We start from the raw sequence: 57,671 nt of genomic DNA on the forward strand, positions 1-57,671 counted from the left end.
CACGGTGACGGCTTCCTCGATGGCAGTCAGCGCATCCTCACGCCGCCCCAGCTCCCCCAACCGGATGGAGAGGTTGTTCAGACTGGCGGCGAGGTCAGGCAGGAAGACGTCGGGGCGTGCTGCGGCCAGCTTGCGGCGAACGCTGACGGCTTCCTCGATGGCAGTCAGCGCATCCTCACGCCGCCCCAACTCCCCCAGATGGACGGAGAGGTTGTTCAGGGTCGTGGCGAGGTTGGGCAGGAAGGCGTCGGGGCGTGCTGCGGCCAGCTTGCGGTAGACGGTGACGGCTTCCTCGACGGCAGTCAGCGCATCCTCACGCCGCCCCAACTCCCGTAGATCAACGGAGAGGTTGTTCAGGGCCGTGGCGAGGTTAGGCAGGAAGGCGTCGGGGCGTGCTGCGGCCAGCTTGCGGCGAACGGTGACGGCTTCCTCGATGGCAGTCAGCGCATCCTCACGCCGCCCCAGCTCCCCCAACCGGATGGAGAGGTTGTTCAGACTGGCGGCGAGGTCGGGCAGGAAGGCGTCGGGATCGGTAGCGGCCAGGGCGCGGTGGTGCTCTGCGAGTCGCTGGGCGAGATGGGCGGCTGTCTCGGCGAGGTTGTAGCTCGTGGCCGGGAGTCGGTTGGCGAGTTGGCGCAGGGTGTCGAGGGCTGTGTCAGGAGCATCGACAACCCGGGTCAGGGCGTGCAGGAGTGGTGTGGGGGCTTCGGTCTGGGTGGCAACTTCGATTGCTGCCGGCACTAGTGCGTCAGGGTGGCTAAGGCACAGCTCGGTAATCAGAGGAGCAAGTGAGCTGCACAGGGGTGGGTGGGTTGCGGCCCGCGTGGACACGGTCAGCAACTGTCGGACCTGGGCCTCGGTGGCATCGTGCAGTAGCCGTTCGGGCAGGCCAGGATGGGCCAGCAAGTGCCGGCCGGTAAAGCGTTCGGCGAGTCGATCCGGCCGGAGACTCTCCCACACGCCATCATCGGTCGGGGGATAAAGCTCGGTGATCCAGCGGTGCACGCTGTTGCGGCGGTCCTCGCTCTGGTCCGACAGTCCCGGGACCCTGGCGAGCAGTCTGTCGGCTTGTTGCCGGTCGGGCGCTCCGAGCAGGAATGCGGCGGCCAGGGCGTGAGTGAGGGTGTCCATGGTCAGCGCTGGATGAAGGTCGCGTGCGATGGCGGAGGTCTCCCAGTAGCGCCGTTCGTGGCGTAGCAGTCGGTCTTCCACCCCCGTAGCCGGTCTGGGTCTTGTTGCGGTATCGGGTGGTTGGGCGGCGTCGAGTAGGTCGGCCAGGGCGGTCATGTGCAGGGTCAGAGCCGTGCTCATGCCTTCCCTGTCAATCGCAGCTGCTGAGACGTTCCCGGCGAGCCGATGGGCCAATGCCGGCCAGTCGTGATGTTGCCAGCCTTGGACGAAGGGGAGTTGCCCAGCGAAGCTGTCGACCGCCTCCCGGTAGCCGTCCAGCCGGTTCCCAGACTCCGATTCCAGGACACCCAGATGCGTGACCGGTGTGTCGTCCAGCAGTTCCTCGGCTGCGGGTGTCTTGGCCTGCAAGGTCTGCCACCAGTCGCCCGCCGTGCGAGCGAGCAACAGTACTTTCACTGCGGTGCCAGTGCCCATGCCGATGCCATGCTGGGCCAGGGCCTGACAGAGGTCGGTGAGCTGGCTGGTGCGGGTCTCGGCGTAGTCCACAACGACTAGTGCAGGCGCCGTCGCCGAGGCCACCACCTCCAGGGAGTCGTCCGCAGCGTCGGCACGCAGCCACAGGACGGCCCACGGCTTCTGTCTGGCGAGCATGGTGGCGAAGTGGTGGGCGAGGCGAGTTTTGCCCTGCCCCCCGGGGCCGTGGATCAGCCACGCGCCGAAGCCCGGTAGGCCAGCCCACGTGTGCAGTTGCGTGAGCAGGTCCTCGCGTCCACGGAAGGGGACGACCGCCCGCCTCGCCCTCAGTAGTGTCGCGGGCGATGAAACCGTTGGGGAGCCGGTGGCGTTGAACGTGTCGGTGTGGTCCGCCAGCCCTTGCCACTCAACCGGCTCCATCCCAGTGCCTGCCTCCGGGGCATGCAGGGCAAGGGTGTCGCGAAAGGCCTGGTCGTGAAGCAGCACGTACAGAGGAACGGCGTGCAAGCCGGCGTGGGCCAGTCCTGCCAGGTCAGCAGCGATCACCCCGGTGAGCAGGTCCCCGCAGAAGACAGCCCCGCCGGACAGACCACCCCAGGGGCTCCCGTCCGTGGACTGGGGCGGGTGCTCACCCAGGGTTACGACGTGCTGGTTGCCGACACGGCCGCTGATGGGATTGATCGTGCCAGTGGCCTGCCACAACTCCACCGGCCTGCCGGACCGCTGGATCATGTTCGGCACCCCCACGGCCTGGCACATCGTTCCCGGCCGGCTGGTGACTAGCCGGCCCCAACGGGTCTCTGGACCAGTGGGCGGTTGCCAGGCCGGGTCGTCCACAACGAGCAAGGCTGCATCGTCCCGGCCGCCCGGAGTGCCCCGCCATACCACCTTCGCCGCGTACCGCACCGTCCGGCCCGGCTGGAAAAACTCTGCCGACTTACCCAAGGCAGGGACGACGTGAGCTGAAGTCAGCACCAAATGATCAGTGATCACATAGCCCGAACCCTGCCCGTCGGCACCGTCGACGGCCACCACACGTTCGCGATTCATCCCCGCCCCGATAAACCCCATGCCAAGGCCAAGCCCAGGATGAAGTCAGTCTTCGATCCTGTCCTCGACATTTCCCGGGCCCTGCTGCCGGTCCGGACTGCCATGAATGAGGAGATCCCCGCCCCCCGGCTTCTTCGGAGTCAAAACGATCTTCACCCGCTGCGTTCTGCCCCGCGCCACCCCAGCCTCCGCATCCGCGGACACCACCCAGGCCTTGAATCCGGCCTTCACCTTCGCATCAGCCCGCAACTCCACCGCGAACTCCAGCTCCACCGGCCCGACCTGGAAAGCCAGATCCGGTCCCGCACCCCGCGCCGCGGCCTCCAGCAGCTCATCTCGCAACACTGCCACCGCATCCGCCAGCTCAATCTCCATACGCCCGCGCCCTCCCCTCCAAGCGACCCGGCACCAACGGTCACACCGTCGCATCGCGCCCCGTACGGCATTGCACACGTAGAAGGACCACCATCCCACCGCAACAGTTCCATCCGTCACCCAAACGAAGTACAAGCGGCAACTGATGCCGCACAGACCGCACGCAACGCAAGAACGGGCTGCCCTTCATCGCTCTGGACGGGGTAGTGAGTCCCCAGACGTCCCCCAATGCGGCTAAGGGAGAGAAGAACGCCTGCTCAGATTGAGCGGGGCCAGCCCTCTGTACATCTGCCGGCTCCGCCTTCCCAGGTTCGAATGCTGGCGCCGCCGCGCGGGCCCTTTGTTATGCGGTCTCGCGATCGGCGCGTTGCCTCGCGCTGGGACGCCCAATCTCGAAGTGTGCGGACAGGACCACGGCTGGAGCCCAGCCGCGCTGGAGGGCACAACGAGGGCACAACAGCCTCGTACGGGTTCAACGGGAGCCAATGCCAGCAAACGTCATTTCCCCAGGTCAGCAACCTAGCTTGACAGTCGCCGCAGACCATGCCCGAAAGGGCGACACCCCCGCACAGGGTGTCGCCCTCTCTCGTGGGCCGGGGCCGCCGCCCATCGGTCTTGAGGGTCGGGGACAGGCGGCGGACCCGGGGTCCGGTGCTCGGGGTCAGCGGTGGTCGCTGCCCTGCGAGCTGGAGGCCGCCCGGCCCGCTTCGAGGCGGGCGACCGGGATGCGGAACGGGGAGCAGGAGACGTAGTCGAGTCCCACCTCGTGGAAGAAGTGGACCGACTCCGGGTCGCCGCCGTGCTCGCCGCAGACGCCGAGCTTCAGGTCGGGGCGCGTCGCGCGGCCGGCCTGCACCGCGGACTTCACCAGGGAGCCGACGCCGTCCTTGTCGATCGTCTCGAACGGGCTGACGCCGAAGATGCCCTTCTCCAGGTACGCCGTGAAGAAGGAGGCCTCCACGTCGTCGCGGCTGAAGCCCCACACCGTCTGGGTGAGGTCGTTCGTGCCGAAGGAGAAGAACTCCGCGGCCTCGGCGATCTGGCCGGCCGTCAGCGCGGCGCGCGGCAGCTCGATCATCGTGCCGATGGCGAGCTTGAGCTGTACGCCGGTGGCCGCCTCGACCTCCGCGATGACCTGGTCGGCCTCCTCGCGGACGATCTCCAGCTCCTGGACGGTGCCGACGAGCGGGATCATGATCTCCGCGCGCGGGTCGCCCTTGGCGTTCTTGCGCTCGGCGGCCGCCTCCGCGATGGCCCGTACCTGCATGGTGAACAGACCGGGGATGACGAGGCCGAGGCGCACACCGCGCAGGCCCAGCATCGGGTTCGCCTCGTGCAGGCGGTGCACCGCCTGGAGCAGGCGCAGGTCGTTCTCGTTGGCGTCCTTGCGGGACTCGGCGAGCGCGACACGCACCGACAGCTCGGTGATGTCGGGCAGGAACTCGTGCAGCGGCGGGTCCAGGAGACGGACCGTGACCGGGAGGCCGTCCATCGCCGAGAACAGCTCGACGAAGTCCTTCTTCTGGAGCGGCAGGAGCGCCTTCAGCGACTCCTCGCGCTCGGCGTCGGTGTCCGCCAGGATCAGCCGCTCGACCAGCTCGCGGCGGTCGCCGAGGAACATGTGCTCGGTGCGGCACAGGCCGATGCCCTGGGCGCCGAAGCGGCGGGCGCGCAGCGCGTCCTCGGCGTTGTCGGCGTTGGCGCGTACGCGCAGGCTGCGCTTGCGGTCGGCGAAGGCCATGATCCGGTGGACGGCCTCGACCAGCTCGTCGGCGTCGTCGGCGCCGGCGTGCATCCGGCCCTCGAAGTACTCGACGACCGGGGACGGCACGACGGGGACCTCACCGAGGTACACCTTGCCGCTGGAGCCGTCGATCGAGATGAGGTCGCCCTCCTCGACGACGTGCCCGCCGGGCACGGTCATCCGGCGGCGCTTGGTGTCGACCTCCAGCTCCTCGGCGCCGCAGACACAGGTCTTGCCCATGCCGCGGGCGACGACGGCCGCGTGGGAGGTCTTGCCGCCGCGCGAGGTGAGGATGCCCTCGGCCGCGATCATGCCGTCGAGGTCGTCGGGGTTGGTCTCGCGGCGAACGAGGATGACCTTCTCGCCGGAGCGCGACCACTTCACCGCGGTGTACGAGTCGAAGACCGCCTTGCCGACCGCGGCGCCCGGCGACGCGGCGATGCCCCGGCCGACCTGCTGGACCTTCGCGTCCTCGTCGAAGCGCGGGAACATGAGCTGGGCGAGCTGGGCGCCCGTCACCCGCTGGAGCGCCTCGGCCTCGTCGATCAGGCCCTGGTCCACGAGCTGCGTGGCGATGCGGAAGGCCGCGCCCGCCGTGCGCTTGCCGACCCGCGTCTGGAGCATCCAGAGCTGGCCGCGCTCGATGGTGAACTCGATGTCGCAGAGATCCTTGTAGTGGTTCTCCAGGGTCTCCATGATCTGCATGAGCTGGTCGTACGACTTCTTGTCGATCGACTCCAGCTCGGCGAGCGGGACCGTGTTGCGGATGCCCGCGACGACGTCCTCGCCCTGGGCGTTCTGGAGGTAGTCGCCGTAGACGCCCTGGTGGCCGGAGGCGGGGTCGCGGGTGAAGGCGACGCCGGTGCCGGAGTCGGGGCCGAGGTTGCCGAAGACCATCGAGCAGACGTTGACGGCGGTGCCGAGGTCGTGCGGGATGCGCTCCTGGCGGCGGTAGAGCTTGGCGCGCTCGGTGTTCCAGGAGTCGAAGACCGCGTGGATGGCGAGGTCCATCTGCTCGCGCGGGTCCTGCGGGAAGTCCCGGCCGGCCTCGGTCTTGACGATCTTCTTGAACTTGGTGACGAGCTTCTTGAGGTCCGCCGCCTCCAGGTCCGTGTCGACGGTGACCTGCTTGAGCTCCTTCGCCGCATCCAGCGCCTCTTCGAAGAGCTCGCCGTCGACGCCGAGGACCGTCTTGCCGAACATCTGGATCAGGCGGCGGTACGAGTCCCACGCGAAGCGGTCGTCGCCGGCCTGCTTGGCGAGGCCCTGCACGGACTTGTCGGAGAGCCCGATGTTCAGGACGGTGTCCATCATGCCGGGCATGGAGAACTTCGCACCGGAACGGACGGAGACGAGCAGCGGGTCGTCGGCCTGGCCGAGCTTCTTGCCCATCGTGGCTTCGAGGGCCTCGAGGTGCGCACTCACCTCGTCACGCAGTGCCGCCGGCTCGTCGCCACTGTCGAGGTACGTCTTGCACGCCTCGGTGGTGATCGTGAAGCCGGGCGGGACGGGGAGACCCAGGTTGGTCATTTCGGCGAGGTTGGCACCCTTGCCCCCGAGCAGGTCCTTGAGGTCCCTGTTGCCCTCGGTGAAGTCATAAACGAACTTCGCTCCGCCAACGCCGTTTCCGGTTACGTGGGGATCTTTGTTTTCCGACACGAGCCTGACTCCTCGACGTCGCGGTGGCTGCCCTGACGACGGGGAACATACCCAGATCGAAGGCGTCTGGGTACGTCCACTTGCGCGTCATGCGCCTGTAACCACTCGTCCGCCACCAGATCCAAAGTCAAGGGTTGGCAAGTCATCGGGCACCGATGTTTTCACTTCTTGAACGGATGAGGCCCCACAAGTGGCCTTTGGCGCTCACGTGAGCGTCGTTCAGCACGTCTGAGTTTAATCGATGAACGATCAGAGGGTGGCACTGAGTGCCACCCCTTAGGGAAGTGCAGCCGCCCAAGATCCGCTCATCTGAGCGTTGCCCCTATCAAGGGTGGCGAGAATCACGCCACCAGGAGGAGCCAGATTTCATCATGCGGACCACGATCCGGACACGACACACGGAGGCACCGGGAGATACGGACACGACACACGGATGGCTCACCCGGCCGCCCCACACGGATGGCTCACCCGGCCGCCCGGTCACACGCCGAGCGCCGCCAGCCGTTCCTCGGCCCGCTCCGGCGCGTACAGGTGCTCCACGACCAGCGCGCCCGCGCCCACGAGCCCGGCCCGCTCGCCGAGCCGCGAGGTCACCACGTCCAGATGAGCGGTGGAACGCGGCAGCGCCCGCTGGTACAGCAGCTCCCGGACGCCCGTGAGGAAGGGCGTGCCGGCCAGATCCCCGGCGATCATCAGCACGCCCGGGTTGAGCAGGGTCACCACGGTGGCCAGGACGTCCCCGACCTGCCGGCCCGCCTCCCGCGCGAGCGCCGTCGCCTCGGGGTGCCCGGCCGCCAGCAGCTCGCGCACGTCCGAGCCCGACGCGGCCGGGACCCCGGACTCCGCGAGCCGGCGCGCCACCGCGCCACCACTGGCCACGGCCGCCAGACAGCCGTACGAACCGCACCGGCACAGCGCGTCGGCGCCCACCCGGATGTGCCCGATGTCGCCGGCTCCGCCGTCGATGCCCCGGTAGACGGTGCCGCCGACGACCATGCCCGCGCCGATACCGGTGGAGACCTTGACCAGCGCGAACGCCGAGCAGTCCGGATAGCCGGTGCGCTGCTCCCCGTACGCCATGAGGTTGGCGTCGTTGTCGACGAGCACGGGGACCCGCGCGGCGCCGGTGCCCGCGTGCTCGGCGAAGGCGCGGCCCAGCCGTCCCCGTATGTCGTAGCCGTCCCAGCCGGGCATGATCGGCGGCTGGACGACGCGGCCGGTCTCGCTGTCGACGGGGCCCGGCACCGCGAGTCCGATGCCGCACACGGCGTCGGCGCTCCGGCCGGACTTCCCGACCAGCTCGGCGAGCCGGCGTCCGAGTTCGCCGAGCACCGCCTCGGGTCCGTCGTCGACGACCAGGGGGCCCGCGTGCTCGGCGAGGATCTCGCCCGTCAGGGTGAGGACGGCGGTCCGGCCGTGCCGGGTGTCCAGGTCGGCGGCGAGGACGACGGCGTGCTCGTCGTCGAACTCCAGGGTGATGGAGGGGCGTCCGCCCAGCGGCGAGTCGACGGGTCCGCCCGCGCCCTCACGGAGCCAGCCCGCGCGGAACAGCCGGTCCAGGCGCTGGCCGACCGTGGCCCGCGACAGACCGGTGGCCCGCTGGAGCGCCCCGCGCGTGGTGGCGCGGCCGCTGCGCACCAGTTCGAGAAGTTCTCCGGCGCTCGCCTGGTTCCCGGTCTTCACGGTCACTCCCCGCCTTTCCGTCATGCGCACCCTCTTGCGTTCCCCAACTCTGCATTACATATTGAGTTTTGCGTGTTAAATAGACGTAACCCTACGGCAGATACTGCCGAACCGGCCGGCCGGACGTCTTCGGGGAGACCTGAGTGGACAGCACGACCCAGCTCACCGCCCTGCACAGGGGACCCGTCACCCCCGTGCGTACCACGGGCACTCCGGCGCACGCCTCCGGCCCGCCCTCCCCGCCCCGCGCGGACGGCGTCGTCCGGAGCGGACCGCCCGTATACGATCCCGGCGGTCCGTCAGGATCGCTGCACCTCAAGGCGTCCCGGGTACTGGACGGCAACTGGACCGGAACGTCCACGGTGCCCTCGCGCGGCCTGTACCCGCACCAGTGGTCCTGGGACTCCGCGTTCATCGCGATCGGCCTGCGCCATCTGTCACCCCTGCGGGCGCAGACGGAGCTGGAGACGCTGCTCGGCGCGCAGTGGGCCGACGGGCGTGTGCCGCACATCGTGTTCAACCCCTCCGTCCCGCTCGACGCGTACTTCCCGAGCCCCGACTTCTGGCGCTCCTCCACCGCCGGGCGCGCCGCGGGCGCCCCGCGCACGGTACAGACGTCGGGCATCGTGCAGCCACCGGTGCACGCGCTGGCGGTGTGGCTGGTGCACCGGGCGGACCCGGGACTGTCCAGGGCCCGCTCGTTCCTCTCCCGGATGTATCCCCGCCTGGCGGCCTGGCACCGCTATCTCCTGCACCGCCGGGACCTGGGCGGCGGGGGCCTGGCCAGCGTGGTGCATCCCTGGGAGCAGGGGATGGACAACAGTCCCTGCTGGGACGCCCCGCTCAGCCGCGTCACCCCGGCGCCGGCCCGCTCCTTCCGGCGCGCCGACCTCGACCACGGGGCTCCCGAGGACCGGCCGACGGATCTCGACTACGGGCGGTACGTACGGCTGGCCGCGGACTACCGGGACCGTGGATACGCCGACGGCGGCGGCGAGTTCGCGGTCGAGGACCCGCTGTTCAACGCCCTGCTGATCGCGTCGGAGCACGCGCTGGCCGAGATCGCGCGGGAACTGGGCGCGACGGGGACGGCCCGGCACGCGCGCGCGGAACGGCTGACGGCGGCGCTGGTGGAGCGGCTGTGGGACCCGGCGGAGGGCATGTTCTTCTGCCGCGACGAGCGAAGCGGCGGCGGGCGCGGTGGTGCGCTGATCCCCGAGAGCAGTGTCTCCGGGCTGCTGCCGCTCATCCTGCCCGCGCTGCCGCGCGACATCGCCGCCACGCTCGTACGGACCGCGTACGGGCCGCGCTTCGGCCTCGGCGGGGCGGCGCGGCTCGTGCCGAGCTACGACCTGACCGGCGAGGCGTTCGACCCGCACCGCTACTGGCGGGGGCCCGCCTGGTTCAACACCAACTGGCTGCTGGAGCGGGGGCTGCGGCTGCACGGGGAGCACGGACGGGCGGACGCGCTGCGGGCCGCCCTGCTGGACACGGCCGGCGAGTCCGGGTTCGCGGAGTACGTGGACCCGTTCACCGGCGAGGCCTGCGGAGCACTCGGTTTCAGCTGGACGGCGGCGCTGACGCTCGATCTGCTGCACGAGCCCTCCGGGGCGGCACCGGTCGTGTCCCCGCAGGGGCGCGACGCGTTGACCGACACGGCACCGGACACCGGCGCCGGTGGCGCGGGACGACGCGCATTCGATTTCGAGGCGGACACCAAGGGAGGGGACCGGGGATGACGGACCGGCATCATCTGCTCGTGCACGGTGGGACGTTCGCCGCCGTGGGCGACGGCGGGGACATCAGCGGAGTGCGGGGCGGGAGTTCTCCGGACGGGCTGTTCGTACGGGACGCCCGGCATCTCAGCCGCTGGCAGCTCACGGTGGACGGCGCGGTGCCCGAGGCGCTCACGCCGGTCGCGGACGGCGACACGGCACGCTGTGTCCTGGTGCCGCGGGGCGGCCGCAACGAACCGCCCGCCTACACGCTCTTCCGTGAACAGGCCGTCGCCGAGGGCTCGTTCGTGGAGGCACTACGCGTCACCAGCAACCGTCCGACGGCCACGACGGTCCGGATCGCGGTCACCGCCGACGCCGACTTCACGGATCAGTTCGAACTGCGGTCCGACCACCGCACCTACGCCAAGACGGGCGTCGTACGCCAGCGGCAGGTCCTGGACGACGGGGTCGAGTTCAGCTACCGGCGCGGGGAGTGGAGGTCCCGTACGACGGTCACCTCCGAGCCCGCTCCGGACGGCGTGGAGGAGACGGGCACGGGCGCGCGGCGGCTCGTCTGGACGCTCGACCTCGAACCGCACGGTTCGGCGGAGCTGGCGCTGCGCGTCGCGGCGCGTCCGCACGGCGCCGCGCACGAGCCGCGTGTCCCCGCCTCGCCCGCCGCGGCGGGCGAGCGGCTCCTGGCCCTGGAGGGCGAGTTCGCGCAGGGGGTGCCGTTCCCGACCGGCTGGCCGGAGCTGGCCGCGGCCTGTGCGCGCGGCCTGTCGGACCTGGCCGTCCTCCAGGTGCCGGCGACGGGCCCGGACGGCGAGGAGCTGCGGGTGCCCGCGGCCGGGGTGCCCTGGTTCCTGACCCTGCTGGGCCGCGACGCCCTGCTCACCTCGCTCTTCGCGCTGCCCTACCGGCCGCAGCTCGCCGCCGCCACGCTGCCCGCGCTGGCCGCGACCCAGGCGGTCGAGGTGGGGGCGGGCGCGGTCGCCCAGCCCGGCAAGATCGTGCACGAGGTGCGGCACGGCGAGCTGGCGCACTTCGGGCAGGTGCCGTACGGGCGTTACTACGGCTCGGTGGACGCGACGCCGCTGTTCCTGGTCCTGCTCGGCGCCTACACCGAGCAGACCGGTGACCCGACCCTGGCCAGGCGTCTTGAGCCCAACGCCCGTGCGGCGATCGGCTGGATGCTGGACCACGGCGGGCTGACCTCGCGCGGCTATCTCGTCTACCGCGCGGACGGCGGCGGTCTCGCGAACCAGAACTGGAAGGACTCCCCCGGCGCCATCTGTTCGGCCGACGGCAGCCGCCCCAGCGGGCCGGTGATGGCGGCGGGCGCGCAGGGATACGCGTACGACGCGCTGCGCCGCACCGCCCAACTGGCCCGCACGGTCTGGGACGACGAGGTCTACGCGGCGCTGCTGGAACAGGCCGCCGCCGATCTGCGCGACCGTTTCCAGCGGGACTTCTGGATGAGCGAACACGCCTTCCCCGCCCTGGCGCTGGACGGCGACGGCCGGCACGTCGACGCGCTCGCCTCGGACGCCGGGCATCTGCTGTGGTCCGGTCTGCTGGACAAGGAGTACGGCGAACTGGTCGGCCGGCGGCTCCTGGAACCGGACTTCTTCTCCGGCTGGGGTGTGCGCACGCTCGCGGCGGGCCAGCCCGCGTACCACCCGCTGTCGTACCACCGCGGTTCCGTCTGGCCGCACGACAACGCCCTGATCACCCTGGGGCTGGCGCGGTACGGACTGCACGACGAGGCCCGGACGGTGGCGCACGGGCTCGTGGACGCGGCCACCGCCGCGGGACACCGTCTGCCGGAGGTCATCGCGGGCTACGGCCGTGACACCCACGCCCAGCCGGTGCCCTACCCGCACGCCTGCGTACGGGAGTCGCGTTCGGCGGCGGCGCCGCTGGCCCTGCTCGCGGCGGTGGGCGGGGCGTAGGACCACACGGGGAACCGGGCGGCGCGGGGGCGGCGTCCGGGTGCCGTCCGGTGTGCGCGCGGGCGGCGCGCGCACCGGACGGCCGGTGGATCAGCCGCCGGAGGTGTCCAGTTCGGCGTCCTCGGAGATGCCCGCGCAGTCGTAGGGGTCCTTCAGCCAGCCGTCCGGCAGGACGACCCGGTTGTTGCCGGAGGTGCGGCCGCGCGGTCCGTCGGCGCCCGCCGGCCACGGCTGGTCCTGGTCCAGCTCGGCCAGCCCGTCGGAGAGTTCGGCGAGCGAGGAGGTGATCGCGAGACGCTTGCGCATCTCCGAGCCGACCGAGAAGCCCTTGAGGTACCAGGCGACGTGCTTGCGGAAGTCGATGACACCGCGCGCCTCGTCGCCGATCCACTCGCCGAGGAGCGTGGCGTGGCGGACCATGACGGCCGCGACCTCGCGGAGCGTCGGCCGCGCGTAGGCGTCGGGGCGGCCCTCGAAGGCGGCCACCAGGTCGCCGAACAGCCAGGGCCGGCCGAGGCAGCCGCGCCCGACGACGACGCCGTCGCAGCCGGTCTCGCGCACCATCCGCAGCGCGTCGTCCGCCGACCAGATGTCGCCGTTGCCGAGGACGGGGATCTCCGGCACGTGCTCCTTCAGCCGGGCGATCGCGTCCCAGTCGGCGGTGCCGCCGTAGTGCTGGGCGGCGGTGCGGCCGTGCAGCGCGATGGCCGTCACGCCCTCCTCGACCGCGATCCGGCCCGCGTCCAGGAAGGTGATGTGGTCGTCGTCGATGCCCTTGCGCATCTTCATGGTGACGGGCAGGTCCCCGGCGCCGCTGACGGCCTCACGCAGGATCGCGCGCAGCAGGTTGCGCTTGTACGGGAGGGCGGAGCCGCCGCCCTTGCGGGTGACCTTGGGGACCGGGCAGCCGAAGTTGAGGTCGATGTGGTCGGCGAGGTCCTCTTCCGCGATCATGCGGACGGCCTTGCCGACGGTGGCCGGGTCGACACCGTAGAGCTGGATCGAGCGCGGCGTCTCGGTCGCGTCGAAGTGGATGAGCTGCATGGTCTTCTCGTTGCGCTCGACCAGCGCCCGCGTGGTGATCATCTCGCTGACGAACAGTCCCTTGCCGCCGCTGAACTCGCGGCACAGCGTGCGGAACGGCGCGTTCGTGATCCCGGCCATGGGGGCCAGGACGACCGGCGGCCGCGCCGTGTGCGGGCCGATCGAGAGCGAGGTGTTCAGCGTGGGGTCCACCGTGGACGTGGGCGTGGGCATTCCCCCATTGTGGCGTACCGGGCCGGGTGCTCGCGCGGAAGATCATGTAGTGGTCATTAGTTAGACACACTATCGACAACGCCGTACGCTGAGCACATGCCTGAGCTCAGCCACCGCCGCCGGATGCTGGTGCTCGCGATCTGCTGCATGAGTCTGCTGATCGTGAGCCTCGACGTCACGATCCTGAACGTCGCGCTGCCCTCGATGCAGCAGGAGCTGCACGCGAGCGTCGCGGGGATGCAGTGGACCATCGACGCGTACACCCTGGTGCTGGCCTCGCTGCTGATGCTCGCGGGCTCCACCGCCGACCGCATCGGCCGGCGCAAGGTGTTCATGACGGGCCTGGTCCTGTTCACCATCGGCTCGGTGCTGTGCTCCCTCGCCCCGAACCTCGACACCCTCATCGTCTTCCGGATGGTCCAGGCCGTCGGCGGCTCGATGCTGAACCCGGTGGCGATGTCGATCATCACCAACACCTTCACGGACCCCCGTGAGCGGGCCCGCGCGATCGGCGTCTGGGGGGCCGTGGTCGGTATCTCCATGGCCGCGGGACCGCTGGTGGGCGGACTGCTCGTCGACACCGTGGGCTGGCGGTCCATCTTCTGGATCAACCTTCCCGTCGGCCTCGCCGCGCTCCTGCTGACGCTGCGCTTCGTGCCCGAGTCCCGCGCCCCGAAGGCCCGCCGTCCGGACCCGGTCGGCCAGCTCCTCGTCATCGCGCTGCTCGGCTCCCTGACGTACGCGATCATCGAGGCGCCCACCTCGGGAATCGTCCACACCCTGTCCTTCGGCGTGATCGCCCTCGCCGCGCTGCTCGGCCTCCTGTGGTACGAGCCGCGGCGCGACGAACCCCTCATCGACCTGCGCTTCTTCCGCTCGGTGCCGTTCAGCGGGGCCACCCTCATCGCGGTGAGCGCGTTCGCCGCCCTCAGCGGCTTCCTGTTCCTGTCGACGCTGTACCTGCAGAACGTGCGCGGTCTGAACGCCCTGCACGCGGGCCTGTGGATGCTGCCGATGGCGTTCCTGTGCTTCGTCTGCGCTCCCGTGTCGGGGCGCCTGGTCGGCAACCGGGGTCCCCGGCCGTCCCTGCTGATCGCCGGGGTCGCGATGACCGTGAGCGGTGTGCTGTTCGCGGCGTTCGAGGCGGAGACGTCGAACCTCACGCTCGTGATCGGTTACGTCTTCTTCGGCATCGGCTTCGGCTTCGTGAACGCGCCCATCACCAACACCGCCGTGTCCGGCATGCCGCGCTCGCAGGCGGGGGTCGCCGCCGCCGTCGCCTCGACCAGCCGGCAGATCGGCGGCACCCTCGGGGTCGCCGTCATCGGCGCCGCCCTCGCCTCCGGCATCCAGGCCTCCGCCTACCGGGAGAGCTTCGCCGCGGCCTCGCTCCCCGGCTGGTGGATCATCACCGGCTGCGGTGTCGCCGTCCTCGTCCTCGGCTGGCTCAGCAGCGGCCGCCGGGCCCGCGCGTCGGCCGAGCGCACCGCGCGTCTGCTGGAGTCCCCGGAGATCCGGGAGGCGGCGGGCGTACGGAAGCAGGACGCGTCCGCGGCCTGAGGGGAGGAACGGCTCGGGCCGGGCGGAAGCCGACCCCGGCAGAGTCGGCCCCGGTGGAAGCCGGTCTAGGGCCCCGTCAGGCAGCTCCCGCCGTCTCGTCGTGGGCCCAGGCTCCTTCCTGGTCGTGGGCGCCGGTGGGGGTGTCCGCCTCGGCCTCCAGGGCGATCGCGTGCAGCTTCTCCAGGCGTTCGCGGCTCTCCTCGTCCCGGGGCGGGTACGTCACCATGCGGGCGCCCAGGTCGGGGGCGAGCCACAGGTCCGTGTGATCGACGGTGACCAGGCCGACGTACGGGTTGAGGAACTTCTTCGTCTTGCCGCGCGTGACGGCCACCTCGTACCGGTCCCAGTTCTCGCGGAACTCGGCCGACTCCGCCCGCAGCCGCTTCAGCAGGGTCTTCCAGGCCGGCTCCCCCAGGTGCCCGGCCATCGACGCGCGCAGCTTCGCGGCCATCAGCCGCGTGGTCTCGTCGAGGAGGACGATCGACGAGCGCCACTCCGCGTTGGTGTAGGCGAGCAGGACGCAGTTGCGGTCGGCGGGCGGGACCGTGCCGAGGTCGCGCATCATCAGCCGGGCGTACGTGCGGTTGTACGCCAGGATGTCGTACCGGCTGTTCTGGATGCAGGCCGGTACGGGCTCCAGCGTCTTCAGGATCTGCCGCAGCGCCGGGGTGATCACCGGGCACTGCGCGGCGGGCGTCGGGTCGACCGCTCCGGCGAGCTGGAAGAGGTGGGCCCGCTCGCCGGCGTCCAGCAGCAGGGTGCGGGCCAGCGCGTCGAGGACCTGTTCGGAGACCTGGATGTCGCGTCCCTGCTCGATCCACGTGTACCAGGTGACCCCGACCGCGGAGAGCTGGGCGACCTCCTCGCGGCGCAGGCCCGGCGTGCGCCGCCGACGGCCGCGGGGGAGCTGGACCTGCTCGGGGGTGATGCGTTCGCGGCGGCTGCGCAGGAAGGTGGCCAGTTCGTGGCGCCGGATCTCACCGGCGCGGGACCCGGCCCCTTCCGGGCCGGGCGCACCCGGTCGCGGCGGGGCCTGGACGGGGGGCGTCTCCCGGGTCATCGTCGTCATGCCTCCAGCCTGCCGCTCTGCCCAGCCTGTTGCCAGGTAGTGCTTGTACCAGGATAAGGAGACTCTGGTACCCGTCTGAGGACAGGAGAAGTCTGGAGGGCGTGACCGAAACCGGAACTCTCACGACCACCGTCCGCGCCCCCGCCGCGCCACCCGCCCTCGGCGGCCTCGGACTCTTCACGGTGCTGCTCGGCGCGGCACTGCCCCTGATCGACTTCTTCATCGTCAACGTGGCCCTTCCGACCATCGGGCAGGACCTGCACGCGAGCGAGGCGATCCTCGAACTCGTCGTCGCCGGCTACGGGGTCGCGTACGCCGTCCTGCTCGTCCTCGGTGGTCGCCTCGGCGACCTGTTCGGGCGCCGCCGGCTCTTCCTCGGCGGCATGGCGGCCTTCGGCCTGACCTCGCTCGCCTGCGGGCTCGCACCCACCGCGTGGACCCTGGTGGCGGCGCGGGTCGCCCAGGGCGCGGCCTCCGCGGCGATGCTGCCGCAGGTCCTCGCCACCATCCAGTCGGCGACCTCCGGGCCCCGCCGCGCCAAGGCGATGGGTCTGTACGGCGCCACGGCCGGGCTGTCCATGGTCGCCGGGCAGATCCTCGGCGGACTGCTGGTCGCGGCCGACATCGCGGGCACCGGCTGGCGCTCGGTGTTCCTCGTGAACGTGCCCGTCGTCGTGCTCGGTCTCGTCCTGGCCCGCCGTGCCGTCCCCGAGACCCGCTCGCAGCGCCCGGAGCCGATCGACGCCCCCGGCACGGTCCTGCTGGCGGTCGCGCTGCTGGCGCTGCTCGCGCCGCTCACCGAGGGCCGGGCCGCGGGCTGGCCGCTGTGGACCTGGGTGTCCCTGGCCCTGTTCCCGCCGGCCGTCGCCGCCTTCTACCTCGTCGAACGCCGCGCGGACCGGCAGGGCCGGACCCCTCTGGTGCCGCCGAGCCTGTTCGAGCTGACCTCGCTGCGCCGGGGCCTGATCATGATCGTGCCGTTCTCCATCGGCTTCAGCGGGTTCATGTTCGTGATCGCGGTGGCGTTGCAGCGGGGCGAGGGGCTCGGTCCGGTCCCGGCGGGGCTGGCCCTCGCGCCCATGGCGGTCGTCTTCTTCGTCACCTCGCTGTGCGGGCCCCGGCTGATCGCCCGCTTCGGGACGCGGGTCGTGACCGCGGGCGGGGTGATCCAGGCGGTGGGCCTGGGGCTCATCACGCTGGCCGCCTGGCGCTCGTGGCCGGACCTCGGGGTGGTGGAACTGCTACCCGGAGCGGCCGTCGCCGGAGCCGGCCAGGCGCTCCAGCTCCCCGTCCTGATCCGGATCATCCTCTCCGAGGTGCCGCCCGAGCGGGCCGGCGTGGGCAGTGGCGTGATGGCCACCACCCAGCAGGCGGCACTCGCCGTCGGGGTGGCCACCCTCGGCACGCTGTTCCTGTCCCTGGTCCCGTCCCACGGCATGCGGGACGCGCTGGTGACGACCCTCCTGGCCCAGTTGGCGGGCGTGGCCCTGACCACGGCCCTGAGCCTGCGGCTGCCCCGCCGGATCAACTGAGGCGGCGGGCCGGGGCCTTCGCCCCCACGCGCCGACGGACCGGCCGTACCCGCCGGGGCACCGGTACCCGACCCCGTACCGGTGCCCGGCCCCGCCGCCGCGGGGGACTCCCACCCGGCCCCCGGCCCAGCCCCCGGGGCCCTTCGCCCGGCCACCGGCATATGCACTGGCCATGAGGGTGCCGGCTTCCCCTCAGGGGCTGTTGACACCAGTGGTGCGTCATGTCGTACTGAGTCGCACCGAAGTCGAACGGAGCGTGCCCGGCGATGGCCGGTGGTCTCCGTCCGGCCTACCCGCGATCCACGATCCACGATCCGAGGAGACTCCGTGGCCGAGATCAAGATGCGCGCGCCGGACGGGAGAAAGACCCGGGACGACAGCACATCCGGACACTGAGCTATCCCACGCCCGCCGACGTCACCCGCACCGCCGAGGCACTGACCGCCCAGCATCCCGGCCTGTGCCGGCTGAGCACCATCGGCCACTCCCGGCACGGACTCCCGCTGCGGATGCTGAGCGTCGGAAACGGGCCACGGCACGCCCTCGTGGTCGCGGGCGCACACCCCAACGAGTACGTCGGCGGGGGCACCCTCCTGGCGCTGGCCCACCGGGCACTGGGCGGCGAACGGCCGGGCACCGTGTGGCACTTGGTGCTGTGCCTCGACCCGGACGGAGCACGCCTCAACGAAGGCGGGCACCGGGCCGACACCCTGTTCGGCCACTACCGGTCCTTCTTCCGCCCGACGGCCGACGAACAGCCCGAGTGGGCCCCCGCGCTGCCCCGCCCGCGGTTCCTGCCGGAGAGCCGCGCCCTGCTCGACGTCATCCGCAGACTGCGGCCCTACATCCAGATCTCCCTGCACAGCACGGACATCGGCGGCACCTTCGCCCAGCTCACCCGGGACGTCCCGGGTCTCGACCGGACCCTCGCCACGTCCGCGGAACGGCTCGGCATCCCCGTCGAGAGGGCCCCGCTGGACGCCCTGCACTGGCCCACGAGCGCGCCCGGCGTCTTCGTCCTGCCGCCGCCCGGAGCGCCCGAACGCCCCACAGCCTTCCCGGAGAACGCCCACCGCTCCACCTGGCTCGCCCCGCACGCCCACGGCGGTGTCACCGCGGTCCTGGAGGTACCGGTCTGGGCCGCCGCCGGTTTCGCCGACCTCGCGCCCCATCCCGCCCCGGAACAACGGCTGCGGCACTGGGCGGACCGGCTGCGGGACTACGCCCACACCGTCCGCGGCCACTACGAACGGGCCCGCCCCCATCTCCCGGCCCCCGGCCCCGGTCCGGCCTTCAGCATGCGCCGGGCCGTGGCCGAAACGCTGCGCGTGTGCGGCCCGTTGGCCGACAGCTGGGACCCCGCGCACCCGTCGTTCACCCCGCTCCCCGGCCTCACCCGGGCCCGCACGGCCAGCATCGAGGGCTTCGCCCGGCGAACCCCGCTCCGGGCCGCCGCCATGCTGCTGCGCCTCCTCGAGGAGTACGCGCCCGCGCCGGGGACCGCGGCCCAACGCACCGAGCTGGAAGCCCTCGTGGCGCGCTGGTGCGCCGCCTACTCGGCGAGCTTCACGGCGACGTGGGTTCCGGTGGACCGGCAGATAGAACACCAGGTCAACGTCACCACGGCCGCCGTCGAGGCCGCCGAGGGGCACCTCGCCGCCTCGTGACCGCGGGCACGACCGCCCCCGGCCCCACCGAAGTCACCGCCGAAGAACCCCCGTTGATCTTCACCATGCTGCACACTCCTTGCTGCGCAGACGAAGCGGGAGAACCAGGAGGTGTCATGCTTCAGATCAACACGAGCAAAGTGAGCCGCTGGGACCAGCACGGCCGCGAGCACACCGTCCACGTGCAACGGGCGGGCGTCCAGCGCACCATCCGGTGCGAGACGTGCGGATGGCGCAAAAACACCCAGTTCCTCCCCTGGCTGAAGGCCGAGGAACACCTGGCCGAGGAGCACCAGGCGACGGTCGACCCGAAAGAGGCCTGAACCGCGGTATCGGGAGCGACCCTTCGGCCACTTTGGTCCAGACCTATTGACGAAAGGTCTGGACCGCGCGACTGTCATGCCTACGACACCTCACCGCACCCCCACCGGGAGGCCTCGCATGATGCGCCGGAGACTGCGTCTGCTCGTCGTGGCACTGGCCGCGGCCGCTCTCGTCCCACTGTCCGGCGCGGGTGCCCCCGGCGCCTTCGCCGCGGACACCTGCGCCGTGAAGTCCCGTCCCGCCGGAAAGGTCCTCCAGGGGTACTGGGAGAACTGGGACGGCGCGGCCAACGGCGTGCACCCGCCCTTCGGGTGGACGCCGATCACCGACTCCCGTATCGCCGCGCACGGCTACAACGTGATCGACGCGGCGTTCCCCGTCATCCGCTCGGACGGCACCGCGCTGTGGGAGGACGGCATGGACACGGGCGTGAAGGTCGCCACGCCCGCCGAGATGTGCGCGGCCAAGGCGTCGGGGCAGACGATCCTGCTGTCCATCGGCGGGGCGGCCGCCGGCATCGACCTGAGCTCGGCCGCGGTCGCCGACCGTTTCGTCGCGACGATCGTGCCCATCCTGCGGAAGTACAACTTCGACGGCATCGACATCGACATCGAGACCGGGCTCGTCGGCAGCGGCAGCATCGGTCAACTCTCCGCGTCACAGGCCAACCTGATCCGGATCATCGACGGGGTGCTGTCCCGGATGCCGTCGAACTTCGGGCTGACGATGGCTCCGGAGACCGCCTACGTCACCGGCGGCAGCATCACGTACGGCTCGATCTGGGGCGCGTACCTGCCCATCGTGAAGAAGTACGCGGACAACGGGCGTCTGTGGTGGCTGAACATGCAGTACTACAACGGCAGCATGTACGGCTGCTCCGGTGACTCCTACTCCGCGGGGACCGTCCAGGGCTTCACCGCCCAGACGGACTGCCTCGACAAGGGGCTCGTGGTGCAGGGGACCACCATCAGGGTTCCCTACGACAAGCAGGTCCCCGGGCTGCCGGCCCAGTCAGGCGCGGGCGGCGGCTACATGGCGCCGAGCCTCGTCTCCCAGGCCTGGCGCCACTACGGCACCTCCCTCAAGGGCCTGATGACGTGGTCGGTCAACTGGGACGGCTCGAAGAACTGGACCTTCGGCGACAATGTGAAGGCGCTCCAGGGCCGCTGAGGACGCCGGGGCGAAGGACGGCCGCCCCGGTCAGAGAACGCCCGGACACCCCATGGTCCGGGACACCGCGAAGCCCCCGCCTCCCTGCCGGGAAACGGGGGCTTCGCGCACGGCGTGCGGTGCCTGGATCAGCAGCCGACGAGACGCGCGGCCAGGTAGCCCTCGATCTGGTCGAGCGAGACACGCTCCTGCTTCATCGAGTCGCGCTCGCGCACCGTGACGGCGTTGTCGTCGAGGGTGTCGAAGTCGACGGTGACGCAGAACGGCGTGCCGATCTCGTCCTGACGGCGGTAGCGGCGGCCGATGGCGCCGGCGTCGTCGAACTCGATGTTCCAGTGCTGGCGCAGCGCCGCGGCGAGACCCTTGGCCTTCGGGGACAGGTCCGCGTTGCGGGACAGCGGCAGGACCGCGGCCTTCACCGGGGCGAGGCGGTGGTCGAGACGCAGCACCGTGCGCTTCTCCATCTTGCCCTTGGCGTTCGGGGCCTCGTCCTCGACGTAGGCGTCGAGCAGGAAGGCGAGCATGGCGCGGCCGACACCGGCGGCGGGCTCGATGACGTAGGGGGTCCAGCGCTCCTGGGCCTCCTGGTCGTAGTACGCGAGGTCCTGGCCGGAGGCCTTGGAGTGCGCGCCGAGGTCGTAGTCGGTGCGGTTCGCGACGCCCTCCAGCTCACCCCACTCGTTGCCGCCGAACTGGAAGCGGTACTCGATGTCGGCGGTGCGCTTGGAGTAGTGGGAGAGCTTCTCCTTCGGGTGCTCGTACCACCGCATGTTCTCCTCGCGCAGGCCGAGACCGGTGTACCAGTTCCAGCGCTGCTCCATCCAGTACTCCTGCCACTGCTCGTCCTCGCCCGGCTTGACGAAGAACTCCATCTCCATCTGCTCGAACTCGCGCGTGCGGAAGATGAAGTTGCCGGGCGTGATCTCGTTGCGGAAGGACTTGCCCATCTGGGCGATACCGAACGGCGGCTTCTTGCGCGAGGCGGTCTGCACGCTGGCGAAGTTGGTGAAGATGCCCTGGGCGGTCTCGGGGCGCAGGTAGGCGACGGAGCCGCTGTCCTGGGTCGGGCCGAGGTGGGTGGAGAGCAGGCCCGAGAACTGCTTGGGCTCGGTGAAGGTGCCCTTGTTTCCGCAGTTGGGGCAGTTGAGGTCGGCGAGGCCGTTCTCCGGGAGGCGGCCGTGCTTGGCCTCGTAGTGCTCCTCCAGGTGGTCGGCGCGGAACCGCTTGTGGCACGAGGTGCACTCGGTCAGCGGGTCCGTGAAGGTGGCGACGTGACCGGAGGCGACCCACACCTCGGGGGCCAGGATCACGGACGAGTCGAGACCGACCACGTCCTCGCGCGACGTGACCATGTAGCGCCACCACTGGCGCTTCAGGTTCTCCTTGAGTTCGACGCCGAGCGGGCCGTAGTCCCAAGCGGCACGCTGTCCGCCGTAGATCTCACTACAGGGGAAAACGAAGCCACGGCGCTTGCTCAGGCTGACGATTGAATCGATCTTGTCGGCGGCCACGGTGCTCTCTTCATTACGAACGGACGGCAGCGAATGCTTCAGGTTACCGGCGTCGCCCACCCCCGCATCAAATCGGTTCCCGCGGTAGGCCGCTTCCTGCCGGTTGGATCCAGTTGATACCCGTTGCCGGAGCCCGCGCCGGCCCTGTCACGAGGGCTTGTTGACAATCGTTTCCAGATTTGTTGAAAATGACTGTCATGAACGTACGACGACGCCTCATATCGGGGTCCGCCGCCGTGGCGGCCACCGCCCTCGGCCTCGGCACCCTCTCGGCCTGCTCGGGTTCCGCGGCGGCCGACGCCCGGAACGACGGCCGACTCGACGTGGTCGCGTCGTTCTACCCGCTCCAGTACCTCGCCGAGGAGATCGGCGGCTCGCACGTGAGCGTCACGAACCTGACCCGGCCCGGCCAGGAACCGCACGACCTGGAGATCAGCGCCCGCGAGACCGCGCGGCTCCAGGAGGCCGACGCGGTGTTCTACCTCAAGAACCTCCAGCCGGCCGTCGACGACGCGGTCGCCCAGTCCGGCGTGAGGATCAAGGTCGACGCGGCCGCGCTGACCACGCTGGAGAAGCACGGCAACGAGGTCGGCGGGCACGCCGCCGCGCACGACCACAGCGAGGGCGAGGACTCCGGAGCCGCCGACCCGCACGTCTGGCTCGACCCCGTGCGCTTCGGCCAGGTGGCCGAGGGCGTGTCGGCCGCGCTGAAGAAGGCCGACCCGAAGCACGCCGCGGACTACGACAAGAACATGGCCGCGCTGCGGAAGAAGTTCACCGCGCTGGACGAGGACTTCCGCGACGGACTCGCGAACACGAGGACCAAGACCTTCATCACCACCCACGCCGCGTTCGGCTACCTCGCCGAGCGCTACGGGCTCACCGAGGAGGCCGTCAACGGCCTCGACCCCGAATCGGAGCCCAGCGCGAACCGGGTGAAGGCCCTGGAGAACCTGGCGAAGGCCGACGGCGTCACGACGGTGTTCTACGAGACGCTCGTCAGCGACCGGACCGCCGGCACGATCGCCCGGGACGTGGGGCTGCGGACGGACGTCCTCGACCCCCTCGAAGGCATCACCGACAAGTCCAAGGGCAGCGACTACATGCAGGTCATGAGGTCGAACCTGAAGGCCCTCCAGACGGCTCTGGGAACGAAGTGATCACTGTGGAGGACGCCGTGAACGAGTCCGTCGTATCCCTGCGCGGTGTCCGGGCGGAGCTGGGTTCGCGCCCGGTCCTGCGCGGCATGGACCTGACCGTGCGCCGCGGAGAGGTCGTCGCGCTGCTCGGCGCGAACGGCTCCGGCAAGTCGACCGCCGTGCGCAGCGTCATCGGCCAGGTCGCCGTCAGCGCCGGTGAGATCGAGATCTTCGGCGTTCCGCGCCGCCGCTTCCGCGACTGGCACCGGGTGGGCTACGTCCCGCAGCGGACCACGGCCGCGGGCGGCGTGCCGGCGACGGTCACCGAGATCGTCGTCTCGGGCCGGCTTTCGCGCGCCCGCCTCGGCATCCTGCGCAAGGCCGACCACGCGGCCGTACGACGGGCCCTGGAGCTCGTCGGGATGGCCGACCGCGCCAAGGACTCCGTGAACGCCCTGTCGGGCGGACAGCACCAGCGGGTCCTCATCGCCCGCGCGCTGGCCTCCGAACCCGAACTGCTGATCATGGACGAGCCGATGGCGGGCGTGGACCTCGCCAGCCAGGAGGTGCTGGCCGCCACCCTGCGCGACCAGGTCGCCCAGGGCACGTCCGTGCTGCTCGTCCTGCACGAGCTGGGCCCGCTGGAGCCGCTGATCGACCGCGCGGTCGTGCTGCGGGACGGCTGCGTCCTGCACGACGGCCCGCCGCCGAGAGCGGTCGGCCAGCACGCCCTGCCCGGCCACGACCACGTACACCCGCACGCGGCCCACGACGCCGAACCCCTCCGGACGGGACTGCTCAGCTGATGGACATCCTCGACTACGCCTTCATGCAGCGGGCGCTGCTCGCCGCCGTCCTGGTGGGCGTCATCGCGCCCGCCGTCGGCATCTACCTCGTCCAGCGCCGTCAGGCCCTGATGGGCGACGGCATCGGCCATGTGGCGATGACGGGCGTCGGCCTCGGCTTCCTGCTCAACACGTCACCGGTGTGGATGGCGACGGCCGTGTCCGTGCTGGGCGCCGTGCTCATGGAGCTGATCCGCTGGTACGGAAAGACGCGCGGGGACATCGCGCTGGCCATGCTCTTCTACGGGGGCATGGCGGGCGGCGTGATGTTCACCAGCCTCGCGGGCGGCTCGACCGCCAACCTGACCTCGTACCTCTTCGGCTCGCTGTCGACGGTGAGCGCCTCCGACGTGACGGCGATCTTCCTGCTGGCCGCCTTCGTCCTGGTGGTCACGCTCGGGCTGCGCCGGCAGTTGTTCGCGGTCAGCCAGGACGAGGAGTTCGCGCGGGTGACCGGTCTGCCGGTGCGGGCCCTGAACCTGCTGACGGCCGTCACGGCGGCGGTCACGGTGACCGTCGCGATGCGCGTGGTCGGCCTGCTGCTGGTGAGCGCGCTGATGGTGGTGCCGGTCGCGGCGGCCCAGCAGCTCACCCGCAGCTTCGCGGCGACCTTCGCCGTCGCCGTGGCGATCGGGGTGAGCGTGACGATCGGCGGCACGGTGACGTCGTTCTACCAGGACGTGCCGCCCGGCTCGACCATCGTGCTGCTGACCATCGGCGCGTTCATCGCGCTGACGGCGCTGGCGTCACCGCTGGCGCGGCGCCGGGCCCGGGCCGCGGCCGCGGCGCAGGCCGCCGGGGATCCCGCGGAGTGCGCGATTCCGGCCACCCGCGGACCGGAGAGCGCCGTCGGCGTCTGACCGGGCCCTGCCCGGGCTGGCACAATGGCCGGGCAAGCGCAGACCGCGAGGAGGCAACGGTGACAACCGCTGGATCGCCCGTCCGGGGCCGCTCCACCCGGCAGCGTGCCGCCGTGGCGGCGGCACTCGACGAGGTGACCGAGTTCCGCAGCGCGCAGGAGCTCCACGACATGCTCAAGCACAAGGGCGACTCGGTCGGGCTCACCACCGTCTACCGCACGCTCCAGTCCCTCGCCGACGCCGGCGAGGTCGACGTGCTGCGCACCTCGGAGGGCGAGTCCGTCTACCGGCGCTGCTCCACCGGCGAGCACCACCACCACCTCGTCTGCCGCGTCTGCGGCAAGGCCGTGGAGGTGGAGGGCCCCGCAGTGGAGAAGTGGGCGGAGGCCATCGCCGCGGAGCACGGCTACGTGAACGTGGCGCACACCGTGGAGATCTTCGGTACGTGCGCGGAGTGCGCGTCGGCGAACACCTGAGCCCCTCGCGGGGCGCGGGGGCTCAGGCCCGGGTCAGGTGACGGTCGAGGACCGCTCGCAGCCGGTCCACGTCCCCGGGGGCGCGCACGGCCCGCTTGGGCAGCACGGTGAAGCAGCTCGCGTTCTTGTCGGGGCTCATCATGAGGAAGACGTCCGCCGTCTCCCGGTAGCGGGGCTGCGCGACCCAGTTGAGGTCCGTGGTGGCGTTGTCCGTGGCGACCGTCACCCCGGTGTCCGTGACGGTCACGCGGAAGGTGCCCTGGCGCTGGGCGAGGCGCTGGAACTGGCGGGCCATGAGCCGGGGCATGAAGGCGACCAGAACCGCGCAGAGCAGCAGCCAGATCAGCGCGAAGTCCGGCGCTTCCCCGCTGATCAGCGTGGCCACGATCCCCATGACGGCGAAGAAGCCCACGAGAGCGAACATCCCGCGCTGGATCCGGGCCGACCTGGCGACCTTGGCGCGTGCCCGCAGCGCCGACCTGAAGTCCGCGACGACCGGTGTGTACTCCAGCTCGACGACGTCCGCCCCGGCGCCCTGCGGCCGCTCCGGCGACTCCTGCTGCCGCGCGGCGCCCTGATCCTCGACCACGGCCCCTCCCCAGTTCGGTGGTGATGAGCCGTGATCGTAACGCCGGATCCGAACGCGCCCGCGGGCGGCGGGTGTCAGGACCCGTCGCCCCGCATGGCCTGCTCCATCGCGAGCAGTTGCTCGTTCGGGACGGCGCCGCCGAAGCGGCGGTCGCGCTGGGCGTACTCGACGCAGGCCCGCCACAGGTCACGCCGGTCGAAGTCGGGCCACAGCACGTCCTGGAAGACCATCTCGGCGTAGGCGCTCTGCCACAGCAGGTAGTTGGAGGTGCGCTGCTCACCGCTCGGGCGCAGGAACAGGTCCACGTCCGGCATGTCCGGGTAGTACATGTACTTCTGGAGGGTCTTCTCGGTGACCTTGGACGGGTCGAGGCGGCCGGCCTTCACGTCCTCGGCCAGCGCCTGCGCCGCGTCGGCGATCTCGGCGCGACCGCCGTAGTTCATGCAGAAGTACAGCGTGAGCGCGTCGTTGTCCTTGGTCTGCTCCTGGGCGATCTGGAGCTCCTTGGCGACGGACTTCCACAGCTTGGGCATCCGGCCCACCCAGCGCACCCGGATGCCGAGGCCGTCGAGGGTGTCGCGGGTCTTGCGGATGAAGTCGCGGTTGAAGTTCATCAGGAAGCGCACCTCGTCGGGCGAGCGCTTCCAGTTCTCCGTGGAGAAGGCGTAGAGGGAGATGCTGCCGACGCCGACCTCGACCGCGCCCTGGAGGACGTCGAGGACGCGCTCGGCTCCGACCTTGTGCCCCTCGGTGCGCGGCAGCCCGCGCTCCTTGGCCCAGCGGCCGTTCCCGTCCATGACGATCGCCACGTGGTTCGGGACGAGCTCCCCGGGGAGTTTGGGCGCGCGGGCACCGGAGGGGTGCGGTTCCGGTGCCTTGTACTCGCGGCGCCGACCGCCCAGGATCCCGCGTACGACCATGTGCTTCTCGTCTCCCTCTTGCTCGCGTGCGCAGGGCGCCCGTCTCGTTGTGCGTGTTGTTCTCTGCCGCGCTCGCGCGCCTCCGCCGCCCCGGAACCCCCCGGGCGCGGCGCCTACTTCTCCACGTACCGCAAGGAACGCAGTCCGCGCTCCAGATGCCAGTGCAGATAGGCCGACACCAGCCCGCTGCCCTCCCGGACGTGCCGCGGCTCGCACGCGTCCGCGGTCGCCCAGTCTCCCGTGAGCAGAGCGCCGAGGAGTTCGAGGGCCTGAGGCGAGGGTACGACGCTGCCGGGCACCCGGCAGTCGACGCAGACGGTTCCTCCCGCCGCGACCGAGAAGAACCGGTTCGGTCCCGGCATGCCGCATTTGGCACAGTCGCTGAAGCTGGGCGCGTAGCCGTTGACCGCGAGGGAGCGCAGCAGGAAGGCGTCGAGGACGAGGTGCGGTTCGTGCTCGCCCCGGGCGAGGGTGCGGAGCCCGCCGACGAGCAGCAGATACTGCTGCACCGCGGGCTCGCCCTCGTGGTCGGTGAACCGCTCGGCGGTCTCCAGCATCGCGGTGCCCGCGGTGTAGCGCGGGTAGTCGGTGACGATCCCGCCACCGTACGGAGCGATCGTCTCGCTCTGGGTGCACAGGGGCAGCCCGCGGCCGATCAGTTCACTGCCCCGGGCGAAGAACTGCACGTCCACGTGGGAGAAGGGTTCGAGGCGCGCCCCGAACTTCGACTTGGTCCGCCGGACACCGCGCGCCACCGCGCGTACCCGGCCGTGACCGCGCGTGAGCAGCGTGATGATCCGGTCCGCCTCACCCAGCTTCTGGGTGCGCAGCACGATGCCGTCGTCGCGGAACAGACTCATGCGGCCCATTCTCGCCTACGGCACGCGCCACCCGGCCCGGTCGGACCGCATTGTTCCTGGGACCCTCGTCACGGCACCTCGCCGCGGCTGCGGGCGTTGGCGTACGCGGTCGCCGCGCTGATCCGTTCCGTCGGGGTCGCCTGCCGGACGGCCTCCGGCCTGCAGTCCCACTCCCTGCCGCCGCCGAGCGGTCTGAGCTGTACGTACGGCCCCTCGTGCCCCATGACCACGCCGAACCTGCCCGTGCGGGTGTCGACGGCGCAGGAGCCGGTCGGGGGCGGCGCCGCCTTCATCGCAGGGCCGCCGCGAGCCGTGTCGCCGTCCGTAAGTGCTGCACAGTCTCCTCCGCCTCTTCGACGCGGTGCGCCGAGTCCCGCCGCCCCGTCGGCCGGCGTGTGTACGTGGGTCTGTCCGTGCGTGCTTCCGTGCTTGCGTCCGTGCTGTCGTCCGTGCGTAGGCGCTCGTGCTCATGCCGTTCAGAACAGGAACGACGCAGGGACGACACAGGTTTCACGCAAGTGGAAGTGGAAGCTCGGGTTTTCGTCTCCGGTGGCCGTCCGGCGGGTCCGAACGGACACCGCGCGACCGCTGACCGGCGGGTCGCCGTCCCGCGTGCGGACGGCGCCGAACTCCCGCCGCCGGACGCCTCGTTCGACTCCGTCGCCCGCCCCAGGTGCCCGCGCCGCTCACGAGGACGGCGTCTTCGCGGAGGCCGCGCGTATCAGTTCCGCGCGCCGAAGCGGCGTACGTACGCGCGCTGCCACGGCGTCTCCACCGCGTGCCGGTCGTAGTGCCGGCGTACGTACGCCACCGCTTCCCGGGGCGGTACGCCGTCGAGGACGGCCAGGCATGCCAGGGCCGTGCCGGTGCGGCCCCGGCCGCCGAAGCAGGCGATCTCGACGCGCTCGCCGGCCGCCCGCCGCCAGGCCTCCGTGAGCACCGCGCGGGCCTCCGCCCGGTCGGCGGGCAGCCGGAAGTCGGGCCAGCGCAGCCAGTGGGCCTCCCAGGGGACCGGGGGCGGCGGTCCGCCGAGCAGGTACACGGCGTACGCCGGCACGGGACCGCCGTCGTCAGGAAGCGGCCGGCGCAGCCCCCGGCCCCGGATCAGCCGGCCGGAGGGCAGGGACAGCACCCCCGCGCCTTCCGGGTCCCAGAGGCCACCGTCGGCTGGGGAGCCCGGCGAGGAGTCGGGGTCGATGTCGGCCATGGGTGCAGCGTAGGACGCGCCGGGGGCGGAGAACCGAGGCGGGTGGCCCGGGAGCAGGAGGTCCGGGAGCAGCGGGCACGCGCGCAGGAAGGCCGGGAGGCGGGTTCGTTTCAGCTCACGCCGCGGGAGCCCTGGGCGGCGCGGGCCTCGATGCCGCGGAAGTGGTCGGCCATCGCGCGCTGGGCGCCCTCGACGTCCCGTACCCGCAGGGCGGTGAGGATGTCGCGGTGGCGGCGGGCCGTGACCTCCGGGGTGATGTCGTCGGCCCAGCCGCGCACGACGGCGACCCGCCGGAAGACGGTCCAGAACGCGCCGAGCAACTGGGGGACGAGCGGGTTGCCGAGCGATGCGTACAGCAACTCGTGGAACCGGCTGTCGAGTTCGGGGAAGGAGCGGCCGTCGTCCCCCGCCGTCTCCATCTCGGCGACGACGGCTTCGAGCCGGTCCAGCTCCTCCTCGGTCAGCACCTGGGCCACCCGGCTTATCAGCCCCTCCTCCAGCACTTCACGGACCTGGAGGATCTCGGCCAGCGCCGCGGTCGGATCGTCCGGACGGGCGAGCGTGCGGAAGGTCAGTCCGTCGACGAACGGCGTCATGGACGCCTCACCCACATAGGTGCCGTAGCCGTGCCGGATCTCGACTATGTCGAGCGCCTGAAGGGCCTTGAGCGCCTCGCGGACCGAGTTGCGGCTCACGCCGAGATCGTTCATCAGCTCGGTCTCGGTGGGCAGCGGCGCACCGGCCGGAAGCCCCTGGTCGAGGATCAGTTGCATGACCTCGCGCTGGATCTGGCTGCTCACCCGGCGCTCGGGCCTGCGCCGGTTCCCGGTCTCCTCAGGCATGCGCCGCATCGTACGCTCGCTGGACATCGGACGTCCCACCTCCGGGCTGATTAAACGCCAAGTTCGGCCAACTGCCCCTGTTTCATACCGCCATTGGTCGCACCTGTGGAAGATACGCCATTCGTGTGCGGCCCCTTGACCCCCTCCGCGCCCCCTCCTATGGTCGCGCTGCCCCCCATGACGTAGGACGTCGTATCTCCTGCGTCCCGGGCCGGCGAACCGACCGCTCCACCGCCTCACCGGACCGCTCAACTGGACCACTCCTTGCTGGAGGAACCGTGCGCGACGTGAACCCCACTCCGGCGCCGCACCGCCGGTCGTTCCTGAAGTACACCGGGGCCCTGGGCGCGGCCGCCGCCCTCTCCTCGACGCTCGGCGCCTGCTCCTCCGGGCCCGAGTCGACGAACGACACCGGCGGTTCGGGCAGCGGACAGAACGCCACGCTGACGGCCGTGATCGGCTACGGGAACGACGGAAGCTGGGACCCGACACAGACCGCGTCCGCCTTCTGCATGGCCGCCAACAACCATGTCTACGAAGGCCTGCTCGACACCGACCCGATCTCCCGCGAGCCCTACGCCGCGCTCGCCACCCAGGTGCCCGCCGACCTCACCGGCACCTCCTGGAAGTTCACGCTGCGCGCCGGTGCCACGTTCCACGACGGGAAGCCGGTGACCGCCGACGACGTGGTCTTCGTGTTCGACCGGATCCTCGACCCGAAGACCCAGACCCTCGCCAAGGGCTTCTTCGCGAGCTGGCTGAAGGAGGTCCGCAAGATCGACGCGCAGAACGTCGAGCTGGTCCTCAAGTTCCCCTTCCCCGAAGGGATCTCCCGGCTCACCCTGGCTAAGATCATGCCCAAGCACGTCTTCTCCCGGCCGGGCGCCTGGGACGACGCGATCAAGGGCAAGGCGGTCGGTTCGGGCCCCTACCGGCAGACCGCGCACCACCCGAAGTCCAACACGACGTTCGAGGCGTTCGCCGCCTACAACGGACCGCGCAGGGCCGCCTTCAAGAAGATGAACTGGCTGACCATAGTGGACGCCGCGCCCCGCGTCGCGAAGATCTCCGGGGCGAGCGCCGGGGCCCAGATCGCCGACAACATCCCGTACGCCAACATCGCGCAGCTCCGCAAGGGCGGCATGACCGTCCAGGGCGGCGCCGGCATGAACAACCTGTTCCTGATGTTCAACACCCGGCACAAGCCGTTCGACGACGTCCGCGTCCGTCAGGCCCTGCACTACGCCATCGACACCGACAAGATGGTCGAGGTCGCGCTCAAGGGGCACGGGAAGCCGTCGAGTTCCTTCCTCAACGAGGCCAACCCCTCCTACCGGCCCGCGAAGACCGTCTACTCGTACGACCCGGAGAAGGCGAAGAAGCTCCTGAAGGAGGCCGGGGTCAAGGGGCTGAAGATCGAGATCCTGTCGGTGAACGTGAGCTGGATCGTCGACTGCCTGCCGACCGTCAAGGCGTCCTGGGACGCGATCGGCGTGGAGACGACGCTGTCCCCGCAGGAGACCACGGCCGTGTTCACCAAGATGGACCAGAAGCAGGACTACCAGGTCGTCGCGGCCGCCTCGAACCCCAACCAGTTCGGCCTCGACGCCGACCTGATCATGCACTACAACTACGGCCCCCAGAACCTCTGGATGGGCTACGCCCGCTGGGCCGGCGACCCCGTCGCGAAGCAGCTCTTCAAGGACATGGACCGGGCGACCCAGGAACCGGACGCCGACAAGAAGAGGACGATGATCCAGGACTACATCGACGTCGTCGCCGAACAGGCCGTGCTCTACCCGGTCGTGCACAACGAGCTGATGACGGCGTGGAATCCGCGCCGGCTCGCGGGGATAAGGCCCCAGCCCTATCCGGGCATCAACCTGCTGCAAGCCAAGTGGGTCTAGGCGACAGGGGAGTCCGTACGTGGTCGCCATCGTCAGGATCCTGCTGCGCCGCGTCGCGCTGCTCGTGCCGCTGATGCTCGGGATCGTCCTGTTCGTGTTCCTGGTGATGCGGTTCTCGGACGTCGATCCGGCGTCCGCGTTCTTCCAGGGCGCCAATCCGACCCCGCAGCAACTGCACGACTTCAGAGAGCGGAACGGGCTGCTCGATCCGCTGCCCGTGCGCTACTTCCACTTCGTGGGAGACCTGCTGCACGGAGACATGGGCACCAGCGCCCTGACCAGGGCACCGGTCGTCGAACAGGTCACCACCGCGCTGCCGCTCACCCTCCAGCTCACCTTCCTGGGGCTCGGCATCGCGGTGGTGCTGGCGCTGCTCGGCGGCGTCACGGCCGCGATCCACCGGGACCGGCTGCCCGACCAGATCATCCGGGTGGTGTCCCTGACCGGGGTCGCCGCACCGGGCTTCTGGCTGGCCCTGCTGATGATCCAGTACCTCGCCGTCGACCAGGGCTGGTTCCCGACCGGCGGCTACATCAACCCGGCCGACTCGCTGACCGGCTGGCTGAAGACCATGGCGCTCCCGGCGCTCGCGCTCTCCCTGCCGGTCGCGGCCCAGCTCACCCGGATCGTCCGGACGTCCGTGGTCGAGGAGCTCGACAAGGACTACGTGCGCACCGCGATCGGCAGCGGGCTGCCGCCCCGGGTGGTCGTCGGCCGCAACGTCCTGCGCAACGCCCTGATGAACCCGCTCACCGTGCTGGGGCTGCGGGTCGGCTATCTGCTGGGCGGGGCGGTCGTCATCGAGACGATCTTCTCGCTGCCCGGCATGGGCAAGCTGATGATCGACGCCGTGCAGAACGGCGACCCGGCCGTCGTGCAGGGCGTCGTCCTGACCACCGCGTTCGGCTTCGTGATCGTGAACCTCGTCATCGACATCCTGTATCTGCTGGTCAACCCACGACTGAGGGAGGCGACCCGGTGATCACGCGGAAGGAACTCGCGGGGGCCCTCGCCCGGCCCGGCGTCCGGCTGCGCGGCTGGCGCAGACTGCCGCCGCTGTCGAGGATCGCGGTCTGCTTCCTGGCCGTGGTCCTCCTGGTGGCGGTGTTCGCCCCGCTGCTCGCCCCGCACGACCCGCTCGACCAGCAGCCGCAGACGGACGGCACCGGCCATCCGTCGGCGGACCACTGGATGGGGCAGGACAGCCTCGGCCGGGACATTCTCAGCCGGCTGATGTACGGGGCCCGCTGGTCCCTGGCCATCGGCCTCGGCGCCACCGCGCTCGCCCTGGTCGTGGGCGCGCTGCTCGGCGCGCTCGCCGCGACCTCGCGCAAGGCGGTCGACGAGACGCTGATGCGCTGCCTGGACGTGGTCATGGCGTTCCCCGGCATCGCGCTCGCCGCCGTGCTCGTCGCCGTCTTCGGCGGCGGCATCACCGTGCTGATCTGCGCGATCGCGTTCCTGTTCACCCCGCCCGTGGCCCGGGTCGTCCGGGCGAACGTGCTCGACCAGTACGGCGAGGACTACGTCACCGCCGAGCAGGTGATCGGCGCCCGCACCCCGCACATCGTGCTCCGGCACGTGGCCGTCAACTGCGCCGCCCCGGTCCTGGTGTTCTGCACCGTGCAGGTCGCCGAGGCGATCGTGTTCGAGGCCTCGCTGTCCTTCATCGGCGCGGGCGTGCGGCCCCCGGACCCGTCCTGGGGCAGTGTCATCGCCGACGGCAAGAACATGGTGCTGACCGGCGGCTGGTGGGCCACCGTCTTCCCCGGCATGCTGATGCTGGTCACCGTGCTGTCGCTGAACATCCTCTCCGAGGGCGTCTCCGACGCGTGGGCCGCGCCGGCCGCCCGCGAGGTGTCGGTACCGCCCGCCGAGGACCGGCTGGAGGCCCCGGAGCCGGGCAGCGGCACGGTCGTCGAACTGCCCGGTCTGGCGCGGGCCGCGGCCCGGCTGCGCGCGCGGGCCCGGCCGCCCGTCACGGACGGGCAGCCCGTTCTCGCCGTCGAACGGCTGGCCATCGGCTTCGACGACCGGCACGGCGGTGTGGACATCGTGGACGGCATCAGCTTCGAGGTCCACCCCGGTGAAGTCCTGGGCCTGGTGGGCGAGTCGGGCTGCGGGAAGTCGCTCACGGCCCTGACCGTGATGGGCCTGGAGCCCAAGGGCGCCCGGGTGCGCGGCCAGGTGCGGTTCCGGCAGCGGCAGTTGGTCGGCGAGCCGATGCGGGTACGGCGCCGGCTGCTGGGCCACGAGATGGCGATGGTCTACCAGGACGCGCTGTCGTCCCTGAACCCGGCGATGACGATCAGGGCGCAGCTCAAGCAGGTGATACGGCGGGGTGGCAGGCGCACGGCGGCCGAACTCCTCGCCCTGGTCGGTCTCGACCCCGAGCGGACCCTGCGCAGCTACCCCCACGAACTCTCCGGGGGTCAGCGCCAGCGGGTGCTGATCGCGATGGCGCTGTCCCGTGAACCCGCGCTGATCGTCGCGGACGAGCCGACGACGGCCCTGGACGTGACCGTGCAGGCGCAGGTCATGGAGCTGCTGCTGCGGCTGCGGGCGGAACTGGACTTCGCCCTGGTCCTCGTCTCGCACGACCTGGCGCTGATCTCGGCGGTCACCGACCGGGTGGTCGTGATGTACGGCGGCCAGATCGTCGAGACCGGGGTGACGGCGGACCTGGTGGAGTCCCCCGCCCACCACTACACGCGGGGGCTGCTGGGCAGTGTCCTGTCCCTGGAGTCGGCGGCCGAGCGCATGACGCAGATCAGGGGGGTCGTCCCCTCCCCCGCCGACTTCCCGGCCGGCTGCCGGTTCGCCGACCGGTGCCCGATGGCCGACGAGGTGTGCCGGGCGACGGCGCCGGACCTCCTCGGCACGCCCACGCACACGGCGGCCTGCCACCACCCGGCCGTCGACCTGGTGACGACGGAGAACGAGGCCGTGACATGAGTTCATCCCCGGTGGACCCGCTCGTCCGGCTCACCGACACGCATGTCGTCCACAAGGCGCGCAGCGGCGGTGTGTTCACCCGCGACCGGGTGTACGCGCTGACGGGCGCCGATCTGACCGTCGCGCCCGGCGAGACGATCGGCGTCGTCGGCGAGTCGGGCTGCGGCAAGTCGACGCTCGCGAAGGTGCTGGTGGGGGTGCAGCGGCCGACGTCCGGGACGGTGACGTTCGGCGGCCGTGACCTGTGGTCCCTGAAGCCGGACGAGCGGCGCACGGCCGTCGGGGCCGGCACGGGCATGATCTTCCAGGACCCGTCGACGGCGCTGAACCGGCGGCTGCCCGTGCGCCGGATCCTGCGCGACCCGCTGGACGTGCACCGGCGCGGCAGGGCGGCCGATCGGGACGCGCGGGTGCGGGAGCTGATGTCCCTGGTCGGCCTGCCCCGGGCGCTCGCGGACGCGCTGCCGGGCCAGCTCTCGGGCGGCCAGCGCCAGCGGGTGGCGATCGCCCGCGCCCTGGCCCTGGACCCCGGTCTGGTGGTGGCCGACGAGCCGACGAGCGCGCTGGACGTGTCGGTGCGCGCGCAGATCCTCAATCTCCTGCTGGACCTGAAGGAACGCCTCGGTCTGGCGCTGGTGTTCGTGTCCCACGACATCCAGACGGTGCGCCGGATGAGCGACCGGGTGATCACGATGTACCTCGGCCGGATCGTCGAGGAGTCCCCGGCGGGCGAGGTCACCGACGGCTCCCGTCACCCGTACACCCGGGCGCTGTTCTCGGCGACCCCGGGCCTGCTGGAACCCATCGAGCCGATCCCGCTGACCGGACCCGTCCCCTCGGCGACGCGCCCGCCGAGCGGCTGCCCCTTCCGCACCCGCTGCTGGAAGGCGGACACGGAATGCGCGACCCGGATGCCGGACTTCACGGCCGCGTCGGCACCCGGCCACCGCTTCCGGTGCCACCATCCTGTGGAGGAGGGCCGGTCGACGCGCACCCTCGTCGCGCAGGCCGAGTCCGCCGCCCTGGCCGACGTTCCGTTCCAGCAGCACATCCGGGAGCCTTCATGACCTTCCCCGCCCCGCTGACCGGTGTCGTACCGCCCGTCTGCACGCCCCTGACACCGGACCGCGAGGTGGACGTCCCGTCGCTCACCCGGCTGATCGACCACCTCGTGAACGCCGGGGTGCACGGCCTGTTCGTCCTCGGCTCGACGTCCGAGGTCGCCTATCTGACGGACGCGCAGCGCGCACGGGTGGTGGAGACGACGGTGGCGCACGTCGCCGGTCAGCTCCCCGTCCTGGCCGGCGCCATCGACATGACGACGCCCCGCGTCCTGGACCACGCGCGCGCCGCCCGTGCCGCGGGCGCGGACGCGATCGTCGTCACGGCCCCCTTCTACACCCGCACCCATCCCGCGGAGATCGCCCGGCACTTCCGTGTCGTCGCCGCCCGCGCCTCGCTCCCCCTGTTCGCGTACGACCTGCCCGCCTCCGTCCACACCAAGCTGAGCCCCGAACTGGTCCTCGAACTCGCCGCCGACGGCGTCCTGGCGGGCCTGAAGGACTCCAGCGGCGACCTCGGCGCCTTCCGCACGGTCGTCACCGGCGCCCGCAGCCGCCCCGGCGCCGGCGGCTTCACCGCGCTCACCGGCTCCGAGGTGGTCGTCGACTCGGCGCTGGCCCTCGGCGCGGACGGCGTGGTCCCCGGTCTGGCCAACGTGGACCCGGTGGGCTACGTACGGCTGTACGAGCTGTGCGCGGCGGGCGACTGGCAGCGGGCGCGGGCGGAGCAGGAACGGCTCTGCGAGCTGTTCGGGCTGGTGGACGTCGGCGACCCGGCCCGGATGGGCGGCAGTTCCTCGGCGCTCGGCGCCTTCAAGGCCGCGCTGTCCCTGCGGGGCGTCATCGACTGCGCCGCGACAGCGGAACCCCAGGTGCCGCTGTCTCCGGGCGAGGTCGAACGCGTGGGGAAGTACCTGGCTTCGGCGGGACTGCTCTGAGCCGGAGCCCGTCCTTACCCGAGCAGCCCGCTCAGCGGCAGCCGCCGGAACTCGATGGTCTCGTACGGTCCCGCGTCGCCGGTCTCGTAGAGGATGCCGACCCGGGAGTGGCCGAGCTGGACGAGGTCCGAGTAGGCGGCCCGCCGCATGGACAGCGTGACCGCCTTGTCGAAGTCCGCGCCGGCGGTCGTGCTGCGCCAGACGGCCATGGAACTGCGGACCGTGGGGACGGAGGGGCCCGAGAAGAGGAGCGGGGCGAAACGGCCGGTGAGCTGGAGGACGCTGCCCTGGACGACAGGCACGTCGTTCAGGTCGGGCTGGACGGCGAAGGGGCGGTCCAGGGTCTCGGCGCCGTCGCTGGAGTAGGAGTCGAGGCGGTTGCCGGTGCTCGTGCCGTTCTGGTCGCGCGAGGTGAAGTAGAGCCTGCCGTCGGGCAGTTCGGCCACCGAGCTCTCGTTGGCGTTGTCGATGCCGTCGTACGAGTCGTCGACGAAGCCCAGCCGCCAGGTGCGCCCGCCGTCGTCGCTGTAGAGCGCGTGCGCCCCGTAGTACCTGGCCTCCTGGCCGGTGTCCGTGGACCCGGCGGGCGGGGCGGCGGAATGGTTGGCGGGCACGACCAGGCGTCCCGCGTGCGGTCCGTGGCGCAGTGCGATCGCGTGGCCGGGCCCGGTGGCGTACCAGCGCCAGCCCGGCAGCTTCGTCTGGTCCGTGATGTCCCGCGGGGCGGTGAAGTGCCGCCCGTCGTCACGGCTCGTCTGGACGAAGACGCGCCGGCTCTGCTGCGCCGTGACCTCGCCGCGCATGATCTGCGCCTCGGTCACCGCACCGCTGTTGTACGAGGTGAGCAGGACGATCCGGCCGGTCCTGGGGTCCACCACCGGCGCCGGGTTGCCGCGGGTGTCGCCGTTCCCGGAGGCGACGACCCGCATCGGGCTCCAGGTGCAGCCGCCGTCGAAGGAGCGCCTGAGGACGACGTCGATGTTGCCGGTGTCGCCCGCGCCGCTGTGCCGCCCCTCGGCGAAGGCGAGCAGGGTGCCGGCTCTGGTCGTGACGGTGGCCGGGATGCGGTAGGTGTCGTAGCCGTCCTGGCCCGCGGTGTACGGGACGGAGGAGGCGCAGTCCCCGGCTCCACGGGGCGCGGCCGAGGCGGGGTGGCCGGTGGCGGCGAGGGCGGTGAGGAGTCCGGCGGTGGCGGCGAACGCGACCATGCGGCTCATGCTGGTCATGACACTCCCTGGACTACGTCGACTGCATCGGGCATGGAACGACGTGGGACGTGGGATGTCCCGGTGAACCTAATGTGCCCAGGGGGCCTCGGCAATACCCGTGCTTTCAGGGCATGCTGATGGGACATCAGTTCGCTCCGGCCGGGCTTTCGGCTGCCGCGGGGCCGGGCGGTCCGGGCTTTCGGCCGTCTCCCGGGTCGGCGCGAGGCGGGCTTTCGGCCGCCTTCGGGGCAGGCGCGAGGCGGGCCCTCCACCGCTGCTTTCGGGCGCCGCCGGGTCAGGCGCGGCCCATGTCTCCGGGGGTCACCAGGCCCGACTCGTACGCCACGATGACGAGCTGGGTCCGGTCGCGGGCGCCCAGCTTGCCCATGATGCGGCTGACGTGGGTCTTCGCGGTGAGCGGGCTGAGCCCCAACGCCGCCGCGATCTCGGTGTTGTTGAGGCCGCGTGCGACGAGGGTGAGCACCTCGCGCTCGCGATCGGAGAGCCCTTCGGGGCCGCCCGCCGCGAGCGCCGGGACGGAGGGGGCGCGCAGGAAGCGGGCGACCAGGCGGGCGGTGGGACCCGGCGAGAGCAGCGCGTCCCCGGCGGCCACGGTGCGGATCGCGTCGAGGAGGTCGGCGGGCCGGGTGTCCTTCACCAGGAAGCCGGAGGCGCCCGCGCGCAGCGCCTCCACGATGTGCTCGTCGGTGTCGTACGTGGTGAGCACGAGCACCCTGACCCCGGCGAGGTCCTCGTCGGCCGCGATGAGCCGGGTGGCCTCGATGCCGTCCAGGTCGGGCATGCGGATGTCCATCACGACCAGGTCGGCGCGCGCGGCGCGGGCCAGCTCGACGGCCTCCCGGCCGGTGGCCGCCTGCCCGACGACCTCCATGTCCCGGGCCGACTCGACGAGCATGGCGAAGGCGGCCCGTACGAGATTCTGGTCGTCGGCGAGGACCACACGGATGGTCATCGGATTCCGCCTTCGCCCGGCTCGGCCGCGTGCCCGGGACCGGCCCCGGACGCGTGACGGTCGTCCCGTACGGCCCGTGCGCCACGTACGGACGAAGGCTCCGGTCCCCGGTCGGGCACCGCTCGACGTCCGGGGTCGGGTCGCTGGTCCGGGACCGCCGGACGGCCGGGGACGGAATCGGGTCGCCGGCCGGGCACCGCTCGACCGTCGAGGTCGGGTCGCTGGTCCGGCACCGCCGGGCGGCCGAGGTCGGGTCGTTGGTCCGATACCGCCGGGCGGCCGGAATCGGGTTGCTGGTCCGGTACCGCCGGGCGCAGGGGCAGGACGGCCAGTACCGCGAATCCGCCCTCCTGTCGTGTCCCGGTCTCCACGGTGCCGCCCACGCTGCGGGCCCGCTCCCGCATCCCCACCAGACCGAAGCCGGGCGGACCGCCCGCGTCCCCGATGCCGTCGTCGGTGACCCGCACGCGCAGCGCCCAGCCGTCCGTGTCCAGCTCCACGCGGACGCTCGCCTCCGGGCCCGCGTGCCGTACCGCGTTGGTGAGGGCCTCCTGGACGATGCGATAGGCGGCGGCGCCGACGGCGGTGGGAACGCCCTCGGCCCCCACCACGGACGACGCCTCCACCCGTGTGCCCGCCGAACGGGCCGCCGCCACCAGATCGGGCACGGCGTCGAGGCCGGGCAGCGGGCCCCGGCCGTCGCCGCCGCCGTGCTCGGTGTCGCGCAGCACCTCCAGCGTGCTCCGCAGTTCGCCGCGCGCGGTCCGGCAGGTCTCGGAGATGTCGTCCAGGGCCTTGGCGACGGCCGTACGGTCCAGACGGTCGGGGTCGGCGGCCAGGACGTGCGCGGCGACGGAGGTCTGCACGCCGATCAGGGTGATGCTGTGGGCGAGCAGGTCGTGCAGGTCCCGGGCGATGCGCAGCCGTTCCTCGGCGACCCGTCGGCGGGCCTCCTCCTCGCGGGTGCGCTCGGCGCGCTCCGCGCGTTCGACGACCGAGGCGAAGTACTGCCCGTGCACCCGGACGTACACGCCGAGCACGATGAACGCGACGATCCAGCCGGTGATGCGCAGCGCCTGGGTGCCCTCGGCGGCACCCTGCCCGAACTTGACCGTGAGCATGATGCCGATGACCCCGCTGCCGACGACCAGGGAGCGCAGCGGGCTCCCGGTGACGGCGACGGTGAACAGCGCGGTCATCGAGACGAGCAGCGGCGCGCTGTGGTCGAAGTCGAGTGCGTGGTACGGGGCCACGCAGGCGACGAGCCCGAGGAACGCGGCGAGCGGGGCACGCCGCCGGAAGACCATCGGGAGGTGGGCGGCGACCAGCAGGCTCCAGCCGAGCGCGTCCGGCCGCCGGCCGTCCGCGTGCAGGAGGAGCGCCACGGTGACGTCGAGGAGCAGCAGCGCGCCCGCGAGCAGCGCGTCCTGGCGCACGACCCGCGCCGGGTCGGTGGCGCTCGGGTGTCCGAAGCCGGTGAGGTGCAGCATGCCTTTGACGTCCACCGCTTCATCTTCCGTGAGGGGGCGCCCCCGCGGGAGGCGGGGGCGCCCGTTGTCCGTCGTCCGGAGGGTGCGGGTCAGCCGACGGGGACGGGGTCCTGTCGTCCGGCCTTCTCGGGGTCGGGCTCGCGGGAGAGGGCGCCCGGCCACCACACCTTGCGTCCCAGGGCCACGCTCGCGCTGGTGACCAGGTACGTGCGGACGAGGAAGGTGTCGAGCAGCACCCCGACGGAGATGACGAAGCCGAGCTCGACGAGCTGGAGGAGCCCCATGTTCGTGAGCACCGCGAAGGTGGCCGCGAGGACGAGGCCGGCCGAGGCGATCACGCCCCCCGTGGTGCGCAGCGCGGTGAGCGCGGCGGCCGCCGGTTCGGCGCCGGAGAGGGACTCCTCCCGCATGCGGTGCATGAGGAAGATGCCGTAGTCGACGCCGAGGGCGACCAGGAACACGAAGGACAGCAGGCCGAGGCCGGGATCGGTGCCCTCGAACCCGAACAGCGGGCCGAAGACGAGGCCGCCGATGCCGAGGGCCGCGCCCCACACCGCGATGACGGCGGCGACGAGCAGCAGCGGCGCGACGAGGGAGCGCAGCAGCAGGATCAGGATCAGCAGCACCGAGACGAGCACGATCGGGACGACGACGAGCCGGTCGCGGGCGTTCGTGTCCTGGAGGTCGAGCTGCTGGGCGCTCGGGCCGCCGACGTACGATCCGCCGAGGTCGGCCCGCAGGGCCTTGATGGTGGCGGTCTCGGCCGCCGACTGCGGGGCGCCGCGGGCGATGACGGAGATCTCGGTCCAGCCTCCGCCGCTGCGTCCGCGTTCGGCGCTCGCGACGCCGCTGTGCCCGCGTGCGGCGGACAGCGTGGCGTCCGCTCGTCCGGTGGGGGTGATCACGGTGATCGGCTGGGTGCCCCGCCCGGGGTAGGCGCGGGCGAGTGTCTCCATCGCGGTGACCGAGTCGGGCCGGTGGACGAAGGAGTCCTCCTGCTTGAGCGCGCCGGGCAGATTCAGGGTGCCGAGGGCGAGGGCCCCGAGCAGGGCGGCTCCGCTCGCCAGGACGACGAGTGGCCGGCGGCCGGCCGAGGAGCCCATCGCGGCGAACAGGCTCCGCCGTTGCCGGGGCTCGCTGCCGTAGGCGGGGACGAGCGGCCAGAACACCCGGCGGCCGAGCAGGACGAGCACGGCGGGCAGCAGGGTCAGCATGGCGAGGAGGGCGCACAGCACCCCGACCGTGCCGGTCGGGCCCATGCCCCGGCTGCTGTTGAGGTCGGCGGCGAGCAGACAGAACAGTCCGGCCGCGACGGTCCCGGAGGAGGCGAGCACGGCGGGCCCGCAGCCGCGCAGGGCCTCCTTCATGGCGTCGTAGGGCCGCTCGACGCGCCGCAGTTCCTCCCGGTAGCGGGAGATGATCAGCAGGGCGTAGTCGGTTCCGGCGCCGAAGACGAGGATCGTCATCACGCCCGAGCTCTGTCCGGAGACGACCGTGCCGAACGCCTGGTTCAGGCCGTAGGCGACGCCCATCGACAGATAGTCCGCGACGCCGGCGACGGCGAGCGGGACGAGCCACAGCAGCGGGCTGCGGTAGATGAGGATGAGCAGGACGGCGACGACGGCGACGGTGGTGTAGAGCAGCGGCCCGCCGAGCGAGTTGTAGACCTCGCCCGCGTCGGTGGCCAGGGCGCCGGGTCCGCCGACGACGACGCTCATGCCGTCCGTGTCGCGGGCCACGTCGCGGACGTCGTTCACGAACGCGTCGCGCTTCTTCTCGTCGGTGCCGGGGGCGTTGCTCGCGAGGGGGTACATCAGGGTGCTGCCGTCGGAGGACGGCATGGCCCTGGGGGTGCCGGTGAGCGGGTTCGCCCGGGTGATCGCGGCGACCTGGCGGGCCGCGGTGTCCCGGTCGGCCGGCCGGAGTCCCCCGTCGCGGTGGTAGACGAGCACCAGCTCGGTGGTCTCGCCGCCGGGCAGCCGGTCCTCGATCTTCGCGGCCCGTGTGGAGTCGGCGCTCGACGGCAGATAGTCGACGGCGCGGTCGTGCTGCACGTCCGACAGCTTGGCCGCGAACGGGCCGACGACGGCCAGCAGCCCGATCCACAGCGCGAGCACCGCCCACGGCACGGCCCTCCGCCGCGACGGCGTACTTGTCTCTCCGGCCCCCATGGACAGGGCCTCCCTCCGGTCCGGATGTCTGGTTGTCGTGTTCCAGACTTCCGGCCCGTGGACCGCCTTTCGTCGCCCCGGGGACCGACCCGGCCCCTACTGCGCCGGGTGTGCCGGGGCTCTCGTTACTCCCTGGGGAGTAGTGCGGCGGAGGGCTTCGGGGGCGCTACGACGGAGTGCGGGCCGTGGCCAGGAGGCGGGTCACGTCGTCGGAGCAGATCGTCAGGGCCGCGCCGACGGTGGCGAGGGCGTCGCGTTCGGCGGGGGTGTAGGGGCCGTCGGCGAGGGCGATGCGGGCGCCCTGGAGGAGGATCGCCTCGCGGCCCGTCGCGGCGAGGTGCGGGGCCAGCGGGTCCAGGGCCTCGTGGAGCTCAATGGCCAGGCTCGCTCCGCAGGGCTCGCCGAAGAAGCGGCCCGTGTCGGCGGCGAGGGCCTCGACGAGGGCGCTGAGCTGGTCCTCGGTGCAGTCGTCGAAGCCGGCCGAGCGGACGGTCGCGGCGGCGGTCTCCAGGGAGGAGCGGGCGCAGCCGCCGCCCGCCGCGAGGACCGCGAGGGCGACGGTGTGGACGGCGTCGCGGAGCATCGCGGAGAAGCGGGTGGTGGTGGGGTGGTCGAGGACGTCGGCGCCGTAGTGGTGGCCGCAGGCCGCGCATTCGACGACGGGTCCCGTCTCGCCGCGCGGGAGCACGGGAACACCCAGAAGGGTGAAGCGGCGTCGCCCGGTGAGCCGCTGGTAGTTGCGGTCGCCGCCGCAGCCGGGGCAGAAGAACTCCCCGTCGCCGACGGTGCTCCACGCCGTACGGGTGCCCAGGATGCGGGGAACCTGAACTGCACGACCGTTTCGTCCCCATCCTGGCAGCACGTCGCACACCTCCGTAACGCCACGGCAACATCGCCGCGCTGGCGTGATGTTAGCCACATTGTTGAGGTGTAGTCAGTACCTGGGACGAGACCTGCTCGTGACCTGCACACGAATTGGCCGGGACACGACTCGGCCCCGCCCGCCTCGAAAGGCGGACGGGGCCGGAAAGAACCAGGTGAACGAGGTCAGCGGGCCGCTCGGTTGACGGCGGAGACGACGGCCTTCAGCGAAGCGCGTGTCGTGTTCGCATCGATGCCGATTCCCCACAGGACCTTGTCGCCGATGGCGCACTCGATGTACGACGCGGCCTGCGCGGAGGCGCCCTCGCTCATCGTGTGCTCCTGGTAGTCCAGCAGGCGCACGTCGACGCCGATGGACTGCAGGGCGTCGAAGAAGGCGGAGATCGGGCCGTTGCCGGTGCCGCTCAGGACGGTGTCGGTGCCGTCGACCGTGGCCTCGACGGTCAGGGTGTCGACGCCGTCCTTGTCCGTGGTGGACTGGCCGGTCCTGACCTGGATACGGCCCCACGCGTTGTCGGGGTTGGGCAGGTACTCGTCCTGGAAGGTCGCCCAGATGTCCTTCGGCGTGACCTCGCCGCCCTCGGCGTCGGTCTTCGCCTGGATGATCTTCGAGAACTCGATCTGCATCCGGCGCGGCAGGTCCAGCTTGTGGTCGTTCTTCAGGACGTACGCGATACCGCCCTTGCCCGACTGCGAGTTGACCCGGATGACGGCCTCGTAGGAGCGGCCGACGTCCTTGGGGTCGATGGGCAGGTACGGGACGGCCCACTCGATGTCGTCGACGGTGACGCCCTTCGCGGCCGCCTCGGCCTCCATGGCGTCGAAACCCTTCTTGATGGCGTCCTGGTGGGAGCCGGAGAAGGACGTGTAGACCAGGTCGCCCACGTACGGGTGGCGCGCGTGGACCTCCATCTGGTTGCAGTACTCCCACGTACGACGGATCTCGTCGATGTCGGAGAAGTCGATCTGCGGGTCGACGCCCTGGGAGAACAGGTTCATGCCCAGGGTGACCAGGTCGACGTTGCCGGTGCGCTCGCCCTGCCCGAACAGGCAGCCCTCGACGCGGTCGGCGCCGGCCATCAGCGCCAGTTCGGCGGCGGCGACGGCGGTGCCGCGGTCGTTGTGCGGGTGGATCGACAGGCACACGTACTCACGGCGGGACAGGTGACGGCCCATCCACTCGAAGCGGTCCGCGTGCGTGGAGGGGGTCGAACGCTCCACCGTGGCGGGCAGGTTGAGGATGATCTCGCGGCCCGGACCGGGCTGCCAGACGTCCATGACCGCCTCGCAGACCTCCAGCGCGAAGTCCAGCTCGGTGTCGGTGAAGATCTCGGGGCTGTACTGGTAGCCGAACTCGGTCTCGGGGCCCAGCAGTTTCTCCGCGTACTCGACGACCAGACGCGTGCCGTCGACGGCGATCTGCTTGATGTCGTCCTTGGAGCCGCGGAAGACGACGCGGCGGAAGACCGGCGCGGTGGCGTTGTACAGGTGCACGTTGGCGCGCTTGGCGCCCTTCAGCGACTCGACGGTCCGCTCGATCAGGTCCTCGCGGGCCTGCGTCAGTACGGAGATCGTCACGTCGTCCGGGATCGCGGTCTCGTCCTCGATGATCGAGCGGACGAAGTCGAAGTCCGTCTGGCCCGACGCCGGGAAGCCGACCTCGATCTCCTTGTAGCCCATCTTGACCAGCAGGTCGAACATCTCACGCTTGCGCGCGGGCGACATGGGGTCGATCAGGGCCTGGTTGCCGTCACGCAGGTCCGTGGAGAGCCAGCGGGGGGCGACGGTGATCCGGTTGTTCGGCCAGTCGCGGTCCGGGATGTCGACCTGGTCGTACTGGCCGTACTTGTGGACCGGCATCGACGTGGGACGCTGGCGGTTGGCGCGGGTCTGCTCGCTGCTGTGGCTGTTCGCCATGATGCGTGGGCTCCTCAGGATGTCCGAAAGGACGGCCGACGGCGCAACGCCAGACTCCGCGGGGAGGGGGTCGGCCTCGACTACAGGCCCTCGCCGCGGCAGCTAAGAAGAAGCAGCCCGAAACGCATGATGCTCCGCAGCCTAGCGGAGCCCCGCTCCGTGCGGAGGGCTGTATCAGTATGCGGGATCGGGCGCGGCAAACGGGACAAAAAGTGCGCCATACCACTTCACGCCGGAATCCCCGGCTCCTTATCCGCGCATTTCACCAATCATGGTTGCACGTAGTGACATAGAGATCACTCAGTGCAAGGGTGCCGGGCATGACGACCAACGGGGGCCACGAGCCCGTCCACTGCACCATCGTTCCGCCCCACGTCCTCGACAAGCTCGCCCAGCACGAGGACCCCGCGCTCTCCGGTCCCGCGCGCCAGACCCTGGAGCGCGACGCGTACGAGCGCACCCACCGCCGGCTGACCACCGTGATCGGCGCGCCCGCCGTCGCCGCCCCCGCGGGGGCGGACGACCGCGCGCCGCACCGCACGATCTACGACGCCCGCCACCGCCAGGACCTCCCCGGCAAGAGGGTCCGCGGCGAGGGCGACAAGCCCGGCAGGGACGCCACCGTCAACCGCGCGTACGCCGGCCTCGGCGCCACCTTCGACCTGTACCTGAACGCCTTCGAGCGCACCTCGATCAACGGCGAGGGCCTGCCGCTCGACGCCACCGTGCACTTCGACAAGGACTACAACAACGCCTTCTGGAACGGCGAGCAGATGGTGTTCGGCGACGGCGACGGCGAGATCTTCCTCGACTTCACCCTCCCGGTCGACGTCATCGGCCACGAGCTGACCCACGGCGTCACCCAGTACACGGCGAACCTCGCCTACTTCGGCCAGTCGGGCGCCCTGAACGAGTCCATGTCGGACGTCTTCGGATCGCTGATCAAGCAGTACACGCTCGGCCAGACCGCCGGCGAGGCCGACTGGCTGATCGGCGCCGGGCTGCTCGCCCCGCGGGTCACCGGCACCGCCCTGCGCTCCATGAAGGCACCGGGCACCGCGTACGACGACGACGTGCTCGGCAAGGACCCGCAGCCCGGGACGATGGACGGCTACGTCCACACCAGCCGGGACAACGGCGGCGTCCACATCAACTCGGGCATCCCCAACCACGCCTTCTACCTCGTCGCCCAGGCCCTCGGCGGCCACGCGTGGGAGCGGGCCGGACAGATCTGGTACGACGTGCTGACCGGCGGGGAGCTGTCGCAGCAGGCCGACTTCTCGGACTTCGCGCGGCTCACGCTCGCCGCGGCCCGGACCCGGTACGACGAGGGCGAGGAACTGCAGGCCGTGTCGAAGGCCTGGGAGCAGGTCGGGGTTCCCTCCGCCTAGCGGGATCCGCCGCCGGATCCCGGGTATCCGACCCGTAGCCCGGAGGCACCCGCCTCCGGTGCACGACTCGTACCGGACAGGACCCCATGCGTATCGAAGTGCGGCGTACGGGCGGGTTCGCGGGCATCGAGCGCCGTGCCGAGGTGGACACCTCGGCACGGCCCGACGCCCCCGAGTGGCGCGCCCTGGCCGAACGGGTGCTCGCCGCCGGACAGGACACGCCGCCGGCCGGCATCCCGGACGGATTCCACTACGAGATCACCGTGGACGGCAGGACCGTCCACGCCGCCGACCCGAAGCTCACGGAGGACCAGCGCGAACTGATCTCCCGGGTTTTGAAGGAGGGAGCCTGAAGCAGGCGCCCGGGTCGGGGAGCCTGAAGCGGGTGCCCGGGATCGGGGAGCCTGAAGGAGCGCCCGAGGCAGGACGCCGGGAGGAGCGGGCCCGACGGGGCATGCCCGGCCGCGGGTTGGCGCCGACCCGTTGACTTCCGTTACCGCGGGTACAGATGATCGCGCATGGCGACCAACCCCCTCCCCCAGTTCCCGTCCGGCTTCCTCTGGGGCGTGTCCACCTCGGCCCATCAGATCGAGGGGGCCGTGGACGAGCGCGCCCCCTCGGTGTGGGACGCCTTCACCGCCGGGCCCGGTCACATCAAGGACGGCTCCACGGCGGCGGTGGCCTGCGACCACGTCCACCGCTACCCCGAGGACGTGGCGCTGCTGGCCGGCCTCGGCGTGGACGCGTACCGCTTCTCCGTCTCCTGGCCCCGGGTGAACTCCCCCGGCGGCCTCGACTTCTACGACCGCCTGGTCGACGCCCTGTGCGCGGCCGGCGTACGGCCCGTACCGACCCTCTTCCACTGGGACCTGCCGGCGGAGCTGGACTGGGCGGACCGGGACACCGCCGAGCGGTTCGCCGCGTACGCCTCGGCCGTCGCGGAGCGCCTCGGCGACCGCGTCAAGAAGTGGATCACCCTCAACGAGCCCGCCGAGCACACCCTGCTGGGGCACGCCCTGGGCGCGCACGCCCCCGGCAAGCGGCTCATGTTCGACGCGCTGCCGGTGGCCCACCACCAGCTCCTCGCCCACGGTCTGGCCGTACGGGCGCTGCGCGCGGCCGGGGCCGGCGACATCGGGATCGCCAACTCGCACGGCCCGACCTGGGCGGCCTCGGACCGTACCGAGGACGTGGAGGCGGCCGACTTCTACGACCTCCTGCTCAACCGGCTCTTCGCCGACCCCGTCCTGCTGGGCCGCTACCCCGACGGCATCGGCGCGTTGATGCCCGGTGACGTCGAGTCGGACCTGAAGATCATCGGAGAGCCGGTCGACTGGTACGGGATCAACTACTACCAGCCGACCAAGGTGGGCGCCCCCGAGGGCGCGGAGATCGAGTTCGGCGGACTCACCCTGCCCGCCGAACTGCCGTTCACCGTCAAGGAACTGGACGGGTACCCGGTCACCGACTTCGGCTGGCCGGTGGTGCCCGAGGCGCTCACCGAGCTGCTCACCGGCTTCCGCGAGCGCTACGGCGACCGCCTCCCGCCCGTCGTCATCACGGAGAACGGCTGCAGTTACGAGGGCATCGACGACCAGGAGCGGATCACCTTCCTGGACGGCCATATACGGGCGCTGCACGGGGCGTTGGAGCAGGGCGTCGACGTACGCGGCTATTTCGTCTGGTCGTTGATGGACAACTTCGAGTGGGCGGAGGGGTACGAGCGCCGCTTCGGACTCGTGCACGTCGACTACGACACCCTGGAACGGACCCCGAAGGCCTCGTACGCCTGGCTGCGGGACGCCCTGCGGGCACAGAGATGACCGCGGCCGACCGGGTCGCTCCCCTGTCCGCCCTCGCCGAGCCCGTCGAACGGGTCGGCCGGGGCTGGACGTCCGCGCTCTCGCTCGCCAACGGGGCGATCTGGGTGGGCTGGTACGGCCCGCTCCAGATCCTCCTCGCCTCCCAGGCGGAGGACTTCGCGCCCGGCACCGGCATGTCCAAGGAGACGATGCTGGCCTGGGTGACGGGTGCGGGCGCGGTGGTCTCGCTGATCGCCAACCCGCTCTTCGGCGCGCTGTCCGACCGGACGACCGCGCGGTGGGGCCGCCGGACGCCGTGGATCGTGGCGGGGGCGGCCGGCGGCGCGCTGTCCCTGCTGCTCCTCGCGGGCGCGGGCGGCATCTGGACGATGGCGGCGGGCTGGTGTCTGGTCCAGCTCACCCTGAACGCCGCGTTCGCGGCGGTCACGGCGGCCGTCCCGGACCGGGTGCCGCGGCTCCAGCGCGGCAGCGTGGGCGGCTGGCTGGGCGCGGCGCAGATCCTCGGCGTGGTCGGCGGCACCGGGCTCGCGACCGTGGCCGGGGGCACCGGCGGCGGATACGCGGCGTGCGCGGTGTTCACGCTGGTGGGCGTCCTGCCGTACGTCCTGCGCCACAAGGACCTGCGGCTGCCCGAGTCGGCCCGGCCGCCCTGGTCGGGGCGGGAGTTCCTCGCGTCCTTCCGGCTGAGTCCACGCGAGCACCCCGACCTGGCGTGGGCCTGGCTGACCCGCTTCCTGATCAACCTCAGCAACGCCCTCGTGCTGTTGTACCTGCTCTACTACCTGCGCGACCGGCTGCGCCTGGACGACCCCGAGCAGGGCGTCCTCGTCCTCACCGCCGTGAACGGGATCACGCTGCTGGCCACGGTCGTGGTGGGCGGGGTGTGGTCGGACCGGCTGGGGCGCCGCAAGCCGTTCGTGATCTGGTCCGGCGTGCTGATGGCGGTGGCCACGGCGGCCCTGGCCGGCTGGCAGACCTGGCCCGGCGCGATCGCCGCCGCGGCCGTCCTCGGCGTCGGGTTCGGCGTCTTCACCTCGGTCGACTTCGCCCTGATGACCGATGTGCTGCCCAAGGCCCTCGACCGCGGCAAGGACCTCGGCGTCATCAACATCGCCAACGCCCTTCCACAGGTCGCGGCCCCGGTCCTGGCCGCCCCGATCGTGACCTATCTGGGCGGCTACCGGGTCCTGTACCTGGTCGCGGCGGTGATCGGCCTCGCGGGCGCGGTGCTGGTGGTACGGATCAAGGGGGTGGACTGAACCGACGGCCCTCCCTCCGGCGGACCGAACGGCCCTCCCCCCTGCGGGCGTCGACGGCCCTCCCCCGGCGGGCGCCGACGGCCCTCGCCGGGCGGGTGCCGGGAACGGGCCGCCGGGCGGGTCACAGGGCGCCGGCGTCGCGGGCCGTCCACAGGGACGGGTACACCGGGCGGTATCCCAGGTCATGGCGGATGCGGTCGGTGGACACGATGCCGTTCCAGGGGTCGGGGTCGGTGCGCTCGTACAGGGCGGGCGGCACCTCGACGCCGTTGATCCGGTGCAGGTCGACGGTGGTGACGGGGGCGTCGTCGGCGATGTTGTAGATCGGGGTGGCGCCCACGGCGGGGGCGTGGAGCAGCCGGAGCAGGCCCTGGGCGACGTCCGCGTGGTGGACCATCTGCAGCCGCTGCGTGGCGGCCCACTGCCCGGCCCACCGCAACGAGGCGGCCAGGTGCGGGTCGCCCTCCCCGTACACGAAGGGGAGGCGGCCGATCCGTACCTCCATGTCCGTGTCCAGGGCGAGCAGCCCGCGCTCGGCCTCGGCCTTGGAGGCCGGGTAGGCACCCCACATCTCGCCGCCGGGCACGCTCGGGTCGTCCTCGGTGAGCGGGCGGCCCCGGCCGGTCCCGTAGACCAGGTTGGTGCTGACCTGCACGAACCTGCGCACCCCCGCGGAGGCGGCGGCGCGGCCCAGCTCCAGCGCGGCGTCGCGGTTGACCGCCCAGGCCTCGTCGTCCGGAACGCCGCGGAAGGAGGCCGCGATGTTCACCACCGCGTCCACGCCTACCAGGGCCTTGTCCAGCGTCGCCGGGTCGCGCAGGTCCCCGACGGCGATCTCCGGCCCGAGGCCGGTCGGGCCGGTGAGCCCGGACAGGGCCGTCGCCCGGGACTCGTCGCGCACCAGGATCCTCACCCGGTCCCCGGCGGGTGCCGCTCGCAGCAGACGGGGGACGAAACGGCGTCCGACCTCGCCGGTGGTTCCGGTCACCAGTGTCAGCATGATGTGTTCCTCTCGTCGGCCTCCACCGTCCCCCCGTGCCGGACGGGGCGGGAGAGACCTCTTGATCCAGGGACCGGCGGTCCCTGGATAAGACCGGAGGCCTGCGTCACCCTGGAGGGGTGGACCGACCCGAGGTAGCCGACTTCCTGCGCCGCGGCCGGGCCCGTCTGGAGCCCTCCGACGTGGGACTCCCGGCCGGCTCCCGGCGCCGCACCCCCGGCCTCCGCCGCGAGGAGGTGGCGGCGCTCGCGGGCATGTCCGTGGACTACTACACCCGGCTCGAACAGGCCCGGGGGCCGCGCCCCTCCCGCCAGATGCTGGGCGCGCTGGCACGGGCGCTGCGGCTGACCGGCGACGAGCGGGACCACCTCTTCCACCTGGCCGGTGAGGAACCGCCCCGCGCCATGGGCGCCTCCTCGCACGTGCGCCCCGGGCTGCTGCTGATCCTCGACCGGCTGCACGACGCGCCCGCCCAGGTCGTGACCGACTACGGCGAGCTGCTCGCGCAGAACGCGATGTCGGCGGCGCTGACGGGTCGGAGCGAACCCGGGCGCAATCTCATACGCGGGTTCTTCACCGACCCGGCCTCCCGGTCCCTCTTCCCGCCCGAGGACCGCCCCGAGCACGCCCGCTCCCACGTCGCGAACCTGCGCGCGGTCACCGCGGCCCGCCCCACGGACCCGGCGCCGGCCGCCCTGGTGGCCGAACTGCGCGCCAGGAGCGAGGAGTTCGCGGAGCTCTGGGAGTCCCACGAGGTCGCCGTACGGCGCTCCGCGACGAAGCGGTTCCTGAATCCCACGGTCGGACTGCTGGAACTCGACTGCGAGATCCTGCTCAGCTCCGGCGACAACCAGCTCCTCGTCGTCCACACGGCACGCCCCGGCACCGAGTCCCACGAACGTCTGCGGCTGCTGCGCGTGGTGGGCCTGCAGGACCTCGCGCCCGCCACCGGTCGGCGGTGACCTCCCGGACCGGGTGGCCGTCCAGCCGTCGGTCCGCGCGCCCGGGTCCAACTTCGGCCACTTTTCATGACCGTTGAAGGAACCCGCTCGCTTCCCTTGTCATCGCAAGGTGCCTGCGCCTCAATGGAACCGCACATTCCGACGGACCGTCGCACACGCCCCCGCACGGCGTCCCGCACCCCCACCCGCGGACGGTCCGCGTACACGTCTCCCCGCACCCTCACCGGGCACAGAGGTGAGGAGCCCGTGTGCCCGGACCAGGGCGGACGGCTCCGTCCCGACCATCCCCACATGGCAATTCCCCACAAGGGAAGGGATTTCGATGAGAGGCAAGCGACTCGCAACGGTCTCGGCGTTAGCCGCCGGCACCCTGGCCGCGACCGGTCTGGCCTTCGCGCCGGCCGCCGCGGCCGTCACTCCCCAGACGGCCACGATCAACGCGACCTGCACCATCGGTGGCGGCGGCGCGGCCACCCTCACGGCCACCCAGGACGGCACGGCCGCGACCGTCACCCTCAGCTCCACCGCCATCACGGCCCCGATCCCGATCGCCGCGAACTCGGTCACCTCGACGCTCTCCCTGGTGAACGCGAGCGGCGGGACCACCGCCTTCAGCGGCAAGAAGAACCCCGCGATGGCGACCGGCAGCGGAGTGTCGGTGGGCCCCCTCGACGGCACCGTCGCCTCCGGCGACAGCCTGGAGTTCTACGGCGGCTCGCTGAAGATGACGATCTTCGGCATCACGATCACCTGCACGGCGGACGCACCGCAGTCCCCGGGGCCGTTCGTCTTCGACTGAGCCACTGAGTCACGAGTCACCGATCCACTGATCCACTGATCCACCGCGCCACGACGTGAAGAGGGCCGGTGCCGCCCGCGCGCAGCGGCACCGGCCCGGCCCGGCCCGGCCCGGCCCCCGAGGCTAGCCACCCGGAACGACAACTCCGGCACCAGCAAGCCGAGTTGGTGACCATGACAGAACCTGATGGCCCATCAGTCACTGCGCCGGGTCTCCATTGACTTCTCACACGACCGGCACATCAATGTCCCCCTGTCGGCGCAGACGAGCCGCTGCGCCCGCATCCCTCAGGAGGGGGGCAACACCCATGTCAACCACGGGTCCGACCAGCCGAAGACGCCGTGTCGCGGCACTGCTCGGGGCGACCGTGCTCGCACTCACCGTGGGAGGCGCGCTGGCCGCTCCGGCCGGAGCCGCACCCACGAACGTGGACTTCGCCACGCACTGCATCCCGCCCGCGATCGCGGGCATCCCGCCGATCGACGGCACCACCACCGCGAAGATCGCGGTGGACAACGCCAGTCCCAAGGTCGGCGACACGGTCACCGTGACCTACACGGTGGTCAGTCCCGCCGCCAGCAACCCCGTCGACCTCGCGCTGCCGGCCGACATCATGACCCCCACCGGCAAGGTGACGCTGGGCGGGGCACAGACCGGAAGCGTCACCGTCGCCGGCCCCAAGAAGAACGACCCGGTGCCCGCCAAGGGCGCCTTCCCGTCGTTCAGCATGACCGGCACGTTCACCGTGACCGCGCCCGGCGCGATCACCCTGTCCCCCGGTGACTACAACATCCACACCAGCTACATCATGGAGCTGGACACCCCGTGCACGGTCACCAACCCGCCCGCCCCGGTGTCGGAGACGGTCACCGCGACGGGTGGACAGACCAACACCCGGGCCATCCAGCTCGGTTCGGCCTCCGGCAACCCCGGTGACAGCGTGACCGTCACCGGCAGCGGCTTCACCCCGGGTGCCGCCGTCACCCTCGCCGGACGGTCCGGGGCCACCCAGACCGCCGACACGGCGACCGTGACCGCGAACGCCCAGGGCTCCGTCAGCGGTTCGCTCGTCGTCAACGACAAGACGACGACCGGCGTGGTCGCGTACGAGGGAGCGAGCTGGGACCCGGACCACGGAGCGGGCCCCGCCGCGTACGTCGTCATCGACAACACACCCGTCCCGGACGGCAGTCAGAAGCTCACCACCACGGTGAAGGCGGGAACGCTGTCGATGACCCAGGCCGGGGACGCCGTCGCGCTGTCCGCGGTCGACTACGGCAAGGGCGGCGCATCCACCGGCGCCCTGCAGACGGTGACGGTCAAGGACTTCCGCGGCGGACCCGCGGGCTGGTCCCTGACCGGCAAGGTCACCGACTTCACCGGCCCCGGCGCGAAGATCGCCGCCGGCGCCCTGAGCTGGACACCGGCCTGCACCACCAAGGCCGGCAGCCCGAGCACCTGCCAGGCCGGTTCGTCCGGCACGGTCGGCACCTCGGGAGCGACCCTGGCGTCCACCCCCAACGGGACCCTCACCGGTGGTGAGTTCACCGTCGACGCCGGACTGTCGCTGAACGTGCCGGAGTTCACGCCGCCAGGCTCCTACTCCGGTGTGCTCACGCTGACGCTGAGCTGACCGGTCCGCCCTTCGACCGGTCGTCCGCACCCCCGTGGCCGGGCGCGCACCCGCCCGTCCACACAGGGGAGTTCACGCACGACGAGAGCCGCCAGTCCGCCGATGCCGTCCGCGGGGGTCCGCACCCATGCGCAAGCCGTACGCCCTCCTCCTGAGCGTGTTCCTGGTCCTGCCCGCCCTCGTGGCCCTCACGGCCGCGCCCTCGTACGCGGCCGACAACGGGAGCTGGTCGGTCTACCCGGTCTCCTCGCGCATCGCCGAGCGGCCCTACTTCTATCTGTCCGCCGACCCCGGCCAGACCCTGGGCGACAAGGTCACCGTCGCCAACAAGACCGGCTCCCCGCTGACGTTCCGGCTCTACGCGGCCGACGCCTACAACACCGCCCGCGACGGCGGTTTCGCCGTCCGCACCCTGTCGGAGAAGCAGCGCGGGGTGGGGGCCTGGGCCGAGCCCGCCCGCTCCCGGGTCACCGTGCCCGCGCACGGCCGCGTCACCGTGCCGTTCACGCTCCACGTCCCCGAGGGGGCCGAACCCGGCGACCATCCGGGCGCGCTGGTGGCGCTCGACGAACGGATCGAGACGGGCTCGGGCTCCCTCTCGGTCGGGGTGCGGCGAGCCGTCGCCGCCCGGGTCTACCTCCGCGTCGGCGGGCCCACCGTCCCCGCCCTCGCCGTGGAGAAGGTGCGCCTCACCCACCACCAGCCGCTGATCCCCGGCATCGGATCCGGCTCGGCCACCGTCTCGTACACGCTCCACAACACGGGCAACGTGACGCTGAACCCCAAGGTGCGGCTGAGGGCCGAGGGTCTCTTCGGGCGGACCCTGCTGTCCCGCGAACTCGCGGGCATCCCCTCGGAGCTGCTCCCCGGCCAGCGGGTCCGGCTCACCGCGCCCTGGCACGGGGCGCCCCAGCTCGACTGGGGCGACGTGACGCTGACGGCCAGCGCGCCGGGCACCCGGGAGTCGGCGAGCGTGTCGTTCCTCGCCCTGCCGTGGCTGGTGGCCGTGCTCGCGGTCCTCGCGCTCGCCGCGGCCGTGGTGACGCTCAGAGCGCGTCGGGCCCGCGTTCGCCCGTCCGTACCCGTACGACCGTCTCCACGGGTACGGACCACACCTTTCCGTCTCCGATCTTTCCGGTCTGCGCGGCCTTCACCACCGCGTCGATGACCGCGTCGGCCACCGCGTCCTCGACGACGACCTCGATCCGTACCTTGGGGACCAGGTCGACCTGGTACTCGGCGCCGCGGTACACCTCGGTGTGCCCGCGCTGACGCCCGTACCCGCTGGCCTCGGTGACGGTCATCCCGTGCACGCCGAGCTCCTGCAGGGCGGCCTTGACCTCGTCGAGACGGAAGGGCTTGACGATCGCGGTGATGAGCTTCATGCCTGGGGCTTGACCTTCTGCGCGGTGGGAAGGGACGACGACACCGGGGCGCCGTGGCCCAGGACCCCGTGATCGTAGGCGCTCTCGGCGTGCACCGTAAGGTCCAGGCCGGTCCGCTCGTGCTCCTCCTCGGCCCGCAGCCCCATGAGCCGGTCGATGACCCGGCCGATGCCGTACGTGGCGGCGAACGCGTACGTCCCGACGGCCAGCACACCGACGAGCTGCCGGCCGAGCTGCCCGAGGCCTCCGCCGTACAGCAGCCCCTCGGGGCCGCCGGTCATCCCGTGGACGGCGAAGACGCCGATGAGCAGCGTGCCGATGACACCGCCGACCAGGTGCACGCCGACGACGTCCAGCGAGTCGTCGTAGTTCAGCTTGAACTTCCAGCCCACGGCGTACGAGCAGACGGCGCCGGCGGCGAGTCCGACCGCGAGCGCGCCCAGCAGGGACACCACTCCGCACGAGGGGGTGATGGCCACCAGACCGGCGACCGCGCCCGAGGCCGCGCCCAGGGTGGTCGGGTGGCCGTCACGGCGCTGCTCGACGAGGAGCCAGCCGAGCAGACCCGTGCAGCCAGCGGCGAGGGTGTTGAGGAAGGCCGCGGCGGCCAGACCGTTGGCACCGAGGGCGGATCCGGCGTTGAAGCCGAACCAGCCGAACCACAGCAGACCGGCGCCGAGCATGACCATCGGGAGGTTGTGCGGGCGCATGGCGTCCTTCTTGAACCCGAGCCGCGGTCCGAGCACCAGGCACAGCGCCAGTCCCGAGGCGCCCGAGGCGATCTCGACCGGCATGCCGCCCGCGAAGTCGAGGGCGCCGAGACCGTCCCGGATCCAGCCGCCCGGGCCCCACACCCAGTGCGCGACGGGAACGTATACGAGCAGCGCCCAAACGGGCACGAACACGAGCCAGGCCCCGAACTTCGCCCGGTCGGCGACCGCCCCGCTGATGAGCGCGGCGGTGATGATCGCGAAGGTGAGCTGGAACGTGGCGAAGAGCAGGGTGGGGACGGAGCCCTGGACGCTGTCCGGCCCGATCCCGGCCATCCCGGCGTGCTCCAGACCGCCGACGAGCCCGCCGAACGCGTCCTCGCCGAAGGCCAGGGAGTAGCCGGCGGTCAGCCACACCACCGTGACCAGGGCGATCGACACGAAGCTCATCATGAGCATGTTGAGCACGCTCTTCGCGCGGACCATGCCGCCGTAGAAGAGGGCGAGCCCCGGGGTCATCAGGAGCACGAGCGCGGTGGCGGCGAGCAGCCAGGCTGTGTCGCCGGTGTCGATCCGGGAAGCGGCCAGGGTCACGGTCTCTCCAGCGGAGTGGGGGGCACGGGCGGGGCGTCGTCAGAGCGTCGTGGGCCCGCGTTTCCGGTTGCGCACACCCGCGTTTCCGTGGTGTTTCATTGCGCCGTGATTACCGAATCCTCACCGTGGAGGTGATCGGCGCCCTGCCGGGGATCACCCCGCGCGCGGGAACCGGAACGGCGGCTTCAGGGGCCTGGGACGGCTTGGTACGGCGGGCACCCGACGATCAGGGACAATGGGCGCCATGAGCGTTCGCAACCAGTCATCCGAGCCGTCGAAGGACAAGGGCAGCTCCGGCGCCCTCGACCCGGTGGAGAGCCACCGAGCCGGCTTCGCCTGTTTCGTGGGCCGCCCCAACGCGGGCAAGTCCACCCTCACGAACGCTCTGGTCGGCCAGAAGGTCGCGATCACCGCGAACCAGCCGCAGACGACCCGGCACACCGTGCGCGGCATCGTGCACCGGCCGGACGCGCAGCTGATCCTCGTGGACACCCCGGGCCTGCACAAACCGCGCACGCTGCTGGGTGAGCGGCTCAACGACATCGTCCGCACCACGTGGGCCGAGGTCGACGTGATCGGCTTCTGCCTGCCCGCGAACGAGAAGCTCGGTCCCGGTGACCGTTTCATCGCGAAGGAACTGGCGTCGATCAAGAAGACGCCGAAGATCGCGATCATCACGAAGACCGACCTCGTCGACAGCAAGACGCTGGCCGAGCAGCTCATCGCGATCGACCAGCTCGGCCGCGAGCTCGGCTTCGAGTGGGCCGAGATCGTCCCGGTGTCGGCGGTCGGGGACAAGCAGGTGGGTCTGCTGGCCGACCTGATCGTCCCGCTGCTGCCGGAGGGGCCCGCCCTCTACCCCGAGGGCGATCTGACGGACGAGCCGGAGCAGGTCATGATCGCGGAGCTCATCCGCGAGGCCGCGCTGGAGGGCGTCCGTGACGAGCTGCCGCACTCCATCGCCGTCGTGGTCGAGGAGATGCTGCCGCGCGAGGA

Annotated in this window: 45 protein-coding genes and 2 pseudogenes (1 of these 47 cut by a window edge); 25 read left to right on the plus strand and 22 right to left on the minus strand. The window is 71.6% G+C overall.

Annotated features, from left to right (window positions below):
- From ACFRIC_RS10055 to ACFRIC_RS10070, 4 genes are all read right to left on the minus strand, one after another.
- Positions 1-2,655 (minus strand): tetratricopeptide repeat protein (locus ACFRIC_RS10055; protein WP_382782219.1); only part of this gene is annotated, 2,655 nt, incomplete at its 3' end.
- 45 nt (positions 2,656-2,700) lie between these two features.
- On the minus strand, positions 2,701-3,030 hold the full coding sequence (locus ACFRIC_RS10060) for a trypco2 family protein (protein WP_382782222.1): 330 nt from the start codon (positions 3,028-3,030) through the stop codon (positions 2,701-2,703).
- Positions 3,031-3,691: 661 nt separating this feature from the next.
- A complete protein-coding gene (ppdK, locus tag ACFRIC_RS10065) occupies positions 3,692-6,433 on the minus strand; it encodes a pyruvate, phosphate dikinase (RefSeq protein ID WP_382782226.1) in 2,742 nt (913 codons plus the stop codon).
- Between the two features lie 480 nt (positions 6,434-6,913).
- On the minus strand, positions 6,914-8,140 hold the full coding sequence (locus ACFRIC_RS10070) for an ROK family protein (protein ID WP_382782229.1): 1,227 nt from the start codon (positions 8,138-8,140) through the stop codon (positions 6,914-6,916).
- 119 nt (positions 8,141-8,259) lie between these two features.
- Here ACFRIC_RS10070 and ACFRIC_RS10075 point away from each other — a divergent pair, with 119 nt between their 5' ends.
- Both ACFRIC_RS10075 and ACFRIC_RS10080 read left to right on the plus strand, forming a co-directional pair.
- Positions 8,260-9,855 (plus strand): hypothetical protein, encoded by a 1,596-nt coding sequence (locus ACFRIC_RS10075; RefSeq protein ID WP_382782232.1) that lies wholly within the window; start codon positions 8,260-8,262, stop codon positions 9,853-9,855.
- The gene (locus ACFRIC_RS10080) at positions 9,852-11,789 is read left to right on the plus strand and encodes a glycogen debranching N-terminal domain-containing protein (RefSeq protein WP_382782235.1); all 1,938 of its coding nucleotides are present in this window, start codon (positions 9,852-9,854) and stop codon (positions 11,787-11,789) included. The genes ACFRIC_RS10075 and ACFRIC_RS10080 overlap by 4 nt, the downstream gene beginning before the upstream one ends.
- 90 nt (positions 11,790-11,879) lie before the next feature.
- On the opposite strand, the gene dusB is transcribed toward ACFRIC_RS10080, so the two are convergent.
- Positions 11,880-13,046 (minus strand): tRNA dihydrouridine synthase DusB, encoded by a 1,167-nt coding sequence (dusB, locus tag ACFRIC_RS10085; protein WP_382782238.1) that lies wholly within the window; start codon positions 13,044-13,046, stop codon positions 11,880-11,882.
- 96 nt (positions 13,047-13,142) lie between these two features.
- On the opposite strand from dusB, the gene ACFRIC_RS10090 reads away from it, so the two are divergent.
- Positions 13,143-14,606, plus strand: a complete 1,464-nt coding sequence (locus ACFRIC_RS10090; RefSeq protein WP_382782241.1) for an MFS transporter — start codon at positions 13,143-13,145, stop codon at positions 14,604-14,606.
- A 76-nt stretch (positions 14,607-14,682) separates the two neighbouring features.
- Here the strand turns inward: ACFRIC_RS10090 and ACFRIC_RS10095 are convergent, their stop codons facing one another.
- Positions 14,683-15,675, minus strand: coding sequence for a helix-turn-helix transcriptional regulator (locus ACFRIC_RS10095; protein WP_382782243.1), 993 nt, complete (start codon positions 15,673-15,675; stop codon positions 14,683-14,685).
- 101 nt (positions 15,676-15,776) lie between these two features.
- Between ACFRIC_RS10095 and ACFRIC_RS10100 the strand changes: the two genes are divergently transcribed.
- The 4 genes from ACFRIC_RS10100 (at position 15,777) to ACFRIC_RS10115 (ending at position 20,368) form a co-directional block, all read left to right on the plus strand.
- Entirely contained in the window at positions 15,777-17,207 is a 1,431-nt protein-coding gene (locus ACFRIC_RS10100) for an MFS transporter (RefSeq protein ID WP_382782246.1), read from the plus strand.
- A 266-nt stretch (positions 17,208-17,473) separates the two neighbouring features.
- Complete coding sequence (locus ACFRIC_RS10105) at positions 17,474-18,874, plus strand: M14 family zinc carboxypeptidase (RefSeq protein WP_382782249.1); 1,401 nt, start codon at positions 17,474-17,476, stop codon at positions 18,872-18,874.
- A gap of 116 nt (positions 18,875-18,990) precedes the next feature.
- Positions 18,991-19,197 carry a hypothetical protein gene (locus ACFRIC_RS10110; RefSeq protein WP_037618679.1) on the plus strand — a complete coding sequence of 69 codons (207 nt, stop codon included), beginning with the start codon at positions 18,991-18,993 and terminating at the stop codon, positions 19,195-19,197.
- A 118-nt stretch (positions 19,198-19,315) separates the two neighbouring features.
- A complete protein-coding gene (locus ACFRIC_RS10115; RefSeq protein ID WP_382782252.1) occupies positions 19,316-20,368 on the plus strand; it encodes a chitinase in 1,053 nt (350 codons plus the stop codon).
- A 128-nt stretch (positions 20,369-20,496) separates the two neighbouring features.
- Here ACFRIC_RS10115 and ACFRIC_RS10120 read toward each other — a convergent pair whose 3' ends face one another.
- Positions 20,497-21,879, minus strand: coding sequence for a glycine--tRNA ligase (locus ACFRIC_RS10120; RefSeq protein ID WP_382782255.1), 1,383 nt, complete (start codon positions 21,877-21,879; stop codon positions 20,497-20,499).
- Between the two features lie 197 nt (positions 21,880-22,076).
- Here ACFRIC_RS10120 and ACFRIC_RS10125 point away from each other — a divergent pair, with 197 nt between their 5' ends.
- From ACFRIC_RS10125 to ACFRIC_RS10140, 4 genes are read left to right on the plus strand one after another with little or no spacing between them, the layout of a single operon-like run.
- The gene (locus tag ACFRIC_RS10125; protein WP_382782258.1) at positions 22,077-23,039 is read left to right on the plus strand and encodes a metal ABC transporter substrate-binding protein; all 963 of its coding nucleotides are present in this window, start codon (positions 22,077-22,079) and stop codon (positions 23,037-23,039) included.
- Positions 23,039-23,824 carry a metal ABC transporter ATP-binding protein gene (locus ACFRIC_RS10130; RefSeq protein WP_382782761.1) on the plus strand — a complete coding sequence of 262 codons (786 nt, stop codon included), beginning with the start codon at positions 23,039-23,041 and terminating at the stop codon, positions 23,822-23,824. Before ACFRIC_RS10125 ends, ACFRIC_RS10130 begins: the two co-directional genes overlap by 1 nt.
- Positions 23,824-24,723, plus strand: a complete 900-nt coding sequence (locus ACFRIC_RS10135; RefSeq protein ID WP_382782261.1) for a metal ABC transporter permease — start codon at positions 23,824-23,826, stop codon at positions 24,721-24,723. The genes ACFRIC_RS10130 and ACFRIC_RS10135 overlap by 1 nt, the downstream gene beginning before the upstream one ends.
- A 59-nt stretch (positions 24,724-24,782) precedes the next feature.
- A complete protein-coding gene (locus ACFRIC_RS10140) occupies positions 24,783-25,199 on the plus strand; it encodes a Fur family transcriptional regulator (RefSeq protein WP_382782264.1) in 417 nt (138 codons plus the stop codon).
- A gap of 22 nt (positions 25,200-25,221) precedes the next feature.
- Here the strand turns inward: ACFRIC_RS10140 and ACFRIC_RS10145 are convergent, their stop codons facing one another.
- From ACFRIC_RS10145 to ACFRIC_RS10170, 6 genes are all read right to left on the minus strand, one after another.
- Complete coding sequence (locus ACFRIC_RS10145; RefSeq protein WP_382782267.1) at positions 25,222-25,788, minus strand: hypothetical protein; 567 nt, start codon at positions 25,786-25,788, stop codon at positions 25,222-25,224.
- 74 nt (positions 25,789-25,862) lie between these two features.
- Positions 25,863-26,708 (minus strand): isoprenyl transferase, encoded by an 846-nt coding sequence (locus tag ACFRIC_RS10150; RefSeq protein ID WP_382782270.1) that lies wholly within the window; start codon positions 26,706-26,708, stop codon positions 25,863-25,865.
- A gap of 113 nt (positions 26,709-26,821) precedes the next feature.
- Complete coding sequence (gene recO / locus ACFRIC_RS10155) at positions 26,822-27,568, minus strand: DNA repair protein RecO (RefSeq protein WP_382782272.1); 747 nt, start codon at positions 27,566-27,568, stop codon at positions 26,822-26,824.
- A gap of 68 nt (positions 27,569-27,636) precedes the next feature.
- A complete protein-coding gene (locus tag ACFRIC_RS10160; protein WP_382782276.1) occupies positions 27,637-27,861 on the minus strand; it encodes a hypothetical protein in 225 nt (74 codons plus the stop codon).
- 428 nt (positions 27,862-28,289) lie between these two features.
- Positions 28,290-28,775: a protein phosphatase gene (locus ACFRIC_RS10165; protein ID WP_382782278.1), complete on the minus strand. Its 486-nt coding sequence runs from the start codon at positions 28,773-28,775 to the stop codon at positions 28,290-28,292.
- Positions 28,776-28,885: 110 nt separating this feature from the next.
- Complete coding sequence (locus ACFRIC_RS10170; RefSeq protein ID WP_382782764.1) at positions 28,886-29,626, minus strand: FadR/GntR family transcriptional regulator; 741 nt, start codon at positions 29,624-29,626, stop codon at positions 28,886-28,888.
- Between the two features lie 269 nt (positions 29,627-29,895).
- On the opposite strand from ACFRIC_RS10170, the gene ACFRIC_RS10175 reads away from it, so the two are divergent.
- From ACFRIC_RS10175 to ACFRIC_RS10195, 5 genes are read left to right on the plus strand one after another with little or no spacing between them, the layout of a single operon-like run.
- Positions 29,896-31,524 carry an ABC transporter substrate-binding protein gene (locus ACFRIC_RS10175; RefSeq protein WP_382782281.1) on the plus strand — a complete coding sequence of 543 codons (1,629 nt, stop codon included), beginning with the start codon at positions 29,896-29,898 and terminating at the stop codon, positions 31,522-31,524.
- Between the two features lie 19 nt (positions 31,525-31,543).
- Positions 31,544-32,506, plus strand: coding sequence for an ABC transporter permease (locus tag ACFRIC_RS10180; protein ID WP_382782283.1), 963 nt, complete (start codon positions 31,544-31,546; stop codon positions 32,504-32,506).
- A complete protein-coding gene (locus ACFRIC_RS10185; protein WP_382782285.1) occupies positions 32,503-34,479 on the plus strand; it encodes a dipeptide/oligopeptide/nickel ABC transporter permease/ATP-binding protein in 1,977 nt (658 codons plus the stop codon). The genes ACFRIC_RS10180 and ACFRIC_RS10185 overlap by 4 nt, the downstream gene beginning before the upstream one ends.
- Positions 34,476-35,546, plus strand: a complete 1,071-nt coding sequence (locus tag ACFRIC_RS10190; RefSeq protein ID WP_382782288.1) for an oligopeptide/dipeptide ABC transporter ATP-binding protein — start codon at positions 34,476-34,478, stop codon at positions 35,544-35,546. The genes ACFRIC_RS10185 and ACFRIC_RS10190 overlap by 4 nt, the downstream gene beginning before the upstream one ends.
- Positions 35,543-36,478 (plus strand): dihydrodipicolinate synthase family protein, encoded by a 936-nt coding sequence (locus ACFRIC_RS10195; protein WP_382782291.1) that lies wholly within the window; start codon positions 35,543-35,545, stop codon positions 36,476-36,478. The genes ACFRIC_RS10190 and ACFRIC_RS10195 overlap by 4 nt, the downstream gene beginning before the upstream one ends.
- Before the next feature lie 14 nt (positions 36,479-36,492).
- On the opposite strand, the gene ACFRIC_RS10200 is transcribed toward ACFRIC_RS10195, so the two are convergent.
- The 6 genes and pseudogenes from ACFRIC_RS10200 to leuA form a co-directional block, all read right to left on the minus strand.
- A complete protein-coding gene (locus tag ACFRIC_RS10200) occupies positions 36,493-37,704 on the minus strand; it encodes an exo-alpha-sialidase (protein WP_382782294.1) in 1,212 nt (403 codons plus the stop codon).
- A 277-nt stretch (positions 37,705-37,981) separates the two neighbouring features.
- Positions 37,982-38,659, minus strand: coding sequence for a response regulator (locus ACFRIC_RS10205; RefSeq protein ID WP_382782297.1), 678 nt, complete (start codon positions 38,657-38,659; stop codon positions 37,982-37,984).
- A gap of 314 nt (positions 38,660-38,973) precedes the next feature.
- Positions 38,974-40,149: pseudogene (locus tag ACFRIC_RS10210) on the minus strand (sensor histidine kinase); the annotation flags it as partial.
- 89 nt (positions 40,150-40,238) lie between these two features.
- On the minus strand, positions 40,239-42,320 hold the full coding sequence (locus tag ACFRIC_RS10215) for an MMPL family transporter (protein WP_382782300.1): 2,082 nt from the start codon (positions 42,318-42,320) through the stop codon (positions 40,239-40,241).
- A gap of 166 nt (positions 42,321-42,486) precedes the next feature.
- Positions 42,487-43,182, minus strand: coding sequence for a TerB family tellurite resistance protein (locus ACFRIC_RS10220; protein WP_382782303.1), 696 nt, complete (start codon positions 43,180-43,182; stop codon positions 42,487-42,489).
- A gap of 185 nt (positions 43,183-43,367) precedes the next feature.
- Positions 43,368-45,119: a 2-isopropylmalate synthase gene (gene leuA / locus ACFRIC_RS10225; protein ID WP_382782306.1), complete on the minus strand. Its 1,752-nt coding sequence runs from the start codon at positions 45,117-45,119 to the stop codon at positions 43,368-43,370.
- A 320-nt stretch (positions 45,120-45,439) separates the two neighbouring features.
- Here leuA and ACFRIC_RS10230 point away from each other — a divergent pair, with 320 nt between their 5' ends.
- From ACFRIC_RS10230 to ACFRIC_RS10245, 4 genes are all read left to right on the plus strand, one after another.
- Positions 45,440-46,510: a M4 family metallopeptidase gene (locus ACFRIC_RS10230; RefSeq protein WP_382782309.1), complete on the plus strand. Its 1,071-nt coding sequence runs from the start codon at positions 45,440-45,442 to the stop codon at positions 46,508-46,510.
- Positions 46,511-46,596: 86 nt separating this feature from the next.
- Positions 46,597-46,863: a protealysin inhibitor emfourin gene (locus ACFRIC_RS10235; protein WP_382782311.1), complete on the plus strand. Its 267-nt coding sequence runs from the start codon at positions 46,597-46,599 to the stop codon at positions 46,861-46,863.
- Between the two features lie 165 nt (positions 46,864-47,028).
- Entirely contained in the window at positions 47,029-48,333 is a 1,305-nt protein-coding gene (locus ACFRIC_RS10240; RefSeq protein WP_382782314.1) for a GH1 family beta-glucosidase, read from the plus strand.
- The gene (locus ACFRIC_RS10245) at positions 48,330-49,592 is read left to right on the plus strand and encodes an MFS transporter (protein ID WP_382782317.1); all 1,263 of its coding nucleotides are present in this window, start codon (positions 48,330-48,332) and stop codon (positions 49,590-49,592) included. Before ACFRIC_RS10240 ends, ACFRIC_RS10245 begins: the two co-directional genes overlap by 4 nt.
- A 121-nt stretch (positions 49,593-49,713) precedes the next feature.
- On the opposite strand, the gene ACFRIC_RS10250 is transcribed toward ACFRIC_RS10245, so the two are convergent.
- Positions 49,714-50,592, minus strand: coding sequence for an NAD-dependent epimerase/dehydratase family protein (locus ACFRIC_RS10250; protein ID WP_382782320.1), 879 nt, complete (start codon positions 50,590-50,592; stop codon positions 49,714-49,716).
- Between the two features lie 119 nt (positions 50,593-50,711).
- Between ACFRIC_RS10250 and ACFRIC_RS10255 the strand changes: the two genes are divergently transcribed.
- From ACFRIC_RS10255 to ACFRIC_RS10270, 4 genes and pseudogenes are all read left to right on the plus strand, one after another.
- A complete protein-coding gene (locus tag ACFRIC_RS10255; RefSeq protein ID WP_382782323.1) occupies positions 50,712-51,554 on the plus strand; it encodes a helix-turn-helix transcriptional regulator in 843 nt (280 codons plus the stop codon).
- A 322-nt stretch (positions 51,555-51,876) separates the two neighbouring features.
- Positions 51,877-52,353, plus strand: a complete 477-nt coding sequence (locus ACFRIC_RS10260; RefSeq protein WP_382782325.1) for a hypothetical protein — start codon at positions 51,877-51,879, stop codon at positions 52,351-52,353.
- Between the two features lie 307 nt (positions 52,354-52,660).
- Positions 52,661-53,986, plus strand: coding sequence for a beta-xylosidase (locus tag ACFRIC_RS10265; protein WP_382782328.1), 1,326 nt, complete (start codon positions 52,661-52,663; stop codon positions 53,984-53,986).
- Between the two features lie 127 nt (positions 53,987-54,113).
- Positions 54,114-55,136 (plus strand): annotated as a pseudogene (locus ACFRIC_RS10270) (WxL protein peptidoglycan domain-containing protein); the annotation flags it as partial.
- Here the strand turns inward: ACFRIC_RS10270 and ACFRIC_RS10275 are convergent.
- Positions 55,033-55,371, minus strand: a complete 339-nt coding sequence (locus tag ACFRIC_RS10275) for a P-II family nitrogen regulator (protein WP_382782331.1) — start codon at positions 55,369-55,371, stop codon at positions 55,033-55,035. The pseudogene ACFRIC_RS10270 and the gene ACFRIC_RS10275 overlap by 104 nt on opposite strands.
- Positions 55,368-56,675, minus strand: coding sequence for an ammonium transporter (locus tag ACFRIC_RS10280; protein ID WP_382782333.1), 1,308 nt, complete (start codon positions 56,673-56,675; stop codon positions 55,368-55,370). Before ACFRIC_RS10280 ends, ACFRIC_RS10275 begins: the two co-directional genes overlap by 4 nt.
- Before the next feature lie 235 nt (positions 56,676-56,910).
- On the opposite strand from ACFRIC_RS10280, the gene era reads away from it, so the two are divergent.
- A protein-coding gene (era, locus tag ACFRIC_RS10285; protein ID WP_382782336.1) for a GTPase Era crosses the window boundary here: on the plus strand, positions 56,911-57,671 show its 5' portion. 232 nt of this gene lie beyond the right edge of the window; the window shows 761 of its 993 coding nt (coding positions 1-761); it begins with the start codon at positions 56,911-56,913; its stop codon lies off the right edge, out of view.

The sequence above is a fragment of the Streptomyces sp. NPDC056738 genome (assembly GCF_042790435.1).
Classification (GTDB): domain Bacteria; phylum Actinomycetota; class Actinomycetes; order Streptomycetales; family Streptomycetaceae; genus Streptomyces.

Excerpts from the sequence above, each read along its gene's own strand:
- ACFRIC_RS10060 (WP_382782222.1), bottom strand. The coding sequence starts at position 3,030 with ATGGAGATTGAGCTGGCGGATGCGGTGGCAGTGTTGCGAGATGAGCTG.
- ACFRIC_RS10070 (WP_382782229.1), bottom strand. The coding sequence starts at position 8,140 with ATGACGGAAAGGCGGGGAGTGACCGTGAAGACCGGGAACCAGGCGAGC.
- ACFRIC_RS10080 (WP_382782235.1), top strand. The coding sequence starts at position 9,852 with ATGACGGACCGGCATCATCTGCTCGTGCACGGTGGGACGTTCGCCGCC.
- dusB (WP_382782238.1), bottom strand. The coding sequence starts at position 13,046 with ATGCCCACGCCCACGTCCACGGTGGACCCCACGCTGAACACCTCGCTC.
- ACFRIC_RS10090 (WP_382782241.1), top strand. The coding sequence starts at position 13,143 with ATGCCTGAGCTCAGCCACCGCCGCCGGATGCTGGTGCTCGCGATCTGC.
- ACFRIC_RS10095 (WP_382782243.1), bottom strand. The coding sequence starts at position 15,675 with ATGACGACGATGACCCGGGAGACGCCCCCCGTCCAGGCCCCGCCGCGA.
- ACFRIC_RS10105 (WP_382782249.1), top strand. The coding sequence starts at position 17,474 with ATGGCCGGTGGTCTCCGTCCGGCCTACCCGCGATCCACGATCCACGAT.
- ACFRIC_RS10110 (WP_037618679.1), top strand. The coding sequence starts at position 18,991 with ATGCTTCAGATCAACACGAGCAAAGTGAGCCGCTGGGACCAGCACGGC.
- ACFRIC_RS10115 (WP_382782252.1), top strand. The coding sequence starts at position 19,316 with ATGATGCGCCGGAGACTGCGTCTGCTCGTCGTGGCACTGGCCGCGGCC.
- ACFRIC_RS10125 (WP_382782258.1), top strand. The coding sequence starts at position 22,077 with ATGAACGTACGACGACGCCTCATATCGGGGTCCGCCGCCGTGGCGGCC.
- ACFRIC_RS10135 (WP_382782261.1), top strand. The coding sequence starts at position 23,824 with ATGGACATCCTCGACTACGCCTTCATGCAGCGGGCGCTGCTCGCCGCC.
- ACFRIC_RS10150 (WP_382782270.1), bottom strand. The coding sequence starts at position 26,708 with ATGGTCGTACGCGGGATCCTGGGCGGTCGGCGCCGCGAGTACAAGGCA.
- recO (WP_382782272.1), bottom strand. The coding sequence starts at position 27,568 with ATGAGTCTGTTCCGCGACGACGGCATCGTGCTGCGCACCCAGAAGCTG.
- ACFRIC_RS10160 (WP_382782276.1), bottom strand. The coding sequence starts at position 27,861 with ATGAAGGCGGCGCCGCCCCCGACCGGCTCCTGCGCCGTCGACACCCGC.
- ACFRIC_RS10165 (WP_382782278.1), bottom strand. The coding sequence starts at position 28,775 with ATGGCCGACATCGACCCCGACTCCTCGCCGGGCTCCCCAGCCGACGGT.
- ACFRIC_RS10170 (WP_382782764.1), bottom strand. The coding sequence starts at position 29,626 with ATGCGGCGCATGCCTGAGGAGACCGGGAACCGGCGCAGGCCCGAGCGC.
- ACFRIC_RS10190 (WP_382782288.1), top strand. The coding sequence starts at position 34,476 with ATGAGTTCATCCCCGGTGGACCCGCTCGTCCGGCTCACCGACACGCAT.
- ACFRIC_RS10195 (WP_382782291.1), top strand. The coding sequence starts at position 35,543 with ATGACCTTCCCCGCCCCGCTGACCGGTGTCGTACCGCCCGTCTGCACG.
- ACFRIC_RS10200 (WP_382782294.1), bottom strand. The coding sequence starts at position 37,704 with ATGACCAGCATGAGCCGCATGGTCGCGTTCGCCGCCACCGCCGGACTC.
- ACFRIC_RS10205 (WP_382782297.1), bottom strand. The coding sequence starts at position 38,659 with ATGACCATCCGTGTGGTCCTCGCCGACGACCAGAATCTCGTACGGGCC.
- ACFRIC_RS10215 (WP_382782300.1), bottom strand. The coding sequence starts at position 42,320 with ATGGGGGCCGGAGAGACAAGTACGCCGTCGCGGCGGAGGGCCGTGCCG.
- leuA (WP_382782306.1), bottom strand. The coding sequence starts at position 45,119 with ATGGCGAACAGCCACAGCAGCGAGCAGACCCGCGCCAACCGCCAGCGT.
- ACFRIC_RS10230 (WP_382782309.1), top strand. The coding sequence starts at position 45,440 with ATGACGACCAACGGGGGCCACGAGCCCGTCCACTGCACCATCGTTCCG.
- ACFRIC_RS10235 (WP_382782311.1), top strand. The coding sequence starts at position 46,597 with ATGCGTATCGAAGTGCGGCGTACGGGCGGGTTCGCGGGCATCGAGCGC.
- ACFRIC_RS10240 (WP_382782314.1), top strand. The coding sequence starts at position 47,029 with ATGGCGACCAACCCCCTCCCCCAGTTCCCGTCCGGCTTCCTCTGGGGC.
- ACFRIC_RS10245 (WP_382782317.1), top strand. The coding sequence starts at position 48,330 with ATGACCGCGGCCGACCGGGTCGCTCCCCTGTCCGCCCTCGCCGAGCCC.
- ACFRIC_RS10250 (WP_382782320.1), bottom strand. The coding sequence starts at position 50,592 with ATGCTGACACTGGTGACCGGAACCACCGGCGAGGTCGGACGCCGTTTC.
- ACFRIC_RS10260 (WP_382782325.1), top strand. The coding sequence starts at position 51,877 with ATGAGAGGCAAGCGACTCGCAACGGTCTCGGCGTTAGCCGCCGGCACC.
- ACFRIC_RS10265 (WP_382782328.1), top strand. The coding sequence starts at position 52,661 with ATGTCAACCACGGGTCCGACCAGCCGAAGACGCCGTGTCGCGGCACTG.
- ACFRIC_RS10275 (WP_382782331.1), bottom strand. The coding sequence starts at position 55,371 with ATGAAGCTCATCACCGCGATCGTCAAGCCCTTCCGTCTCGACGAGGTC.